General features: G+C 73.3%; 52 protein-coding genes (2 of these 52 running past the window's edge). 13 read left to right on the top strand and 39 right to left on the bottom strand.

From position 1 onward, the window contains the following. Positions 1–2,614, top strand: partial view of a hypothetical protein gene (locus ACH47X_RS02300; protein ID WP_397400993.1) — the 3' portion only. It extends 473 nt beyond the left edge of the window; 2,614 of the gene's 3,087 nt are visible here — the last part of the coding sequence; its start codon lies beyond the left edge, outside the window; its stop codon occupies positions 2,612–2,614. 61 nt (positions 2,615–2,675) lie between these two features. Here ACH47X_RS02300 and ACH47X_RS02295 read toward each other — a convergent pair whose 3' ends face one another. Continuing rightward, positions 2,676–3,398, bottom strand: a complete 723-nt coding sequence (locus tag ACH47X_RS02295) for a hypothetical protein (RefSeq protein ID WP_397400991.1) — start codon at positions 3,396–3,398, stop codon at positions 2,676–2,678. 127 nt (positions 3,399–3,525) lie between these two features. Between ACH47X_RS02295 and ACH47X_RS02290 the strand changes: the two genes are divergently transcribed. After that, positions 3,526–5,682: a DEAD/DEAH box helicase gene (locus tag ACH47X_RS02290; RefSeq protein ID WP_397400989.1), complete on the top strand. Its 2,157-nt coding sequence runs from the start codon at positions 3,526–3,528 to the stop codon at positions 5,680–5,682. 43 nt (positions 5,683–5,725) lie between these two features. Continuing rightward, positions 5,726–7,009 carry a DUF418 domain-containing protein gene (locus ACH47X_RS02285; protein ID WP_397400987.1) on the top strand — a complete coding sequence of 428 codons (1,284 nt, stop codon included), beginning with the start codon at positions 5,726–5,728 and terminating at the stop codon, positions 7,007–7,009. A gap of 46 nt (positions 7,010–7,055) precedes the next feature. Here ACH47X_RS02285 and ACH47X_RS02280 read toward each other — a convergent pair whose 3' ends face one another. Continuing rightward, positions 7,056–7,328 carry a hypothetical protein gene (locus tag ACH47X_RS02280; RefSeq protein ID WP_200835961.1) on the bottom strand — a complete coding sequence of 91 codons (273 nt, stop codon included), beginning with the start codon at positions 7,326–7,328 and terminating at the stop codon, positions 7,056–7,058. A 129-nt stretch (positions 7,329–7,457) separates the two neighbouring features. On the opposite strand from ACH47X_RS02280, the gene ACH47X_RS02275 reads away from it, so the two are divergent. After that, the gene (locus ACH47X_RS02275; RefSeq protein WP_397400985.1) at positions 7,458–8,750 is read left to right on the top strand and encodes a hypothetical protein; all 1,293 of its coding nucleotides are present in this window, start codon (positions 7,458–7,460) and stop codon (positions 8,748–8,750) included. A gap of 13 nt (positions 8,751–8,763) precedes the next feature. Here ACH47X_RS02275 and ACH47X_RS02270 read toward each other — a convergent pair whose 3' ends face one another. After that, complete coding sequence (locus ACH47X_RS02270) at positions 8,764–10,005, bottom strand: MFS transporter (RefSeq protein ID WP_397400983.1); 1,242 nt, start codon at positions 10,003–10,005, stop codon at positions 8,764–8,766. A 60-nt stretch (positions 10,006–10,065) separates the two neighbouring features. On the opposite strand from ACH47X_RS02270, the gene ACH47X_RS02265 reads away from it, so the two are divergent. Next, positions 10,066–10,461: a MerR family transcriptional regulator gene (locus tag ACH47X_RS02265; protein ID WP_397400981.1), complete on the top strand. Its 396-nt coding sequence runs from the start codon at positions 10,066–10,068 to the stop codon at positions 10,459–10,461. Positions 10,462–10,552: 91 nt separating this feature from the next. Here the strand turns inward: ACH47X_RS02265 and ACH47X_RS02260 are convergent, their stop codons facing one another. From ACH47X_RS02260 to rpsB, 7 genes are all read right to left on the bottom strand, one after another. Further along, positions 10,553–11,095 (bottom strand): DivIVA domain-containing protein, encoded by a 543-nt coding sequence (locus tag ACH47X_RS02260; RefSeq protein ID WP_036969347.1) that lies wholly within the window; start codon positions 11,093–11,095, stop codon positions 10,553–10,555. 5 nt (positions 11,096–11,100) lie between these two features. Next, entirely contained in the window at positions 11,101–12,195 is a 1,095-nt protein-coding gene (rlmN, locus tag ACH47X_RS02255; protein ID WP_020016846.1) for a 23S rRNA (adenine(2503)-C(2))-methyltransferase RlmN, read from the bottom strand. 65 nt (positions 12,196–12,260) lie between these two features. Then, on the bottom strand, positions 12,261–13,097 hold the full coding sequence (locus tag ACH47X_RS02250) for a phosphatidate cytidylyltransferase (RefSeq protein ID WP_397400979.1): 837 nt from the start codon (positions 13,095–13,097) through the stop codon (positions 12,261–12,263). A gap of 50 nt (positions 13,098–13,147) precedes the next feature. Beyond that, the gene (gene frr / locus ACH47X_RS02245) at positions 13,148–13,705 is read right to left on the bottom strand and encodes a ribosome recycling factor (protein ID WP_142033647.1); all 558 of its coding nucleotides are present in this window, start codon (positions 13,703–13,705) and stop codon (positions 13,148–13,150) included. A gap of 107 nt (positions 13,706–13,812) precedes the next feature. After that, complete coding sequence (gene pyrH, locus ACH47X_RS02240) at positions 13,813–14,568, bottom strand: UMP kinase (RefSeq protein ID WP_397400977.1); 756 nt, start codon at positions 14,566–14,568, stop codon at positions 13,813–13,815. Positions 14,569–14,851: 283 nt separating this feature from the next. Beyond that, positions 14,852–15,691, bottom strand: a complete 840-nt coding sequence (gene tsf, locus ACH47X_RS02235) for a translation elongation factor Ts (protein WP_020016850.1) — start codon at positions 15,689–15,691, stop codon at positions 14,852–14,854. A 106-nt stretch (positions 15,692–15,797) separates the two neighbouring features. After that, the gene (rpsB, locus tag ACH47X_RS02230; protein ID WP_142033646.1) at positions 15,798–16,745 is read right to left on the bottom strand and encodes a 30S ribosomal protein S2; all 948 of its coding nucleotides are present in this window, start codon (positions 16,743–16,745) and stop codon (positions 15,798–15,800) included. A gap of 517 nt (positions 16,746–17,262) precedes the next feature. On the opposite strand from rpsB, the gene ACH47X_RS02225 reads away from it, so the two are divergent. Then, positions 17,263–18,006 carry a M23 family metallopeptidase gene (locus tag ACH47X_RS02225; protein WP_397400974.1) on the top strand — a complete coding sequence of 248 codons (744 nt, stop codon included), beginning with the start codon at positions 17,263–17,265 and terminating at the stop codon, positions 18,004–18,006. Between the two features lie 26 nt (positions 18,007–18,032). On the opposite strand, the gene ACH47X_RS02220 is transcribed toward ACH47X_RS02225, so the two are convergent. Then, positions 18,033–18,986, bottom strand: a complete 954-nt coding sequence (locus ACH47X_RS02220) for a tyrosine recombinase XerC (protein WP_397400972.1) — start codon at positions 18,984–18,986, stop codon at positions 18,033–18,035. Between the two features lie 148 nt (positions 18,987–19,134). Between ACH47X_RS02220 and ACH47X_RS02215 the strand changes: the two genes are divergently transcribed. Beyond that, positions 19,135–20,094, top strand: a complete 960-nt coding sequence (locus ACH47X_RS02215) for a zinc-binding alcohol dehydrogenase family protein (protein WP_397400970.1) — start codon at positions 19,135–19,137, stop codon at positions 20,092–20,094. An 88-nt stretch (positions 20,095–20,182) separates the two neighbouring features. Here ACH47X_RS02215 and dprA read toward each other — a convergent pair whose 3' ends face one another. The 17 genes from dprA to ftsY form a co-directional block, all read right to left on the bottom strand. Next, entirely contained in the window at positions 20,183–21,478 is a 1,296-nt protein-coding gene (dprA, locus tag ACH47X_RS02210) for a DNA-processing protein DprA (protein ID WP_397400968.1), read from the bottom strand. Next, a complete protein-coding gene (locus ACH47X_RS02205) occupies positions 21,471–23,018 on the bottom strand; it encodes a YifB family Mg chelatase-like AAA ATPase (RefSeq protein ID WP_397400966.1) in 1,548 nt (515 codons plus the stop codon). The genes dprA and ACH47X_RS02205 overlap by 8 nt, the downstream gene beginning before the upstream one ends. Further along, positions 23,018–23,464, bottom strand: a complete 447-nt coding sequence (locus ACH47X_RS02200) for a YraN family protein (protein ID WP_397400964.1) — start codon at positions 23,462–23,464, stop codon at positions 23,018–23,020. The genes ACH47X_RS02205 and ACH47X_RS02200 overlap by 1 nt, the downstream gene beginning before the upstream one ends. A 167-nt stretch (positions 23,465–23,631) precedes the next feature. Continuing rightward, a complete protein-coding gene (locus tag ACH47X_RS02195; protein WP_020016858.1) occupies positions 23,632–23,931 on the bottom strand; it encodes a DUF2469 domain-containing protein in 300 nt (99 codons plus the stop codon). A gap of 7 nt (positions 23,932–23,938) precedes the next feature. Beyond that, complete coding sequence (locus ACH47X_RS02190; RefSeq protein WP_020016859.1) at positions 23,939–24,628, bottom strand: ribonuclease HII; 690 nt, start codon at positions 24,626–24,628, stop codon at positions 23,939–23,941. A gap of 3 nt (positions 24,629–24,631) precedes the next feature. After that, positions 24,632–25,300: a signal peptidase I gene (gene lepB, locus ACH47X_RS02185; RefSeq protein ID WP_036959834.1), complete on the bottom strand. Its 669-nt coding sequence runs from the start codon at positions 25,298–25,300 to the stop codon at positions 24,632–24,634. A 317-nt stretch (positions 25,301–25,617) separates the two neighbouring features. Beyond that, a complete protein-coding gene (rplS, locus tag ACH47X_RS02180) occupies positions 25,618–25,965 on the bottom strand; it encodes a 50S ribosomal protein L19 (RefSeq protein WP_020016861.1) in 348 nt (115 codons plus the stop codon). Positions 25,966–26,205: 240 nt separating this feature from the next. Further along, the gene (gene trmD, locus ACH47X_RS02175; protein WP_397400961.1) at positions 26,206–26,997 is read right to left on the bottom strand and encodes a tRNA (guanosine(37)-N1)-methyltransferase TrmD; all 792 of its coding nucleotides are present in this window, start codon (positions 26,995–26,997) and stop codon (positions 26,206–26,208) included. Position 26,998: 1 nt separating this feature from the next. After that, positions 26,999–27,562 carry a ribosome maturation factor RimM gene (rimM, locus tag ACH47X_RS02170; RefSeq protein ID WP_397400959.1) on the bottom strand — a complete coding sequence of 188 codons (564 nt, stop codon included), beginning with the start codon at positions 27,560–27,562 and terminating at the stop codon, positions 26,999–27,001. A gap of 82 nt (positions 27,563–27,644) precedes the next feature. Then, a complete protein-coding gene (locus ACH47X_RS02165; protein WP_020016864.1) occupies positions 27,645–27,884 on the bottom strand; it encodes an RNA-binding protein in 240 nt (79 codons plus the stop codon). Then, complete coding sequence (rpsP, locus tag ACH47X_RS02160) at positions 27,884–28,309, bottom strand: 30S ribosomal protein S16 (protein ID WP_020016865.1); 426 nt, start codon at positions 28,307–28,309, stop codon at positions 27,884–27,886. Before rpsP ends, ACH47X_RS02165 begins: the two co-directional genes overlap by 1 nt. Positions 28,310–28,486: 177 nt before the next feature. Next, complete coding sequence (locus ACH47X_RS02155; protein ID WP_377249491.1) at positions 28,487–29,608, bottom strand: amidohydrolase family protein; 1,122 nt, start codon at positions 29,606–29,608, stop codon at positions 28,487–28,489. A 127-nt stretch (positions 29,609–29,735) separates the two neighbouring features. Then, on the bottom strand, positions 29,736–31,376 hold the full coding sequence (gene ffh, locus ACH47X_RS02150) for a signal recognition particle protein (RefSeq protein WP_397400956.1): 1,641 nt from the start codon (positions 31,374–31,376) through the stop codon (positions 29,736–29,738). 34 nt (positions 31,377–31,410) lie between these two features. After that, positions 31,411–33,216 (bottom strand): [protein-PII] uridylyltransferase family protein, encoded by a 1,806-nt coding sequence (locus ACH47X_RS02145; RefSeq protein ID WP_397400954.1) that lies wholly within the window; start codon positions 33,214–33,216, stop codon positions 31,411–31,413. Positions 33,217–33,238: 22 nt separating this feature from the next. Continuing rightward, positions 33,239–33,577, bottom strand: a complete 339-nt coding sequence (locus tag ACH47X_RS02140; RefSeq protein ID WP_020016869.1) for a P-II family nitrogen regulator — start codon at positions 33,575–33,577, stop codon at positions 33,239–33,241. Between the two features lie 42 nt (positions 33,578–33,619). Next, the gene (locus tag ACH47X_RS02135) at positions 33,620–34,918 is read right to left on the bottom strand and encodes an ammonium transporter (protein ID WP_397400952.1); all 1,299 of its coding nucleotides are present in this window, start codon (positions 34,916–34,918) and stop codon (positions 33,620–33,622) included. A 289-nt stretch (positions 34,919–35,207) separates the two neighbouring features. Continuing rightward, entirely contained in the window at positions 35,208–36,407 is a 1,200-nt protein-coding gene (gene ftsY, locus ACH47X_RS02130) for a signal recognition particle-docking protein FtsY (RefSeq protein ID WP_397400950.1), read from the bottom strand. 192 nt (positions 36,408–36,599) lie between these two features. On the opposite strand from ftsY, the gene ACH47X_RS02125 reads away from it, so the two are divergent. Genes ACH47X_RS02125 through ACH47X_RS02110 form a run of 4 tightly spaced genes read left to right on the top strand, consistent with a single transcriptional unit; the run spans position 36,600 to position 40,541 of the window. After that, positions 36,600–37,649, top strand: coding sequence for an ABC transporter substrate-binding protein (locus tag ACH47X_RS02125; RefSeq protein ID WP_397400948.1), 1,050 nt, complete (start codon positions 36,600–36,602; stop codon positions 37,647–37,649). Continuing rightward, positions 37,646–38,665 carry a FecCD family ABC transporter permease gene (locus tag ACH47X_RS02120; RefSeq protein WP_397400947.1) on the top strand — a complete coding sequence of 340 codons (1,020 nt, stop codon included), beginning with the start codon at positions 37,646–37,648 and terminating at the stop codon, positions 38,663–38,665. The genes ACH47X_RS02125 and ACH47X_RS02120 overlap by 4 nt, the downstream gene beginning before the upstream one ends. Further along, entirely contained in the window at positions 38,662–39,732 is a 1,071-nt protein-coding gene (locus ACH47X_RS02115; protein WP_397400945.1) for a FecCD family ABC transporter permease, read from the top strand. The genes ACH47X_RS02120 and ACH47X_RS02115 overlap by 4 nt, the downstream gene beginning before the upstream one ends. Beyond that, positions 39,732–40,541, top strand: a complete 810-nt coding sequence (locus ACH47X_RS02110) for an ABC transporter ATP-binding protein (RefSeq protein ID WP_397400943.1) — start codon at positions 39,732–39,734, stop codon at positions 40,539–40,541. The genes ACH47X_RS02115 and ACH47X_RS02110 overlap by 1 nt, the downstream gene beginning before the upstream one ends. Positions 40,542–40,575: 34 nt before the next feature. Here ACH47X_RS02110 and ACH47X_RS02105 read toward each other — a convergent pair whose 3' ends face one another. The 10 genes from ACH47X_RS02105 to ACH47X_RS02060 all read right to left on the bottom strand — a co-directional run bounded on the left by ACH47X_RS02105 (position 40,576) and on the right by ACH47X_RS02060 (position 52,788). Continuing rightward, entirely contained in the window at positions 40,576–41,142 is a 567-nt protein-coding gene (locus ACH47X_RS02105; RefSeq protein ID WP_397400941.1) for a hypothetical protein, read from the bottom strand. Positions 41,143–41,295: 153 nt separating this feature from the next. Continuing rightward, a complete protein-coding gene (gene smc, locus ACH47X_RS02100) occupies positions 41,296–45,129 on the bottom strand; it encodes a chromosome segregation protein SMC (protein WP_397400939.1) in 3,834 nt (1,277 codons plus the stop codon). Positions 45,130–45,248: 119 nt separating this feature from the next. Then, positions 45,249–45,722 (bottom strand): nucleoside-diphosphate kinase, encoded by a 474-nt coding sequence (gene ndk, locus ACH47X_RS02095; protein ID WP_051432958.1) that lies wholly within the window; start codon positions 45,720–45,722, stop codon positions 45,249–45,251. A gap of 87 nt (positions 45,723–45,809) precedes the next feature. Further along, positions 45,810–46,250, bottom strand: a complete 441-nt coding sequence (locus ACH47X_RS02090; RefSeq protein WP_142033631.1) for a DUF4233 domain-containing protein — start codon at positions 46,248–46,250, stop codon at positions 45,810–45,812. Then, positions 46,247–47,923, bottom strand: a complete 1,677-nt coding sequence (locus ACH47X_RS02085; protein WP_397400936.1) for an MDR family MFS transporter — start codon at positions 47,921–47,923, stop codon at positions 46,247–46,249. Before ACH47X_RS02085 ends, ACH47X_RS02090 begins: the two co-directional genes overlap by 4 nt. A gap of 53 nt (positions 47,924–47,976) precedes the next feature. Continuing rightward, positions 47,977–48,711 carry a TetR/AcrR family transcriptional regulator gene (locus ACH47X_RS02080; RefSeq protein WP_397400934.1) on the bottom strand — a complete coding sequence of 245 codons (735 nt, stop codon included), beginning with the start codon at positions 48,709–48,711 and terminating at the stop codon, positions 47,977–47,979. A 59-nt stretch (positions 48,712–48,770) separates the two neighbouring features. Beyond that, complete coding sequence (locus ACH47X_RS02075) at positions 48,771–49,517, bottom strand: HPr family phosphocarrier protein (protein WP_397400932.1); 747 nt, start codon at positions 49,515–49,517, stop codon at positions 48,771–48,773. Next, complete coding sequence (gene dhaL / locus ACH47X_RS02070; protein ID WP_142033627.1) at positions 49,514–50,197, bottom strand: dihydroxyacetone kinase subunit DhaL; 684 nt, start codon at positions 50,195–50,197, stop codon at positions 49,514–49,516. The genes ACH47X_RS02075 and dhaL overlap by 4 nt, the downstream gene beginning before the upstream one ends. 19 nt (positions 50,198–50,216) lie before the next feature. Next, positions 50,217–51,212, bottom strand: coding sequence for a dihydroxyacetone kinase subunit DhaK (gene dhaK / locus ACH47X_RS02065; RefSeq protein ID WP_397400930.1), 996 nt, complete (start codon positions 51,210–51,212; stop codon positions 50,217–50,219). A gap of 178 nt (positions 51,213–51,390) precedes the next feature. Next, complete coding sequence (locus ACH47X_RS02060) at positions 51,391–52,788, bottom strand: bifunctional folylpolyglutamate synthase/dihydrofolate synthase (RefSeq protein ID WP_397401506.1); 1,398 nt, start codon at positions 52,786–52,788, stop codon at positions 51,391–51,393. A 109-nt stretch (positions 52,789–52,897) separates the two neighbouring features. Here ACH47X_RS02060 and ACH47X_RS02055 point away from each other — a divergent pair, with 109 nt between their 5' ends. Together ACH47X_RS02055 and ACH47X_RS02050 are read left to right on the top strand one after the other, a co-directional pair. Further along, on the top strand, positions 52,898–54,082 hold the full coding sequence (locus ACH47X_RS02055; RefSeq protein WP_397400928.1) for a hypothetical protein: 1,185 nt from the start codon (positions 52,898–52,900) through the stop codon (positions 54,080–54,082). A 209-nt stretch (positions 54,083–54,291) separates the two neighbouring features. Further along, positions 54,292–55,533 (top strand): hypothetical protein, encoded by a 1,242-nt coding sequence (locus tag ACH47X_RS02050; protein ID WP_397400926.1) that lies wholly within the window; start codon positions 54,292–54,294, stop codon positions 55,531–55,533. A gap of 79 nt (positions 55,534–55,612) precedes the next feature. Here the strand turns inward: ACH47X_RS02050 and ileS are convergent, their stop codons facing one another. Then, positions 55,613–57,124: the 3' portion of an isoleucine--tRNA ligase gene (ileS, locus tag ACH47X_RS02045; RefSeq protein WP_397400924.1), read on the bottom strand. 1,794 nt of this gene lie beyond the right edge of the window; 1,512 of the gene's 3,306 nt are visible here — the last part of the coding sequence; the start codon falls outside the window, past its right edge — the gene reads right to left on this strand; it ends in the stop codon at positions 55,613–55,615.

The raw sequence follows: 57,124 nt of genomic DNA, 5'->3' as shown, positions 1-57,124 counted from the left end.
GCGGATCGACCACGAACCCAAGTGGACCGACCTGACGAGGCTGCGCCAGCGCCGGTTCTGGCGGCACCATCCCGATCGGCCGGGGGTGCTCGCCGAGCTGGTGGCGCCGCTGCGCGGCTCGGACGTCAGCACCGAGGAGATCCTCAGCGCGCACATCGCCCGGCAGAGCTCGGCGGGCCTGCGCAACCGGCTGGTGAACATGGCGCTGGCGGTCATGCTCGTCCTGTCGATCGGCGCGTTCGCGTACGCGCAGCGGGAGGCGGACCGCGCGAACGAGGCCGTGAACGCCAACGAGGCGCACCTGCTGGGCGCGACGTCGCACGTGGTGCACCAGGACGACCCTGCCACGGCGCAGCTGCTGGCGGTCGAGGCGGTGCGGCGGCTGCGGGACGGGCAGACCCGGACCGCGCTGTTCAACGCGGTGACCGCCAACGAGCCCGCGGACCCGTACCTGCTGCGCACGGTGGACGTCCCGGAGGAGACCGGGCTGGCCGACGTCGCACCGACCGCGGCCGGCGTCGTCGGCCGGACCGAGACCGGGGACCTGGTGCGCTGGAACCCCGACGACGGCGCGCCCACCGTGCTGCGCGGCGACCGCACGCCCTTCGGCTCGGTCACGGGTTCGGGGCGCGCGGGACCCGTCGTGTCCGGCAGCGCCGACGGCGCCGTGGTCGCCGCCGTGGACGACCTGGGCGTGACCCTGGGCCGGTTCGGGCCGCTGCCCGCCGACAGCACGAGCCGACAGACGCACCTCGACCTGCCGGGCACGACGGCGGTCGCCGTCACGCCCGACGGCGACACCCTGGTCATCGCGTGGCACGACGCCACCAGCGACCGCAACCGGATCGGCACCATCAACCTGGCCGACCGGGACCTCGCCGTCCTGGAGTCCGACGACGGCGCCGCGCGTCCCGCCGAGCAGCGCCTCGCGTTCCGTACCAAGGCCGAGACCGACCTGAGCGTCACGTCGCTCGCCGTCGGCTCCAGCCGCACCCTCGCCGTGGCGGACGCCGCCGCCGGGACCCTGGAGATCCGCAGCCTCGACACGCTGGAGCCGACCGGCGGCGGCCCCGTGGACCTGCCCGACGGCGGCGTCCCCTCCCCCTCGCTGCGCGACTGGGCGACCCTGGCCTCCGACGGCGACACCACGACCGTGACCCTGCACCACTGGGCCGACGGCACCGCGCGTACGGCGGACTGCCCCGTGCCGCGTGCCTGGTCCGACCCTGAGGTGGTCGCGGTCGACGACGCCACGACCCGCGCCCTGGTCGCCACCGACGGCGGGCTGGTCGCGTGCGAGATCGGCGCCGACACCGACGTGCACCGCACCTGGCACCTGTCCGGCATCCGGGGGCCGGGGTCGCCCGTCCTGGTCGGGGCGGACCGGGTCGCGGCGGCGTCGGACGGCCGTATCGCGCTGTGGAGCACCGCCGGGACCGACGGGGACGTCCCCCTGCCGAGCGCGGCCGGGGTGGCGGCGACCGGGCGGGACCCCAGGCAGGACGAGGACCCGGGCGAGGACCCGGGTGCGGGCGGGCCGGCGCAGGCCGGCCCCTCGGCCGTGCTGGCCACCTACCGTGCCGAGCCCGGGCGGCCGGCCAGCACGGCGGCGTCCTGGTCGGACGGCACCGTGCTGATCCACGGCCTCGGCACGGTGGACCTCCCGGCCGACAGTCCCGACGCCGGCCGGCCCCTGCTGCCGGTCTGGCTCGACGAGGACCGGCTCCTGCTGGTCACCCCCGACGGCGAGGCCTACCGGACCCAGGGCGGCACGACCGCCGGGTACGAGGCCGGGTTCCGCGACCTCGTGGCACCGGGCCTGGACGGCGGAGACCCGGATTGCGCCACGATCGTGAGCGCGCAGCGCACCCGGGACGACCTGGTGCTGGTGGACACCTGCTCCGGGCTGCACGTGCTCGACGTCGGGCTGCAGGAGCGGGCCCTGTACGTGCCCGGTCCGCTCGGTACGACACCGCGGCTCGGCACGGCGTGGGCGGAGCCCGGCCGGGTGGCCGTCGCCGACGACGGCAGCCAGATCGCCGTCGCGCCCCGGGACTTCTCGCTGCGGGTCGCCGACCTGACCGCGGCCGCCGCGGGCGAGCGGGAGGTCTGGACGGTACGGGGCAGCAGCGTGGACCAGGTGCACCTGATCGGCGCGCGGACCGGCGCGGACATGACGCTGCCCGAGCGGCTCGTCACGCTCGGGCTCGACGCGAAGGTGCGGCTGCGGGCCGTCGCCGGTCCGGGCGACCCCGAGGACCTCGACCTGACCGGCACCTACGGCGACGTGCTGGCGGTACTGCCCGGGCCCGACCTCGTGGCCCGCAACCAGGGCGCCGCGCTGGCGTTCTTCGACATCGCGACGGGCCAGAAGGTCGGCTCGCTCGCGACCCGGCTCTATGCGCCCGGCGGCAAGGTCGCACCCGGCGACGTCTACGCCGGCGACGGCCAGCTGCTCGTGGTCCAGGACCACGGCGTCACCACGGGCTGGACCTTCTCGGACGACCAGATGATCGCCCGGGCCTGCGCCATGGCCGGGCGGGAGCCGACCGCGGCGGACATGCCGGACGGCGTCTCCCTGGCGACCACCCCCACCTGCCCGGAGAACCGCTGAGTGCCGGACGTCCGCCCCGGGTGGGCGAACGTCCGGCACTCAGCGGGTCCGGCGGGTCGGGTCAGGACTCGAGGCGCTTGGCCTCGGTCTCGGCCTCGTCGGCCTCCGCGTCGCGGCCCTCCTTGCGCAGCGCGCTGGTCAGCGAGCGCATCGAGGCGGCGGCGTCGGACTTGGCGAGGCCGGAGGACGTCCCGCGGAGCTTGCTCCACAGGCCCATCGCCTCCTCGGCGACCTCGAGCACCTGCGAGCGCTCCTTGCCGCCGATGGTCGACGTCGTGAACGTCTCCAGCGCGTGCTCCAGGGCGTTGCGCTGCTTGGCCGGGTCGTCGTCGTCCAGGCTCTTGAAGAGGCCGACGGCCTCGCCCACGAGGGCCGAGGTCGACTTCTCCTGGTCCTTGGCCGCCGCCTGGCTGCCGAACGACAGCAGCGCGACGGCCAGCTTGGACACGGTGCTGCCGGCCTCGCCGGGCAGCTTCTCCGCGCCCGACGCGACCAGCTGGTGCAGCCGGGCCGCGGTCCGCGTCTCGATGTTGTCCGCGCGCTCCGGGTCCTCGTCCTGCTCCGGCGTCGCGACCGGCGCCACGGCTCCGGCCGGTGCCTGCGTCGCGGCCGGGGCCACGACCCCCTCCGGCCCGGCGACCGGGGCCGGGCTCGCGGCCGGCTCCGGATTCGTGTCGCCCTGGACGACGTCCGGCGTCGCCTCCGGCGCCACCTGCGGCGTCGGCTCCCCTGCGGCGGTGGCCTGCGCCGCCTGTGCCTGCTCCGGCAGTGCGTCCGTGCTCACTTTTTCCTCCTGTTAATGGTGCGATGAAACTACCAGAATGGGCATTCGGTCCGGTATGTAAGAAACGTCGGTCCACGACGCGCGTCGGGGCCTCCGGGACGGCCCGCACGCAGTACCGTCGTCGGCCATGACGACCTGGTCCCGCGGTGACGCCCGCGAACTGCTCGAGGAGGCCGGAACCCGGCACGACCTGGGCTCCCGCACCCTCAGCCAGCGCCGTGGCGCGCCCGCCCGAGTCCGCGCCGCCTACCGCGCCGCCCGCGACGCACGCGTGCTGGACGAGCTGTCCGACGTGCCCCTGGACCGGGTCCGCGAGGTGGGCGCGGGCGGTCTGCGCCTCGGCCCGCTCGAGCAGGCGGGGTACCGCACCGTCGGCCAGATCAGGGCCGCCGCCCCGGAGGAGCTCACGGCGATCGCGGGCGTCGGCGCCCGCACGGTGGAGGCGCTGCAGAAGGCGGCCCAGCAGGTCTTCAGCGCCGTGGACGCCGGCCTCGCCTTCCGGCTGGACCACTCCCCCGCCGACCCGCTCGCCACGCGCCTGGTGCGCGCGCTGCACGACCACCTGCAGGTCAAGGCCTTCTTCGGCACCTGGCAGGACCGGCTCGACGTCGACGTGCGCGAGCTCGCCCGCCTGGCCGAGACGGGTGCCGTGCGGGCCACGTTCGTGCGGCGGTTCTTCGCCGGCCGGCGCCGCACCGACCGCGCCGACGCCGCGCTGACCGACCTGCGCACGCTGACCGACGACCTGGACGCCGTGGGCATCACCGACGCCCTGCGCGCCCTGGACGAGGTGCTCACGAACACGTCCGACGCCGACGCCTGGAGCGACTTCGAGGCACGGGCCGCCGCCTACTTCACGGCGCTGGGCGAGCTGGTCGACCTCGGCATCGACGTCGAGGCCGCCGAGGGCTACCTGCCCGAGGACGTCGTCGGCGAGGTCGCGACGCAGGACCTGGACACCTCGCTGCTCAACGTCTCGCTGCGCTCCTACCAGGCGTTCGGCGCCAGGTACGCGCTGTCCCAGCGGCGCACGATCCTCGGCGACGAGATGGGCCTGGGCAAGACCGTCCAGGCCATCGCGGTGATGGCCCACCTCGCCGCGAAGGGGAGCACACACTTTCTCGTGGTGTGCCCTGCGAGCGTCGCGGCCAACTGGGCCCGCGAGGTCGCGGCCCACTCGAGGCTGACCGTCCGTGTGCTGCACGGCGACGACCGCGAGGCGGGCATCAAGGAGTGGGCGGCCGACGGCGGCGTCGGCATCGCGACCTTCCCCCAGCTCGGACACCTGCGGGCGGGCGACATGCCGCGCCCCGCCCTGCTCGTGGTGGACGAGGCGCACTACGTGAAGAACCCGGAGGCGCAGCGCTCCGAGCGGACGGCGGAGTGGGCCCGCGTGGCCGAGCGCGTGCTGTTCATGTCGGGCACGCCCATGGAGAACACCGTGGACGAGTTCCGCAGCCTGGTGGGCTACCTCAAGCCCGAGGTCGCCGACGACATCGACCCCGCGGCGGGCCTGGCGGGCGCCTCCGCCTTCCGGCGCTCGGTCGCGACCGTGTACCTGCGCCGCAACCAGGAGGACGTGCTCACCGAGCTGCCCGAGCTGGTCCAGGTGGACGAGTGGGAGCGGTTCGGCAAGCACGACGGCGCCGCCTACCGCCACGCGGTGCTGAGCCGCTCGTTCGCCGACATGCGCCGTGCCGCGTTCGTCGAGGCCCCCGAGCCGACGGCGAAGCTGGTCCGGCTGCGCGAGATCGTCGACGAGGCCGTGGAGAACAACCGCAAGGTCGTGGTCTTCTCCTACTTCCGCGACGTGATCGAGCGCGTGCTCGCCGAGCTGGGCCCGCTCGCCGTCGGGCCGATCACCGGATCGGTGCCCGCAGCCCGCCGCCAGGAGCTGGTGGACGAGTTCACGCAGGCGAAGGAGCCCAAGGTGCTCGTCAGCCAGATCGAGGCCGGCGGGGTGGGGCTCAACATCCAGGCCGCCTCCGTGGTGATCCTGTGCGAGCCGCAGGTCAAGCCGACCGTCGAGGCGCAGGCCATCGCCCGCGCGCACCGGATGGGCCAGGTGCGCACCGTGCAGGTGCACCGCCTGCTCATCGAGGAGAGCGTGGACGAGCGGCTCCTGGAGATCCTCGGCACCAAGGCCGAGCTGTTCGCGGAGTACGCCGGACGCTCGACGGTGCCCACCACGCCCGGGGCCGGCACCTCGGACGTCAGCGACAAGGAGCTGGCGCGGCGGATCGTCGACGAGGAGCGCGCCCGGCTGGAGGAGCCCGCTGCCTAGCGCTTTCCTCGCGGTGGCGCCCATGGCCTGCTGAGATGGGGCCATGACGACCACCGCCCTCACCCGAGGACCCGTCCAGGCCGCCGAACGCTCCCCCGCCCCCGATCTGGCGCGAGGGTTCATGCTCCTGCTGATCGCGATCGCGAACACGCCCTACTACCTCTGGGCCAGCACCATGGGCTCCGGGGCGTCGCACCCGGTCGACGGGTCCGCGCTCGACAAGGTGGTCGACTTCCTGATCATCACCACCGTGGACCTGCGGACCTACCCCATGTTCGCGTTCCTGTTCGGGTACGGGATGATGCAGCTCTACAACCGCCAGGTGTCCTCGGGCACCTCGGAGAAGGCGGCACGCCGGCTGCTGCAGAAGCGCAACTGGCTGCTGCTGGCGTTCGGGTTCGTGCACGCGGCGCTGCTCTGGATGGGCGACGTGCTGGGCGCGTACGGTCTGGCCGGCCTGCTCATGGTGTGGCTGTTCTTCCAGGTCAAGGACCGCACGCTGATCGTGTGGACGTCGGTGTTCTGCGGCCTGCTGACGATCGGCACGGTGTTCGCGCTGGTCGGCGGTTGGTTCCTCGCCCAGATCCCCGCCGACGACCCCATGGCGCGGAGCATCGCGGCCGACCTCGCGCCGACGAGCGACTCGATGGCCGTGACGTCGTACCTCGCCTCGATCGGGGAGCGGCTGACGTACTGGACGCTCGGCACGTTCCTGCAGGGCCTGCTCTCCCTGGTGGTGCCGATGATGCTGCTGCTCGCGTTCTGGGCCGGACGCCGCCGGATCCTGGAGAACCCGGGCGACCACCTGCCCATGCTGCGCCGGGTAGCCGTCATCGGCATCACGATCGGCTGGCTGGGACCGCTGCCCTCCGCGCTCGACCACGTCGGCATCATCGACGTGCCCGACCACGCGGCCGTCGTCTTCTATCCGGTGCAGTTCCTCACCGGGTTCTTCGGCGGCCTGGGGTACGTGGCACTGTTCGGCCTGCTCGGTCACCGCCTCGCCCAGCGGCGCAGCGGGCCGCCGTCGGGCAACCTCTTCCTGACGGACGGGCCGTTCGCCGGCGCCGTCCAGGCAGTGGGCAAGCGGTCGCTGACCTGTTACCTGCTGCAGTCCGTGCTGTGCGCGCCGGTCCTGGCCGCGTGGGGCCTCGGTCTCGGCCAGTACCTCAGCTCGTGGAGCATGCTGCTCTACGCCGTGCTGGTGTGGGGGCTCACGGTGGCGTTCGCCGTCTGGCAGGAGCAGACGGGCCGCCGTGGCCCGGCCGAGGTCGCGCTGCGCCGCCTCGTCTACGGCAGGCCCGTGCAGGCGCCCGCCGCGGCGTGACACCGGCGGCGGGGCGGCTGCGGGCGGCCCTGTTCCCGGTCTTGGCTCAGGCCGGGAACGAGTCCACGGCGTCGTCCACGCCGTCGCCGTCGGCGTCCACGGAGATGGTCCGCGTGCCGCCGGCGGTCTCCACGACGACGTCGGGCACGCCGTCGCCGTCGGTGTCGTACAGCTCGACGTCGGGCACGCCGTCGCCGTCGTAGTCCTCGAACTGGGCGTCCACGACGCCGTCGCCGTCGGTGTCTGCGACCTCGACGTCCGTGATGCCGTCGCCGTCGAGGTCGTACTTGCCGGGCTTGTCGGCCAGGAACTCGGACACGTGCTTCTCCTTGCTGATCGCTGTCTCAGGTCGTGCTCGGTACTCCCCCGATCATGCACCACCCGGGCCCGCCCGAAATTTCACTCGCTTCGCCTCGCGGGTGAAATAGGTGGCGCTTACATTCGGGGCATGGTGACCCAGGCCCGCAGTTCCCGACGCCGCGCCGCCCTCCTGGCAGCGACCACGTGCGCCCTCCTGGTCGTCTCGGGCACGGCCGTCGCCGCCGTCGCGCCGAGCACCGGGTCCGGCCCGGACCTCGCCGCCCAGGCCTGGTCCGTCGATCTCGACGCCCTCGGCCCGGACGACGCCGGGTTGCGGCACGCGGACGACGGGCTCCGCCTCGCCGTCCCCGAGACCACTGCCGCAGGCGGGGGCGACGCCGCCGGTTCACCCAGGCCCCGGGAGGCGTCGGGCCAGCTCGTCGCCGATCCGGTGGAGCTCGGCTCCCCGGCGACCGGCGTCGCCGCCGAGGTCGACGCCGCCACGCCCGACGGCACGTCCGTGCTCGTGGACGTGCGCGGCCGCCTCGCCGAGGAGGGCCCCGACTCGTGGACCGAGTGGGTCCCGGCCGGCGAGCCGCTCCCGGTCGCGTCCGCGACCCTCCAGGCGCGCGTCACGCTGGTCGGCGACACCGACGCGTCCCCGACCGTCCGGGAGGTGACACTCACGCCCGAGGTGGAGCGGTCGCGGTCCCTGCAGGAGGTCGAGGTCCAGGCCAAGGCCGACGGGCGCTCCTACAAGGTCTTCGCGACCCGCGAGGGCCTGGTGGGCGGCACCACCGCGAACGGGCACGTCATCAAGAAGCGTGACCACTTCGTCGCCCTGCCGTCGCGGCGCGGGCTGTCGGCCAAGAACTCGGGCAGCTACTCGGTGCGGGTCTGCGCCGAGCGCACGGGCCGGTGCGCGTACGCCCCGGTCTGGGACGTCGGCCCCTGGAACACCAAGGACGACCACTGGAACGGGTCCCACAAGCGCGAGTCGTGGGACGACCTGCCGCGGGGCCTGCCCCAGGCCCAGGCCGCCTACCAGGACGGCTACAACAAGGGGAAGGACGGGTTCGGCCGCAAGGTCGCGAACCCCGCGGGGATCGACCTGGGCGACGGCACCTTCTGGGACGGCCTCGGGCTGAAGGACAACGCCTGGACCACCGTGACGTACCTGTGGACCGGCAACGGACCGAAGGGCGTGGTGCGCACCAGCGGCCGGCCCCTGACCGTGCGGTCCGGCCCCGGCACGAACCACTCCGCCGTCGGGCAGGCCGGGCGTTTCACCAACGTCGTGATCGAGTGCACCGCCAAGGGCAGCCGCGTGGACGGCTACTACGGCGTCAGCAACGTGTGGAACCGGATCGGGCCGGGCAACTGGATCTCGGACGCGTACGTCAACACGGGTTCGAGCGGCCCGGCCGCCAAGGCCTGCTGACCCGTCGGGTCGGTCAGGCGCGGCGGAGCGCACCGGCCAGACCGGTCGCCGCCACGCCGACCACGACGGCAGCCAGCAGGGGTAGCGCCGCCACGCCCGAGCCGGCCACGACCGCGGAGGCGAGCGCTGCCCCGACGGCGATCCCGCCGTTGAACAGCACCGGGATCAGCGCCCCGGCGAACGAGCGACGCTCCGGCCCGGCCAGCCGCAGGATCAGCGTCTGCGCGAACGGCGGCATGGCACCCGACACCACGCCCCAGGTCACGACGACGGCGACCCCCACCACGGGGCCGGCGTCCACGCCGAGACCGAGCACAGCCAGCGCCGTGGCGGCCACGCTCACCACGAGCGCCGGGCCGCTGCGCTCCCCGAGCCGCCCGGCCAGCGCGACGCCGACGGCGGAGGCGAGCCCGAACACCAGCAGCAGGGTGCTCATCCCGCCCGGCAGCGCGTGGGCGGGCGTCTCCGCGAGCCGGGTGATGTAGGTGTACGCGCCGTAGTGCCCGACCAGGACCAGGGCCACCAGGCCGGTCACGGTCAGCAGCCGGCCCATGCCCCTGGCCGTGGTGCGGGCGCCCCCTCCGACCGGGTCCGCGGGGGTGCCGGGCGCGCCGTCGGGCACCGCGGCGCGGGCGACGACCAGACGGACCGCGGCCGCGGCGAGCAGGCCGAGCACCGCGAGGGCCCAGAAGGCGGCGCGCCAGCCGGCGGCATCCGCCACGAGGCGGGCCAGCGGGGTGCCGACGACCATCCCGAGCGTCGCCCCACCGAGCACGACGGCGATGGCGCGGCCCAGCAGCCGGTCGGGCACGAGGTCGGCGACGTGCGCGTTGGTCGTGGCCCACAGCAGGCCGACGGCGGCCGCGCCGAGCACCCGCGCGCCGACCGCCACCTGAAAGGTCGGGGCCAGGGCGGTGAACGCCGAGGACAGCGCGAGGACGGCCAGCCCCCCGGCGATCACGGCGCGGCGGTCCAGGCGGCGGGTGAGCCGCACGAGCGGGAAGCTCAGCACCACCACGACGGCCGCCCACACGGAGACGAGCAGGCCGGTGCTCGACTCCGCGACGCCGAGGCCGGTGCTCATCTGCTGGAGCACCGCCGTGGGCAGCATCTCGGCGGTGACCATGAACAGCGTCCCGGCACCGAGCACGAGCAGGGAGGGCCACGGCAGGGTGCCGGGCTCGGGGCCGGCCGGGGCGGCCGGAGCGGTGTCGATGCTGGTCGGGGCGGTTGGGGCGGGGCCTGTCATGTCCATGCCCGCCACGCTAAAGTTTGACACTGGTGTCAATGTCAAGGCCCTGCCCGGAGGTACGTCATGAAGATCGGTGAGCTCGCCACGCGGACAGGTGTCACGACCCGGCTGATCAGGTACTACGAGCAGCAGGACCTGCTCGAGGCGGACCGGGCGGCCAACGGCTACCGGACGTACACGGAGGAGCACGTGGAGCGGGTCTCCCGCGTTGCCGGCCTGGTCCAGGCGGGCATCCCGACCCGGCTGGTCAAGATCCTGATCGACGCCGAGGACGCCGCGAACCGCGAGGATCCGACCTGCCCGCGGGAGGTCGCCGAGCAGCTCGCCTCCGAGCTGGTGGGCGTCCAGGCACGCATCGACTGCCTGACCCGCAGCCGGGACTCGATCCGGAAGTTCCTGACGGCGACCCAGCACAAGGTGCTGCTGCGCGAGGAGCAGGAGGCGACGGCCGCCGTCTGACGATCCGCGAACCTCGGCGGACGGCGGGACAGGAGAGGGCGGAGCGCCGATCAGCGCCCCGCCCTCTCCTGTCACCACCTGGCAAGCAGGGTCACTCCACCCCGAGCAGGACCTCCACCGCACGGCTGAGGAACGCGTCGACGGAGGCCTCGTCGTAGGCCTCCGGCCCGCGGGCCCGGCCGAAGGTCGCCGACCGGATGTCCCCGGCCGTCAACGGCTCCTGACGGTCGAAGTAGCCGATCAGGCGGTCGCACAGGTCGTCGACGTCGTCCTTGTCGTAGCCCTGCGAGCCGCGGTCGGCAGGCGCGAACTTCTCGCCGTCGGGCCGGCCCAGACGCCCGTACAGGGAACGGGCGCGCTCGGCGAGCGCGTTCATCCAGGCCTGCTGACCGTGCGCCGCGGCGTACTCCGCGCGCTGTCGCGCGATGAACGCCGCCTCCAGGCGGTCGAGCGCCGCGTCTACCTCGTGGGTGTTGTACCCGCCGCGGGTCAGGTCGAAGGTCGAGGCCTGGATGTCGGCACTCGTCAGCCGATCCGCGGTACGGCCCTCGTACGCCTGCCGGGCGTGCTCGAAGAACTCGTCGACCTCGTCCTTGTCGTACCCGGTGCGCATCGCGGGCACGCTGTTGAACATCCCACTCACTCGTCGTCCTCCTCAGCCGCCAGCTGCCCGCAGGCCCCGTCGATGTCGCTCCCGCGGGTGTCACGGATAGTGGTCGGGATCCCGTGACCGCGCAATCGTGCCACAAACTCGTCCTCGACATCCCGGTCGCTCGCGGTCCAGATGGAGCCGGGCGTCGGGTTGAGCGGGATGGGGTTGACGTGCACCCAGCCGCGCCCGCGGGAGTTGAGCTTCTCGCCCAGCAGGTCGGCCCGCCAGGCGTGGTCGTTCATGTCCTTGATGAGGGCGTACTCGATGGAGACGCGACGCCCGGTGACCTCGAAGTAGTTCCGCGCGGCGTCCAGCGTCTCGTCGACGCTCCAGCGGGTGTTGATCGGCACCAGCTCGGAGCGCAGGTCGTCGTCGGGCGCGTGCAGCGACAGGGCGAGCGTCACCGGGATGCCCTCCTTGGTGAGCTTCTGCATGGCCGGGACCAGGCCCACGGTGGAGACCGTGATGTTGCGTGCCGACATGCCGAGCCCCTCGGGCTGCGGCGCCACCAGCGTGCGCACCGTCTCGATCACGGCCTTGTAGTTGGCCAGCGGCTCGCCCATGCCCATGAAGACCAGGTTGTTCAGCCGGGTGACGCCGCCGGGGATCTCGCCGTCGGCCAGCGAGCGGAAGGCCGCGCGCACCTGCTCCAGGATCTCCGCCGTGGACAGGTTGCGGGTCAGGCCGAGCTGGCCCGTGGCGCAGAACGGGCACGCCATGCCGCAGCCGGCCTGGCTGGAGACGCACAGCGTGGTGCGGTTCGGGTAGCGCATGAGCACCGACTCGACCTTGGCGTCGTCGAACAGGTGCCACAGCGTCTTGACCGTGGTTCCGCCGTCGGCCTCCAGCTTGCGCGTGGGGCGGATGAGCTGCGGGAACATCGTCGCCGCCAGTGCCTCGCGGGACTTCGCCGGCAGGTCCGTCATCTGCGCCGCGTCGCTGGTGTAGTGCGTGAAGTAGTGCGTGGCGAGCTGCTTGGCCCGGAAGGCCGGCTCCCCCGCCTCGACCACCGACGCGACCCGCTCCTCGGGCGTCAGGTCGGCGAAGTGCTTCGGCGGCTTGCCGCGGCGCTTCGGCGCCATCTGCAGCGGGATGGCCGGGGTCTCGTCCGAAGGACGGACGGCCGGCTGGGCAAGGGGAGTTTTCATCAGGCAACCACCGAGAGCACGAGATAGACGAAGGGCGCTGTGATGACCAGCGAGTCGAGGCGGTCCAGCACGCCCCCGTGCCCCGGGAGCAATGAGCCCATGTCCTTCAATTCTAGGTCACGCTTGAGGAGGGACTCGGCGAGATCGCCGACCGTGGCAGTGATCGCGGTCATGACGCCGAGCGCGACCCCGAGGACCGGGCTCTCGCCCAGCCCGTAGACCGAACCGAGCACGCCCACGGCCGTGGCCAGCACGATCGAGCCGGCCAGGCCCTCCCACGACTTCTTGGGGCTCACGGTCGGCGCCAGCGGGTGCCGGCCCAGCATGACGCCGGCGATGTAGCCGCCGGTGTCGTTGGCGACCGCCAGGAGGATGAACAGCGCGACACGGATCTCGCCGTCGGGCTGCGCGAGCATGAGCACCACGAACCCGGCCAGGAACGGCAGGTAGGACGCGGCGAAGATCCCCGCCGCCGAGTCGCGCACGGCACTGAGGCCGGAGCCGTCCAGCGCCCGCCACACCACGGTCGCGGCGACGGTCAGCACGAAGGCCACGAACAGCGCCTCCGGACCGCCCCGGTACGCGGAGACCACCATGCCCGCGGTGCCCACGAAGAGCGGGACCATGGGCAGCCGCAGGTCACGGCGCGCGAACGCCTGCCGCAGCTCCCAGAGCCCCGCCCACAGCAGGACCACCACGAACAGGACGAACGGTTCGGGTCGCCAGTAGAGGGACGCGCCGACGACGCCGAGCAGGCCGACGCCCACGAGGATCGCCGCGGGCAGGTTGCGGCCCGCGCGCGAGGCCTTCGCGCCGGGTACGGGTTCTGGGCTCACTGCGGTGTGCGCGTTGTCTCGCTCTGTTCTGTCTCGAGGCGGTGCGGGCATCAGACCTCGAGCAGCTCGCTCTCCTTGCTGGAGAGCAGCTGGTCGATCATGTCGACGTGGCTCTTGGTCAGCTTGTCCAGCTCCTTCTCCGCGCGCACGACCTCGTCCTCGCCGGCCTCGCCGTCCTTGACGATGCGGTCCAGCGTCTCCTTGGCCTTGCGGCGGATGTTGCGCACCGAGACGCGCGAGTCCTCCGCCTTCTGCTTGGCGAGCTTGACGTAGTCGCGCCGGCGCTCCTCCGTCAGGGAGGGCAGCACGATGCGGATGGCGTTGCCGTCGGTCGCCGGGTTCACACCCAGGTCGGAGTCGCGCAGCGCCTTCTCGACGGCGGGCACGGAGCCCTTGTCGAAGGGGGCGACCAGCACGGTCCGCGCGTCCGGGATGTTGAAGGACGCCAGCTGCTGCAGCGGCGTGGGCGCGCCGTAGTAGTCGACGGTGATCTTGCTGAACATCCCGGCGTTCGCACGGCCCGTGCGGATGCCCGCGAAGTCCTCCTTGGCGACCTCGATCGCCTTCTCCATCTTTTCCTCGGCTTCGAGGAGGGTCTCGTCGATCACCACTGCTCCTGTCGTTGGTCTACGGGTGGTGCCGGGGCCACTCTACGGACACTTTGCCCGGCTACCGAAAGGATCGCGAGTTCCCGGGCGGGCCCGGGTCCCACGGTTCAGCGCGTCGTGATCAGCGTGCCGATCGGCTCGCCGGCCAGTGCGCGCGTGACGTTGCCCTCGCCCTCCATGCCGAAGACCCGCATCTGGACGTCGTTGTCGCGGCACATGGCCAGCGCCGTGTCGTCCATGACGCCGAGCCGGTTCACGAGGGCGTCGGTGTAGGTCAGGTGGTCGAGCTTCTTCGCGCCAGGGTTGCGTCGCGGGTCGGAGTCGTAGACCCCGTCGACCCCGTTCTTGCCCATGACGACCTGCTCGCAGCCGGTCTCCAGGGCACGCTGCACCGCGACGGTGTCGGTCGAGAAGTACGGCATGCCCGCACCCGCGCCGAAGATCACCACGCGGCCCTTCTCCAGGTGCCGGATCGCCCGCAGCGGGATGTACGGCTCGGCGACCTGGCCCATCGTGATGGCGGTCTGCACGCGCGTCGTGACGCCGGCCTGCTCCAGGAAGTCCTGCAGGGCGAGGCAGTTCATGACCGTGCCGAGCATGCCCATGTAGTCCGCGCGGGCCCGGTCCATGCCGGCCACGCTCAGCTCGGCGCCGCGGAAGAAGTTCCCGCCGCCGACGACGATCGCGACCTGGATGCCGTCCCGGACGGCCACGCCGATCTCCTTCGCCATGCGCCGGACCACGTCGGCGTCCAGCCCCACGCTGCCACCGCCGAACGCCTCGCCCGACAGCTTCAGGAGCACGCGCCGGGCCGGCTTGCCCTCCACGTCCACCGCGAAGTTCTGCGTCGCCTCGTCACTCACTGATCCGTCACCCTTCGATCGTCGATGCCGGGACACCGGCCCTTCCCGGAATACTGCGCCCGACTCGCGGGCGACGCACCTCTGCGCCAGGCAGGGGCCTCCGGACCGGCCTCGAGACCCCTGGTGCGACCTGGAGCCCGCCCGGCTCTACGGCACACCGAAAGTATCGAAGCCCCACCGCGCTCCGGACGGAGCGGGGTGTGCGGTCCGGCTCCGTCGGAACCGGCCGCGTACGCGTCGGCCCGGCCCGCGCCGAAGCGCGGACCGGGCCGAACGAGCTGCGTCAGGAACCGACGCGGAACCGCACGAACGCGGTGAGGGAGCCGTTCACGGAGGCGACGTGCTTGCCGACCGTGGTCTTCGGGTCCTTCGCCAGCGGCTGGTCGATCAGGACGACCTCCTTGAAGAAGCCGTTCAGGCGACCCTCGACGATCTTGGGCAGCGCCGCCTCCGGCTTGCCCTCGTTCTTCGAGGTCTCCAGAGCGATCTCGCGCTCCTTCTCGACGACGTCCGCCGGGACGTCCTCGCGCGTGAGGTACTTCGGGGCCATCGCGGCGACGTGCTGCGCGATGTCCTTGGCGACGGCCGCGCCCGCCTCGTCGGTGACCACGAGGACACCGATCGACGGCGGCAGGTCCTTGGCCGTCTTGTGCAGGTAGGTCGTGACCTTCGGGCCCTCGACGCGCGCGACGCGGCGCAGGACGAGCTTCTCGCCCAGCGTGGCGCCCTGAGCGGCAATGAGCTCGGCGACCGTGCCCTCACCGGCGGGAGCGGCGGACGCCGCGACCTCGTCGGCGGCACCGGCGGCAGCGGTGGCCTCCAGGACGGCCTCGGCCAGCGAGATGAACTTCTCGTTCTTGACGACGAAGTCGGTCTCGGCGTTCAGCTCGATCATGGTGGCGACCTGGCCGGCCGCGGTGTCCTCGACCTTGACGGCGACGAGACCCTCGGACGTGGCGTTGCCCTCGCGCTTGGCGGCGCGGGCCAGGCCCTTGGTCCGGATGATCTCGATGGCCTTGTCGGCGTCGCCGTCGGCCGCGTCCAGGGCCTTCTTGACGTCGAGCATGCCGGCGCCGGTCCGCTCACGCAGCGCCTTGATGTCAGCGGCGGTGTAGTTCGCCATTGTTCTGGTCCTCCGTGCAGTCGTGTTGTTCTTGGGAGGTCGTACGACCGTCAGGGACGGCGCGCCTGCCGGGTCCGCGTGATGCGCACCCGGCCGACGCAGCGCATCACTTCTCGGTCTCGGCCTCGGGAGCAGCAGCCGGAGCGGCCTCGGCGGCCTCGGCGGCCTCCACGACCTCGGCCGGGGAGGCCGGGGTGGCGGCGGCAGCAGCCTCGGCGGCGGCCTCGTCGACGGTGCCCTCGGCGGCGGCGGCCGGGGTCTCGACCGTGCCCTCGGTGGTGTCACCGGCGAGGAGCTCGCGCTCCCACTCGGCCAGCGGCTCGGCGGCGGCCTCGGCCTCGGTGCCGGTCTTGGCACCGCCCGAGTGACGCTGCATGAGGCCCTCGGCGGCGGCGTCCGCGATCACGCGGGTGAGCAGCGTGACGGAACGGATCGCGTCGTCGTTGCCCGGGATCGCGTAGTCGACCATGTCGGGGTCGCAGTTGGTGTCGAGGATCGCCACGACGGGGATGCCCAGCTTGCGGGCCTCGTCCACCGCGAGGTGCTCCTTGTTGGTGTCGACGATCCAGACGGCCGAGGGGACCTTGGCCATGTCACGGATACCGCCGAGGGTGCGCGCGAGCTTGTCCTTCTCGCGGCGCAGCACAAGGAGCTCCTTCTTCGTGAGGCCCGAGGCGGCCACGTCGTCGAAGTCGATCTCCTCGAGCTCCTTGAGGCGCTGGAGACGCTTGTGCACCGTGGTGAAGTTGGTGAGCATGCCACCGAGCCAGCGGTGGTTCACGTAGGGCATCCCGACGCGGGCGGCCTGCTCGGCAACCGGCTCCTGGGCCTGCTTCTTGGTGCCGACGAAGAGGATGGAGCCGCCGTGGGCGACCGTCTCCTTGACGAAGTCGTAGGCGCTGTCGATGAAGTGCAGCGACTGCTGCAGGTCGACGATGTAGATGCCGTTGCGCTCCGTGAAGATGAAGCGCTTCATCTTCGGGTTCCAACGGCGGGTCTGGTGTCCGAAGTGGACACCGCTCTCGAGGAGCTGGCGCATGGACACGACGGCCATGACACGTCCTTTCGGTGCGGTCCGGGATCGACCCGGGGCTCCGCACGCATTTCAGGCGGCACAGGACGCAAGTCCTGGGCCACGGTTCGGTTGGCGGCGCCTTCTCGTGAAGGTGCCCCTGGCGCCACGTCGTTCCCGACGCCGACCCTGGGGCCGGACCACTGCCGGACGCGACTCGATGTGGCGCGCGATGTCGACCGGAGATCCCCTGTCAGGCAGAGGGCCAGCGGAGCTGGACGACTGCCGGACTGGCAGCACATGCCGGTCGCGGGTTGAAGTCTACCCGAACGGCCCCTGCGGCGAGGACCTCGGCGACGGGCTCCCGCTGTGACGTCGCCCGCTCTCGTTCGGGTGGTCCTGCGGGGTCGTCCCGGGGAGCGCTCCCGACCGCCGACCGACCCCTCGTGACGGCGGCAGAAGGCAACGAGTGCGACCACAGGGCGCCTCCGGGCCGGTTCGTGCACAGGCGGGTCCCGGCGTCCTCCCGCCCGTCGGCCCGGCAGGTGATGCTCACGGCATGACGAACTCCCGTATCCCCCGCCGGACCAGTGGTCGGGCCCCGGCCCGACGCCTCCTGCCGCTCCTTGCTCTCGTCGCGGTCGCGATCCTTCTCGTCACCGTGGCGACGGCGCCGCCCGCCGGCGCGCTACGGACGGGGCCCGACGTCGCGGTCCCGGCCGACGCCACCGGCCCGTTCGCCCTGCGGGCCGCCGGTGTCGCGGGGGCGGATGACGCCGGGCCGGATGCTGCCGGGCCTCGCGCCGCCGGGGCGGCCGCTCGTCCACGCGCCGCCGGATCCGGCGGCCACTGGGCCGGATCCGCGGCAACCGGCTACGTGCCGCCCGTCGCGGGGATCAACCCGCCGGCCGGCGTGGAGCGCCTGTTCGACCCGCCCGAGGAGGAGTGGGGCGCGGGACACCGCGGTGTCGACCTGACGGCCGCGGTGGGTTCGCCGGTGGTGTCCCCGGGTCCGGGAGTCGTCACGTTCGCCGGGCAGGTCGCCCGCCGCGGGGTCGTGGTGGTCACCCATCCCGACGGCCTGCGCACGAGCCTGGAACCGGTGGCGGCGTCCCTGCCGGTCGGCACGGCGGTGGCCGCGGGCACGGCGGTCGGCGTGGTGGAGGACGGCGCAGACGGGACGACGCCGAACCACTGCGCGCCCCGGTCGTGCGTGCACTGGGGCGTGCGGCGGGGCGAGCGCTACATCGACCCGTTGTCCCTGCTGGACCGGCCGCCGATCGTGCTGCTGCCGGACGGTTGAGGAGCGGCCGGTTGAGGACTGGCCGGTCAGGCGCGCGGGAACGCCTGCGCGTACACGCTGCGCAGCCGCTCGGCGTCCACATGGGTGTAGCGCTGGGTGGTGGCGAGGTTGGCGTGGCCGAGGACCTCCTGCACCGCGCGGAGGTCGGAGCCGCCCTGCAGCAGGTGCGTCGCGGCGGAGTGCCGCAGCGCGTGCGGGGCGACGTCGTCGACGCCGGCCTGGGCCGCGAGCCGGTGCACGGCCTCGCGCACCTGCCGCTGGCCCCAGCGTCCGCCGCGCTCTCCCACCAGGAACGCGTCGCCGGTGGTGGCGGTCATGAACGCCGGGCGGCCGTCGGCCAGCCAGGCCTCCACGGCCCGGGCGGCAGGGATACCGAACGGGACCACCCGCTCCTTGCCACCCTTGCCGAGCACCCGCACCAGCCGGTCGCGCGGGTCCACGTGCCCGACGTCGACAGAGACCAGCTCGCCCACGCGGATCCCGGCGCCGTACAGCAGCTCGGCGGCCACCCACGAGCGCAGCGCCGCCGGGCGGTCCGGCTCGTCGGCGCCGTCCGCGGCGGCCCGGGCGCCGTCGAGCAGTCGGCCGGCCGCGTCGACGTCAAGCACCGTCGGGAGGGTGCGGGGCACCTTGGGGCTCGCGAGGCGGGCCGAGGGGTCCACGGGCACGAGCCCGGTGCGGTGCGCCCAGCGCAGGAATGCTCGCGCGGAGGCCCCGCGGCGGGCGAGCGTGGATCGCGCGAGCCCGCGCTCGGACTGGGACGCGAGCCACCCGCGCAGCAGCGTCAGGTCGATCTCGTCGAGGCTCGTGCTCCCGTGCCGCATCGCGTACCGCAGCAGGTCGGTCACGTCCGCCACGTAGGCACGCCGCGTGTGGGCGGAGTGCCCGCGCTGCGCGTGGAGGTAGCTGGCGAAGCGGGACACGGCGTCGGACAACTGCTCGGGCAGCCGAGGCAAGCCGGACAGGTCGGTAAGGTCCACGTTTGCCAGTGTGCCGCGCGCCCGCCACCGGGTGAAGCAGGCGCGCCGTGATTGCTCAGGCGGACAGGTGCGGTGAGCTGGGCCGGCGCCGGGCCTCTGCCAGACTCGGGTCGGACGAGTGCAGCCGGACGAGCGCAGGAGGACCGCGATGATGCGTGCCGTACAGATCACCGAGTTCGGTGGGCCCGAGATGCTCAGGCCCGTCGAGGTGTCGGAGCCGACGGCGGGACCGGGGCAGGTGCTGATCGACGTCTCCCGCATCGGCGTCAACTACGCCGACACCCACCAGATCGAGAACTCGTACCAGACGCCGACCGAGCTGCCGTTCGTCCCCGGGAGCGAGGTCGTCGGGCGCACCGCGGACGGCCGCCGGGTCGCCGCGCTGCTGACGGGCGGGGGCGGGTACGCGGAGCGCGCCGTCGCCGACGCGGCCCTGACCTTTCCCGTACCGGACGACGTCGACGACCTCACCGCGCTGTCGATGCTGGTGCAGGGCACGACCGCCTGGATCCTGCTGCGCAAGAACGCACACCTCGAGGCGGGCGAGTCGGTGGTCGTGCACGCGGCCGCCGGAGGGGTGGGCACGATCGCCGTACAGCTCGCCAAGGCCTGGGGCGCCGGGCGGGTCGTCGCCACCGCGAGCACCGACGACAAGCGCGCGCTGGCCCTCGGCCTCGGGGCCGACGTCGCCGTCGACTCCCGCGCCACCGACATGACGACGGCCCTGATCGAGGCCAACGAAGGGCGCGTGGACGTCGTGCTCGACATGGTCGGCGGGACCACGACCGACCAGAGCGTGGCCGCTCTCGCCCCGTTCGGTCGGCTGGTCTTCTACGGCATGGCCGGGCGTGAGCAGCCCAGGCCCGTCGAGCTGCGCAACCTGCTCGGCCACAGCAGCACCATCGCGGGCATGTGGCTGCCGCACCTGTTCAAGCTGCCCGGCAACCTCTACGGCAGAGCGCTGACCGAGCTGTTCGACCTGGCCGGACGTGGCGAGATCCGCGCCGTCGCCGGCGGGGACTACCCGCTGTCCGACGCCCGCGGCGCGCACGAGGCCCTGCGCTCCCGGAGCACCGTCGGCAAGCTCCTCCTCGACCCGGCCGCCTGACACGTTCGCGGCCGGGTCCTGTCGGCGGAGGCACGGCTCCGAACGCCCGGCCCCGGCCCCGGTGCAGGCCGGGGCCGGGCGCCCCACGTCACCGCCGGCGCCACCCGCCGTCCCGCTGCTCGGCCAGCCCCATCAGCTCCAGCAGGCCGAGCGCACCCGTCGTGTCGGCGAGCGCCAGCCCGGCGGTCCGCGCGATCGAGCGTTCGTGCGCCGGCTTGCGCACGGGCAGTGCGTCGAGCACCGCCTTGCCCGCCGCGTCGAGGTCGTCACCGGGGCGGGTCTCGCCCTGGCGGCGCGGGGCGGTCTCACCGAGGTCACCGACCAGCTCGGCGGCCTCCGCGGCGTCGGTCACGCAGACGGCCGCGCCTCGGCGGAGCAGCTCGTGACAGCCGCTGGACGCCATCGACGTGACCGGCCCCGGCACCGCGCCGAGCGGGCGCAGGAGCTTCGCCGCGTGGTTCGCCGTGGACAGCGCGCCGGAACGCAGTGCCGCCTCGACCACCACCGTGCCCGCCGTGAAGGCGGCGATGAGCCGGTTGCGCTGGAGGAACCGCTGCTTGCCCGGCACCGAGCCCGGCGGGACCTCGCTCACCACGGCGCCCTGGTCGATCGCGCGCCGGAGCAGGTCCGTGTTGGCCGCCGGGTAGAGCCGGTCGACCCCGCCCGCGAGGAACGCCACGGTCCGCGCCCCCGAGACGAGCGCCCCGCGGTGCGCCTCCGCGTCGATCCCGTTGGCGCCGCCCGAGACCACCGTGAACCCACGGTCGGCCAGCCCGCACGCCAGGTCTCGCGTGACCCGCACCCCGTAGGTGGTGCAGGCGCGCGAGCCGACCAGGGACACCGAACGGTCCGCGAGCGCCGCCAGGTCGGCGTCGCCCCGGACCCACAGCGCGAGGGGCGCGGCCGCGCCGAGGCGGTCGAGCGCCGTCGGCCACCCGGGGTGGTCCGGGGTGAGGAACGTGCCGGCGTAGCGGTCGAGCACCGCTAGCTCCCCCTCGGGGTCCAGGCGCTCCAGCCGGGGCGCCCAGCGCCCGACCGCGGCCACGACCAGGCCGGCGGCCCGGCCCGCGGCGGCCACCGGCCCCTCGGGGTCCGGCCCGCGCAGGTGGCCCGGCGCATCGGCCCGTCCGGGCGATCCGGCGAGTGCTCCCTGGATGGCGCCCGCCCCGCCGATCCTCCGTAGGGCGATACCGGCACGGTCGGGGTCGCGGGCGGCGTCGATCAGCCAGTCGAGGGCGTCGACCGGGCCGAGGTGTCCCACGAGCGCCCCCGCGACCGGGTCCCCCGGTTCCGCGATCCGGCTCCATGCCGCCCGGGCCAGCACCGGGTCGTCCCGGTCGAAGCGGAGGCCGGTGCGCGGCAGCTCGAAGAGCGGGTCAGTCATGCTCGCCTCCCGTGCGCAGCAGCAGGGCGTTGCCGACGTCGGCCACGGTGGGCGCCGCGCGCCCGGCGAGGTCCGCGATGGACCAGGCGATCCGCAGCACCCGGTCGACGCCGCGCAGGCTGAGCCTCCCGGCGGTCATGGCCTTCTCGATCGGGGCGAGCAGCCCGGGGTGCGGCCGGAGCAGGTCGCGCAGGAACCGCCCGGGCATCTCCGCGTTGGTGGACCAGGGCGTCTCCGCCAGGCGGGCGCGGGCGGCCTGGCGGGCGGCGAGCACGCGTGCGGCCACCGCCGATGTCGGCTCGGACGTGCCCTCCATGCGCTCGACCCGATCCACCGGCTGGACCTCGACCTGCACGTCCACCCGGTCCAGCAGGGGCCCGGAGAGCCGCGCGAAGTACCGGCGCCGGAGCGTCGGCGAGCAGGTGCACTCAAGGCCCTTGCCGATGGCCAGCCCGCACGGACAGGGGTTGGCCGCCATGACGAGCTGGAACCGGGCCGGGTAGCGCGCCGCGCCGCCCGACCGGTGGATCACCAGCTCGCCCTGCTCCAGCGGCTGGCGCAGGGTCTCCAGCACCCGGGCGCCGAACTCCGGGGCCTCGTCCAGGAACAGGATCCCGCGGTGCGCCCGCGACACCGCCCCCGGCCGCGGGATGCCGGAGCCGCCGCCCACCACGGCCGCCTGCGTGGCCGTGTGGTGCGGGTCCTCGTACGGCGGACGGCGGATCAGCCCGCCGCCGGGATCGAACGTGCCGGCCACGGAGTGCACGGCCGTGACCTCGACGGCCTCGCGGTCGGTCAGGTCCGGGAGGATGCCCGGCAGCCGGGAGGCCAGCATCGTCTTGCCCGCGCCGGGCGGTCCGACCAGCAGCAGGTGGTGCCCGCCCGCGGCCGCCACCTCCAGGGCCGCGCGCGGCCGTTCCTGCCCCACGACGTCGGCCAGGTCCCCCGGCAGCCGCGCGGAGAGCGACGTGCGGACCGGCCGCACCGCCACCACCTCGCGCACCAGCTCCGGCGGACCACCGTGCAGCGCCACCACCTCGGCCAGGCTCGCGGCACCCACGACCCGGGCACCGGGCACCAGCCGCGCCTCGTCCGCGTCCCCGGCGGCCACCACGACGTCCGGGAAGCCCGCCGCCACGGCGGCCGCCACGGTCGGCAGCACCCCGCGCACCGGCTGGATCCGCCCGTCGAGCCCCAGCTCGCCCAGGTGCACCACCCGGTCCAGGCCCGTCCGGCGCATCCCCGGGGACGACGGCCCGTCGGTACCCGCGAGGATCGCCACCGCGATCGCCAGGTCGTACGTGCTGCCCTGCTTACGCAGCGACGCGGGCGACAGGTTCACGGTGATCTTCTTGACCGGCCAGGGCAGCCCCGTGGAGGTCACCGCGGCCCGCACGCGGTCCCGCGACTCGTTCAGCGCGGCGTCGGGCAGGCCCACCAGTGTGAACCCCGGGACCGACGCCGCGAGGTGCGCCTGCACCTCCACCACGTGCCCCTGCATGCCGACGAGCGACACCGCCCGCGTGGTCGCGATCCCCATCAGGCCACCGCCTCGAGGTGCTCGACGACGGCGGGTCCCTGCCGCTGGAGCGTCACCGCCACCACGTCGATGCGGATCGCGCCGAACCAGGTCCGCACGTCGGGCAGCACCGCCACCGGACCGCCCGTCTCGGGACCGCCCGCCGGCTGCTCCGCCTCCAACCGCTCCGCCGCGAGGCGTTCCCGGAAGACGGTGAGCCACTGCCCCGTCAGCCGTTTGATCCGGGTCAGCTTGCGCGGCGTCACCGCCTCCGCGGGATGCCCGAACCTCGGGCCTGACCGGGTCTTGACCTCCACCACCACGAGCACGTCGCCGTCGAGCGCGACGATGTCGAGCTCACCCTCGCTGCCGCGCCAGTTGGTGTCGAGCACCCGCCAGCCGCGCGCCTCCACGTGCCGCACCGCGACCCGCTCGCCGTACCGGCCTACGCCGTCCTTCTTCGCCATCGCGTCCACCTCCGTGACCAGCCTTGGTCACGGAGGGGTCCGCCAACGGGGTCCGCGGGGTCACCTGTGCACGGATCGACGATCCACAGGGTCGAGGTCGCGCTCGAACCGTTGAGGTCTCGTCCCGGGGGTCTGCACCGACCCCCGAGCAATGTCGAGAGGGCGGGTCAGAGCGCGAGCTCGGCCTTGGCCAGCTCCTCGACGTTCACGTCCTTGAACGTCACCACGCGCACCGACTTCACGAACCGCGCCGAGCGGTACACGTCCCACACCCAGGCGTCCCCGAGCCGCAGCTCGAAGTACACCTCGCCCGCGGCGGACCGCACCTGCAGGTCGACCTGGTTCGCCAGGTAGAACCGGCGTTCGGTCTCCACCACATAGGCGAACAGGCCCACCACGTCGCGGTACTCGCGATAGAGCGCTAGCTCCATCTCCGTCTCGTAGTTCTCGAGGTCTTCAGCGCTCACAGCGACATCATCCCACCGACGCCGCCGTTCCGGGCAGGTTCCAGGACCTGCGGTGCTGTGGCGTGGGCCCGTGCAGGCCCAGGGCGTCCATGTGCGCCTTCGCGCTGTAGCCCTTGTTCTGGTCCCACGCGTACTCGGGGTGCCGCTGCGCGAGCTCGACCAGGATCGCGTCGCGCTCCACCTTGGCCAGCACGCTCGCGGCCGCCACGGAGGTGCAGGTCATGTCGGCCTTGATCAGCGTCCGCACCGCGGGCTCCGGCAGGTCGTCCTCCGGGGCATCGGCCGCGGCGAACAGGTCGAGCGCCGGGGTGGACAGCCAGTTGTGCTTGCCGTCCAGCACCACGACGTCGACGTCACCGCACACCTGCCGCACCTGGGCCAGCGCCCGCCGTCCGGCCAGGCGGAGCGCGGCGATGATCCCCACCTCGTCGATCTCGGCCGGTCCGGCGTGCCCCACGCCCCACGCGACCGCCCAGCGGCGGACGGCGGGCGCGATGGTCTCGCGCGCGCCCGGCGTGAGCAGCTTGGAGTCGGCCACGCCCTTGGGCCCGGTGCGCGTCGTGGCGTCGACCACGACGACGCCCACGCTGACCGGACCGGCCAGCGCCCCGCGCCCGACCTCGTCCATGCCCGCCACGAGGCGGGCGCCCGAGGCGAGGAGCGCCCTCTCCTGCCGCAGCGTGGGCACCTTGCGCACCGCCTACTTCCCCGCGGGCGGGGCGTCCGGGACGCCGTCGAAGACGTCGCTCGGGTTGCTGTGCCAGTCCAGGCGGTCCAGGGGCCACACGGTCGCGAACGCCGTACCGACGACGTTGTCGACGGGCACGAACCCGCCGCCCGGCTTGCCGCGGTTGTAGCGCGAGTCCTGGGAGTTCTGGCGGTTGTCACCCATCACCCAGAGCATGCCGTCCGGCACGGTGACGTCGAACGGGTCCTGGCTCGGCACCGAACCGGGCTTGATGTACGTCTCGTCGAGCGGCGTGCCGTTGACCGACACACGGCCCTCGGCGTCGCAGCAGACGACCTTGTCGCCGGGCAGGCCGATCAGGCGCTTGATGAGGTGGTCGCCGGTGTCCTGCGGGAGCAGGCCGACCGTCGTCAGGAACGACACCGCGGCGTCGCCCACCGGGCCGCGCTCCGGCGGCACGTACGGCGGCAGCCAGTCGCCCGGGTCCACGAAGACGACGATGTCCCCGTGCTCAAGGTCGAACGGGCCGGGCGTCAGCCGCGACGCCATGACCCGGTCACCCTCGGTCAGCGTGTCCTCCATGGACGCGCTCGGGATGTAGAACGGCTGGACCAGCAGCGTCTTGATCAGCCACGACAGGACCAGCGCGCTGACCACGATGATCGCGATCTCCTTGAGCATCGCGAGGACGCCCGACTGCTGCCGGCGCGGCTCACGACCGTGCGCGGCGCCACCCTGCCGATGCGCCCCGCTGCTTTCCCACGGATCATCTGAGCTCAAGGGCGTCCCATCGATAGGGGTGGGCGGTGCCACCCGGTCGAAACTCGTCACGTGCCTAACTCTGTCACCACTGGGGGTCCCCGGCGAAATGGTCACGCGGGCGAACATCCAACCTGCCGGACATTCCCACGAACCCCTCCGGGTACGACATCGGCCGCCACCCTCGGTGGACGAGGGCGGCGGCCGATGTCAGCGGAGCGCCGGAGCGCTCAGAACGCTCAGTTCTCGCGCTTCTCGCGGATCTTCGCCTTCTTGCCGCGCAGCTCGCGCAGGTAGTACAGCTTGGCGCGACGCACGTCACCGCGGGTGACGACCTCGACCGACTCGATGGTCGGCGCGTGCAGCGGGAACTTGCGCTCCACGCCCACACCGAAGCTGACCTTGCGGACGGCGAAGGTCTCGCCGATCCCGCCGCCGTGGCGGGAGATGACGACGCCCTGGAACGCCTGGACGCGGGAGCGGTTGCCCTCGACGACCTTGACGTTGACCTTGACGGTGTCACCGGCACGGAAGGCCGGGATGTCGGACCGCAGCGAGGCTGCGCCGATGTTGTCGAGCTTCTGCATCGTTCTCTCCGGGCCTGCCACAGGTCAGGCGCGAATCTCGTGGGCCCGCTCCGGCCGTGCGGCCGTCGGGGTCCCGAAAGGGTGTGGATGGCGGTGCGGCTTGACCCGGTCGGGGGCGGTTGCCCGCCCCGGTCGTCCCCTGTGGCAGAGACCTGACCGGCGACGCACCAACGGGTAATTCTGCCATACGAACGGGCAGGCCAACCATCGGAGCGGGTGTGACCCGCGCCGGCGCGGACCTCAGGCCCGCACGAGCCGCCCGTCGCCGTCCGGCCCCGGCACCCAGCCCAGCTCCGCGAGCAGCGCCAGGTCGTGCTTGTCCAGGCCCGCCACGTCCAGGGCCGCGATCATGTCCGGCCGCCGCGCCGCCGTCCGCTCCAGCGCACGGTCCCGGCGCCAGCGCTCGATCTTCGCGTGGTGCCCCGAGAGCAGCACCTCCGGGATCTCGAGCTCGGCCCACGACGGCGGCTTCGTGTACACGGGGTACTCCAGCAGGCCGGCGGCGCCGTGCGACTCCTCCACCAGCGAGTCCGGGTTGCCCACCATGCCGGGGATCAGCCGGGCCACGGCCTCGATCATCACGAGCGAGGCGACCTCGCCGCCGTTGAGCACGTAGTCGCCGATCGACAGCTCGTGCACGGCGACCCCGGCGGCGCGGTAGTGCTCGGCGACGCGCGCGTCGATGCCCTCGTAGCGCCCGCACGCGAACACGAGCTGCTCGGCCGACGCGAGTGACTCCGCGTGCCGCTGTGTGAACACCTCGCCCGACGGCGTCGGCACGATCAGGTGCGTGCCCGCCGCGTCGCCGTCCAGCACGTCGTCGACCGCCAGCCCCCACACGTCGGGCCGCATGACCATGCCCGCTCCCCCGCCGAACGGGGTGTCGTCGACGGTGCGGTGCCGGTCCGTGGTCCAGTCGCGCAGGTCGTGCACGCGCAGGTCCAGAAGGCCGCGCTGCCGCGCCTTGCCCACCAGCGACAGGTCGAGCACGGACAGGTAGTCCGGGAAGATCGAGATCACGTCGACGCGCACGTCAGTCGTCTTCCCGGTCGTCGTCGGCACGGTCGACGACGGCGGCGTCCGCGTCGCGGGCCAGCAGCCCGCCGGGCGGGGTCAGCACAACGCGGCCGCCCGGGACGTCGACCACGGGCACGATCGCCAGGACGAACGGCACCAGCGTGCGGGTCGTACCGCCGTCGGGCAGGTCCTCCTCGATCAGCAGCGCCTCGTGGGCGGGCTGGTACTCCAGGGTGACGACCTTGCCGACGACGGTGCCGTCCTCGAGCTCCACGCGCAGCCCCGCCAGCTCGTGCGGGTACCAGGCGTCCTCCTCGTCGGAGGCGTCCGCCTCGACCACGAGCTCGGTCCCGCGCAACTCCTCGGCCGCGGTGCGGTCGGCGACCTCGGCGAAGGTGACCAGCCAGCGGCCCTGGTGCTCACGCGCCCGGGTGACCGTCAGGGGTCCGGCACCGGCGGGCACGGTCTCGAGCCGCTCGCCGATCGCGAGCCGGGACTCGGGGTCGTCCGTGCGCAGGTCGAGGGCGACCTCGCCCTTGAGCCCGTGCGCCTTGCCGACGCGGGCCACGGTCAGCTGCATGTCACTCCTCGAAGATGTGGCAATGAGCGAGGCCCGGTCCGCGTACGGACCGGGCCTCGTCGTCGTGCTGGGTGCTGAAGGATCAGCGCCGGTCGACGTCCACGACGTCGACCCGCACCGGGCCCTCGGTGGCGAGCGCACCGATCACGGTGCGCAGTGCGCGCGCCGTGCGACCACCGCGGCCGATGACCCGGCCGAGATCGTCAGGGTGCACACGGACCTCGAGCAGGTCACCACGGCGCAGCGTCTTCGCGGACACGCGGACGTCGTCCGGGTTGTCCACGATGCCGCGCACCAGGTGCTCGAGGGCCTCCGAGAGCATCAGGCCTCGTCGCCCTCAGCGGCCTCGGCCGGAGCCTCGGCGGCAGCGGCGGCGGCCTTCTCGGCAGCCTTCGCCTTGGCCTTCTCGGCGTCGGCGCTCACGGCCTCGATCGCGGCGGCGGCGTCGGCCTTCTCGCCCTTGACCTTCAGGGTGCCCTCGGCACCCGGCAGGCCCTTGAACTTCTGCCAGTCACCGGTCACCTTGAGCAGAGCGGCGACCTGCTCGGTCGGCTGCGCGCCGACGCCGAGCCAGTACTGCGCGCGCTCCGACTTGATCTCGATGAGCGACGGCTCCTCGGTCGGGTGGTACTTGCCGATCTCCTCGATCGCACGGCCGTCGCGCTTGACGCGCGAGTCCATGACGACGACGCGGTAGTACGGGGCCCGGATCTTGCCGAGGCGCTTGAGACGAATCTTGACAGCCACGAAGTGGTCTCTCCTGGTTCTGATGGGATGGCCCCGAGCACCGCGACGTGGGGTGAAGCAGTGGGTGGGACCGGGACACGACCTGACCGGGTGAGAGGGGTCCGGGCATGCCGAGTACCTGCATATTGTGCCAGACGCCGAGAGGCCCCACCAACCGCGTGTGCGTCACACGGGCCGTCAGTGCGCGGTCGGGTAGACCACGCCCCGCAGCACCACCGCGGTGGGGTGCCGGAGCACCTCGATGTCCTCGCGCGGGTCGGCCGGGTAGACCACGAGGTCCGCGCTGGACCCCTCCACCACGGCCCCGAAGCCCAGGTAGTCGCGGGCGCGCCAGGACGCCATGGCGACGACCTCCGCCGCGGGGATGCCGGCCGCGACCAGCTCGGCGCACTCGTCGGCGATGCGGCCGTGCGAGATGGTGCCGCCCGCGTCCGTGCCGACCAGCAGCTGCACGCCGGCCTCGTACAGGTCCCGGACCTGCTGGTACCGGCGCGCGTACATGCCGCGCATCCGCTCCGCGTACACCGGGTACTTGCCGTCGGCCTGCGCCGCGATGCTCTCGAACTGCCCCACCTGCAGCAGGGTCGGCGTGACGGCGATGCCGCGCCGGGCGGCCTCGGCCATGTGCTCCGCCGTCATGCCGGTGCCGTGCTCGATGCAGTCCACCCCCACCGCCAGCAGGGTGTCGATCGTCTCGGTGGCGAAGGCGTGCACGGTCACGCGGGCCGCCTCGGCGTGGGCCACGGCCACGGCCTCACGGAGCACGTCCTCCGGCCACAGCTGCCGGAGGTCGCCGTCGGCCCCGAGGGTGCGGTCGATCCAGTCGCCCACGAGCTTGACCCAGCCGTCGCCGCGCCGGGCCTGCGTGCGCACCGCCTCGGGGAGCTGCTCCGGGGAGTCGAGCTCCAGCCCGTAGTCCCGCAGGTACCGCTTGGGCCGCGCCAGGTGCATCCCTGCCCGCAGCAGGTGCGGCAGGTCGGTACGCCCGTGCACCCACACGGTGTCCAGCGGCGAGCCGGCGTCGCGGATCAGCAGGACGCCCGAGTCGCGGTCGGCCACGGCCTGCTTCTCGGCCTCCTCCGGGGAGACGGCGCCGTCGGCCGCGAGCCCGATGTGGCAGTGCACGTCGACCAGGCCGGGCAGCGCCCAGCCCTCCAGCACCCGCATGTTGGTGCCCTGCGCCGACGGCCGGGTGAGGCTGACACGTCCGCCGCGGACCCACAGCTCCTCGGCCTCGCGGTCGTCACCGAGCAGGATGCGCCCACGGATCGCCGCGGTCGGACCTTCCAGCGCAGACATGCGGCTCCTTCGCTCTACCCGTCACCCCGTGGACCTGTCCCCTGCCGTGCCCCAGCCACCTGCCCGCCCCGGCGTCCTCGCCGGCCCCGCACCACCCCTGCGGGATCCGGCTCACCGGTCCCGGAACTCACCGACCCAGGAACTTCTCCAGGCCCGGGGGCAGCTCGATGCTGTTCAGGTCGGGTGCCTCGTCGCCCTGCTTGGGGCCGACGCCGAAGGCCGAGCCGGCCGGTGCCGCGGGCTTCGCGGCGGGGCCGCCGCCCAGGGCGCGCTGCATGGCGTCCTTCTCCTGCTGCGCGCGCTTGGCCGGGTTACCGGACTTGCCCTTCTTGCCCTTCTTGGGGGGCTGCGTCTTGCCGCGCGACTTCTTGCCCATGCCCATGCCGGGGCCGCCGGGCATCGCGGGCATGCCGCCCGGGCCCATGCCGCCACCCTTGGCCATCTGGCGCATCATCTTCTGGGCGTTGTCGAACCGCTCCAGGAGCTGGTTGATGGCCGTCGTCGTGGTGCCGGCACCCTTGGCGATGCGCGCGCGGCGCGAGCCGTTGATGATCTTGGGGTTGTCGCGCTCGGCCGGCGTCATCGAGTGGATGATCGCCTCGATGCGGCCCACCTCGCGCTCGTCGAACTGGTCGAGCTGGTCGCGCATCTGGGCCATGCCCGGCAGCATGCCGAGCATCTTCTTCATGGAGCCCATGTTCTTCAGCTGCTGCATCTGCACCAGGAAGTCCGCGAGCGTGAAGTCCTGGCCGCTGGCGAGCTTGCCCGCCATCTTCTCGGCCTGCTCGGCGTCGAAGGTCTTCTCGGCCTGCTCGATCAGCGTGAGCACGTCACCCATGTCGAGGATGCGGCTGGCCATGCGGTCCGGGTGGAAGACCTCGAAGTCCGTCAGCTTCTCGCCGGTGGACGCGAACATGATGGGCCGGCCGGTCACCTTGGCGACCGACAGCGCGGCGCCACCGCGGGCGTCGCCGTCGAGCTTCGAGAGCACCACGCCGGTGAAGTCGACGCCGTCGGCGAAGGCCTTGGCGGTGTTCACCGCGTCCTGGCCGATCATCGCGTCGATGACGAACAGGACCTCGTCGGGGTTCACGGCGGCGCGGATGTCCGCGGCCTGCTGCATGAGCACCTGGTCGATGCCGAGGCGGCCGGCGGTGTCCACGATCACGACGTCGTGCTGGCGCTCCTTGGCGTACGCGACACCGTCGCGCGCGACGCCGACCGGGTCGCCGATCAGCGGCGCGTCGGCGGCCGGGTCGTCAGCCTCGGAGGTGTTGCCCGGGTGCGGCGCGAACACCGGCACGCCGGCGCGCTCGGCGACCACGGACAGCTGGGTCACGGCGTTGGGGCGCTGCAGGTCGGCTGCGACCAGCAAGGGCGTGTGGCCCTGGCCCTTCAGGGCGTGCGCGAGCTTGCCCGCCAGGGTCGTCTTACCGGCACCCTGCAGACCCGCGAGCATGATGACCGTGGGCGGTGTCTTGGCCAGCGTCAGGGGGCGCGTGGCCCCGCCGAGGATGTCGACGAGCTCCTCGTTGACGATCTTGACGACCTGCTGGGCGGGGTTCAGCGCACCGGAGACCTCGGACGACAGCGCGCGCTCGCGCACCGCCGCGGTGAACTCGCGCACCACGGGCACCGCGACGTCGGCGTCGAGGAGGGCGCGGCGGATCTCCCGCACGGTCGCGTCGATGTCCGCCTCGGAGAGACGGCCCCGCGTGCGCAGGTTCTTGAACGTCGAGGTAAGCCGGTCGGACAGGGAGTTGAACACGGACACAGCCTAATAGAGTCGGACGGTCACGGGTTCATCGGCGCAGCGCGAGACGCGCCCGCTCGGTCAGCCCGTCCACGAGCTGCGCGCGCCAGCCCGTCCACGCCTTGGGCCCCAGCGACGTCGTGTCCGCCTCGGTCAGCGAGCGCAGCACGTCGAGCAGGTCCCGCCGGTGGTCCACTGCCTCCAGCAGCGTGCTGAGCGTGTCGGGGTCGTCGGGATCGGCCCGGGTGGCCAGGTCGGCCAGCGTGAGGTGGTGGCGCACCAGCCGCGTCACGTCGTCGACCACGTCGGGCGCGAAGCCCGCGCGGGTCAGGATGCCGGGGACCAGGCGGGCGCCCTCGACGGAGTGGTCGGCCGCGCCGCGCACCTTGCCGATGTCGTGCAGCAGGGCGGAGAGCAGCAGCAGGTCGCCGGAGCTCTGCCCGGCACCGTTGGGGGTGTCGGGCAGCCGGCGCCGCAGCCGGGACGCCACGGCGGCCGTCTCGACGAGGTGGCGGTCCACCGTGTGCCGGTGGATGGCGGCACGCTGGGGCCGGTTGCGCACGTCGGCCCACTCGGGGATCCAGGAGGTGACGACGCCGGCGAGGTCGAGCGCCTCCCAGACCGGCACCTGGGCCGGCCCGGCCGACAGCAGGGTCAGCAGGCTCTCGCGCGCGGCGGGCGGCCACGGCTCGGGCAGGGGCGGGGACTGCTCCAGGCTGCGGATGGTCACGGGCGAGAGCACGAGGCCGGTCCGGGCCGCCGTGGCGGCGGCCCGCAGGGGCAGCAGCGCGTCCGACGCCGGGCGGGTGCCGACGCCGAGCACGAGCTCGCCGTCGTGCTCCACGAGGCCGTCGCCGACGGAGCGCAGCCGGGGCGGCGTGCGCCGTCCGCGGACCATGATCGGCTTGCCCACGCCCACGGGGCGCGACAGGGCCTGCCGGGCGTGCCGGATGGTGGTGTCGAGCGCGTAGGAGATCACGCGGCCCGACTCGGCGAGGCCGGCCAGGAGCTCGTCGCCGTCGTCGTACCCGGTGCGCTCCGCGACGTCCTCGAGGTCGGCCAGCAGCAGGCGGCTGGTGCGGCGCCGGGTGACCACCTGGAGGGTGTCGCGCACGTCGAGGAGGTGCGTGTAGGCGGCGTCCACCGCGCCGTGCGGGCGGTCGGTGAGCCAGGTGGCGGCCAGCGCGGAGAGCAGGATCGCGTCCCGCATGCCGCCGCGGGCCTCCTTGAGGTCCGGCTCGATGAGGTAGGCCAGCTCTCCCGCGCGCTGCGCGCGGTCGCGGGTGGAGGTGATGAGCTCGGGCAGGCGGCGCCGCGCGGCGGCCCGCCAGTCGGTCAGCACGGCCGAGGCCGCGCGGTGCACGACGACGGCGTCGCCGGCCACCGCGCGCACGCTGAGCCAGCCGATCACCGCGGGGAGGTCGCTGGCCGCGACCTGACGGGACTGGCTCAGGGACCGCACGGCGTGGTCGAGGTCCACGCCCGAGTCCCAGAGCGGGTACCAGAGTCGTTCGGCCACCTGCCGCAGCTCGTCGGCGTTGTGGGTGCGCCCGTCGTGCACGAGCACGAGGTCGAGGTCGCTGAGCGGGCCGAGCTCCCCGCGACCGAGGCTGCCGACGGCCGCCAGTGCGATGCCGGACGGGTCGACGTCCTTCGTCGCCTCCGCGAACAGGTCACCGAGGCGTTCGGTGACCCGCTGCCCGACGGCGGACCGCCGGGCCAGGCCGGAGCGGCCGGGGCCCGTGAGGTCCGTGGCGATCTTGAGGAGCTCGTCGCGGAGGCCCCGCACCCCGGCTGGGGGGTGCGGGGCCTCCGCCTGCTCCCGGGTGCCCTCGGGCACCGGGTCAGTTGTCATGCTGTGTCGAGAGCCCCCGGGATCAGAGCGCGGCGTCGCCGTGCTCGCCGGTACGCACGCGGGCCACGTCCTCGACCGGGACGACCCACACCTTGCCGTCGCCGATCTTGCCGGTCTGGGCCGCGCCCACGATCGCCTCGGTCACCGCGGCGACGTCCTCGTCCGAGACGAGCACCTCGACGCGGACCTTCGGGACCAGGTCCACGGTGTACTCCGCACCACGGTAGACCTCGGTGTGGCCCTTCTGTCGGCCGTAGCCGCTGGCCTCGCTCACGGTCATACCGCGCACCCCGGCACCCTCCAACGCCGTCTTCACGTCGTCGAGGCGGTGGGGCTGGATGACACCCGTGACAAGCTTCATGCGCTGCCTCCTAAGCAGTCGGGTAGCTGGACCGTAGTACGGTCAGCGCACCTCGGTGATGGTGGAGCCGGAGTTCTCGTACGCGGTCTCGCCGTGGACCGCGAGGTCGATGCCGCTGACCTCGGCCTCCTCGGAGACGCGCCAGCCCAGGGTGGCCTTGAGCGCCAGGCCGATGATGTAGGTGAGCACGAAGCTGTAGACGACGGCGACCAGTGCGGCGACGATCTGCGTGAGCAGCTGCGTGACGCCGCCACCGTAGAAGAGGCCGTTCAGCGAACCCTCGAAGTAGAAGGAGTCGTAGCGGCCGTTCGTCGCGAAGAAGCCGATCAGGATGGTGCCGACGAGGCCACCGACCAGGTGCACGCCGACGACGTCGAGCGAGTCGTCGTAGCCGAACTTGTACTTGAGGCCCACCGCGAGGGAGCACAGGACACCGGCGACGAGGCCGATGACGATGGCGCCCCAGGAGTCCACCGTGCCGGCGGCCGGGGTGATGGCGACCAGACCGGCCACGACACCGGAGGCGGCACCCAGCGAGGTGGCGGCGCCGTCACGGAACTTCTCGGTGACCATCCAGGCGAGCATCGCGACGCTGGTGGCGACCAGCGTGTTAACCCAGGCGCGGCCGGCGGTGCCGTCGGCGGCGAGCTCGGAACCCGCGTTGAAGCCGAACCAGCCGAACCACAGGAGTGCCGCGCCCAGCATGACGAACGGCAGGTTGTGGGGACGCATGGCCTCGGTGCCGAAGCCCTTGCGCTTGCCGATCACGAGGGCCAGGGCCAGGGCCGCGGCACCCGCGTTGATGTGGACCACGGTGCCACCGGCGAAGTCGATGGGCAGCGAGAGGGCCGAGGCGAGCCAGCCGTCGGCGCCGAACATTCCGCCGCCCCAGACCCAGTGGGCCAGCGGGGCGTAGACGACGGTGACCCAGATGGCGCTGAAGACGATCCAGGTGCCGAACTTGACGCGGTCGGCGATCGCGCCGGAGATGAGGGCCACCGTGATGATGGCGAACGTGGCCTGGAAGCCGGCGAACACGAGGCCGGGGATGCCCATAGCCGTCGTGGGGCTGGCGGCGTTGTCGATCGTGAGGCCGACCAGTCCGGCCGGGTTGCCGATGAAGCCGGCGATGTCGGGGCCGAAGGCCAGGCCGTAGCCGTAGACGACCCAGATGAGCCCGGCGACACCCATCGAGGCGAAGCTCATCATCATCATGTTGAGGACACTCTTGCCCCGCACCATGCCGCCGTAGAAGAACGCCAGACCCGGCGTCATCAGCAGCACGAGCGAGGAGGCGGTGATCAGCCAGGCGGTGTTGCCCGTATCGAGCTCGAATTCCATCGCGGAAAATGCCTCTCTCCCCGGACCGGTCCTGGTGACTCGGCCCACCGCGACTACCGTCGCGGGCAGCCGTTACGCGGGGCCCGCATCGAGGTTACGGATGCGTGACGCAGCCGGGGAGCGTGTAAACGTCTTATTTCGAGTACCGGTTGGGCGAATTTTTCGACCCAACCGTGATCGGCCGGTTATTTGCCTGCCATGCGCTCGTAACGTGACGCTTACATGCACTTCTCACATGGTGGACGCCGACCATTGGCGTGCCATTAGAAGAGGCATTCCTGACCGGAAGTCAGCCCAGGATGCCGTCCACGAACTCCTCGACGTCGAACGGCGCCAGGTCGTCCGGACCCTCGCCGAGGCCGATGAGCTTGACCGGCACGCCGAGCTCCCGCTGGACCTGCACCACGATGCCGCCCTTGGCGGTCCCGTCGAGCTTGGTCAGCACGATGCCGGTCACGCCGGCGACCTCCGCGAAGACCCGGGCCTGCGACAGGCCGTTCTGGCCGGTGGTCGCGTCCAGCACGAGCAGCACCTCGCTGGGCGCGGCGACCTTGCTGGCCACGCGCACGATCTTGCCGAGCTCGTCCATCAGGCCGGCCTTGTTCTGCAGGCGGCCCGCGGTGTCCACGAGCACGACGTCGGTCTTCTCGTCGCGCCCGCGCGCGACGGCCTCGAACGCGACGGACGCCGGGTCCGCGCCCTCCCGGTCGGAGCGAACCGTCGGCACGCCCACCCGGTTGCCCCAGGTGGTGAGCTGGTCCGCCGCCGCCGCACGGAAGGTGTCGGCGGCCCCGAGCACGACGCTGCGGCCGTCCGCCACCAGCACCCGGGCGAGCTTGCCGACCGTCGTCGTCTTGCCCGTGCCGTTCACACCCACCACGAGGGTGACGGCGGGCAGGTGCGTACCGTCCTCGGCCGTGCGCGGGTCGGTGTGCAGGGTGCGGTCCAGCTCCGGCTGCAGCAGCGCCACGAGCTCGGCGCGCAGCAGGTCGCGCACGGCGGCGGGCTCGCGCACGCCCAGCACGCGGACCCTGGTGCGCAGGGCGTCGAGCAGCTCGGTGGTGGGGCCGGCGCCGACGTCGGCCAGGAGGAGCTCCTCCTCGATCTCGTCCCAGTCGTCCTCCGTGAGGGAGTCCCGCGACAGGACGGACAGCAGACGGGCGCCCAGCGGCGAGCCCGACCGGGCCAGGCGGTCGCGCAGGCGCACCAGGCGGCCGGCCGTGGGAGCGGGACGTTCCAGCACGGGCGCGGCGGTTGCCGCCGGCTCGGCGGTCGCGGGCCCGGCCGTGTCCGGTTCTGCGGTGGCGGGCTCGGCCGTCTCCCGTTCTGCGGTGGCGGACGGCGCCGTCGTCGTCCCGGCCGTCGACGAGGCGTCGCCCTGGTCCTCGGTGCGCCTCCGCCGGCGGGCCACGAGGACGCCGGCGAGGCCGCCACCACCCGCGAGGACGACGACGGCGGAGATGATCTCGATCCAGGGAAGCTCGTTCACGCCCCAGATTCTTCCATCCCGCCGGCCCCGCCGTGGGAGCCCGCTCGGTGTCGGCTGCGTCACCCGACGGAGTTAGGGTCCCCTAATCTCCGCGTGTAGTGTGACCTCGCCGAGAGCCCGAGCGCGACGACCGCGCCGCCTGCGACCCGCGGCCGTGCAGCATCCTTCGTCCGAGAACCCTGAGGAACAACAATGCCCCGCGCAGTCTCCGCCTCCGTCGCCGCCCTCCTGGTGGGTGCCGCCCTGCTCACCGGCTGCGGCGGCACCGCCGACGCCGGCACCGGCGACAACAAGTCCAACGTCGCCACCGGCCAGGAAGGGTTCGACGACGTCCGCGAGCTCGCGGGCCGGCTCGGCACCGACGCCGCGCCGGGCGAGTTCCCGCGCACCGTGCGCAACCTGGTGGCCAACGAGGAGGTCGGCGAGACCGAGATCCCCGCCAAGCCGGAGCGCGTGATCGTGCTCGACACCGGCGAGCTCGACAACATGGTCTCCCTCGGCATCGAGCCGGTCGGCATCGCCCACCCCGCGGACGCCGAGATGGCGCCCGACTACCTGGACGTCGGTGACGCCGTCGACCTCGGCGCCTACGACGCCCTGGACCTCGAGCAGATCAAGAACCTCGAGCCCGACCTGATCCTCGGTACGTCGCTGCGGATCGACGACGACGGCCTCAAGGCCAAGCTGCAGGACATCGCGCCGACCGTCCTGGCGCCGCGCCCCGGCGTGCTGTGGAAGGAGAACTTCCTGCTCAACGCCGCGGCCGTGGGCGAGGAGGAGCTCGCCCAGGAGCTGCTGGACGCCTACGAGGAGCGGGCAGGCGAGGTCGGCGCCGAGGTCGTGGAGGCGAACGGCGGCGAGGCCCCGACCGTCTCCATGCTGCGCTTCATGGCCGGGCAGATCCGCCTGTACGCCAACGACTCGTTCGTCGGCATCATCCTGGCCGACGCCGGGCTGCCCCGGCCCGAGACCGAGGACATCGCCGACCTCGCCGTCGAGATCTCCGCGGAGGAGATCACGCTGGCCGAGGGCGACTGGCTGCTCTGGGGCACCTACGGCCAGCCCGACGCCACCGAGCAGGCGGCCGTCGTCGACGGCCCGCTGTGGGACCAGGTGCCCGCGGTCGCGAACGAGGGCGTCGTCCGCGAGGTGGCGGACGACACGTGGTACCTGGGTCTGGGCGTGACGGGGGCCGAGCTCGTGCTCGACGACCTGGAGACCATCGCCGCCGACGAGCGGTGAGGACGTCCCGGACCACGGCGCGCAGCGGGACCGCGGTCACCGCGGTCCTGCTGACCGCGCTCGTGCTGCTCGTCGTCGCGGCGCTGGCCGGCATCACGGTCGGCGCCCGCGTCCTGTCACCGGCCGAGACCCTCGCGGGGCTGCTGGGCCACGACGGCGTGGCCGCGACCGTCATCTGGGAGCTGCGGCTGCCCCGGACCCTCCTCGGCCTGCTCGTGGGCGTCGCCCTCGGCGTGGCCGGGGTGCTCGCGCAGGCGGTCACGCGCAACCCGCTGGCCGACCCGGGGCTGCTCGGGATCTCCGCCGGCGGCGCCATCGCGGTGGTCGCGGGCAGCGTGTTCCTCGGTCTGGGCGCGGGCACGCCCCGCGTCCTGCTCGCCCTGACGGGCGCGGCGCTGGCGACGGCGGCCGTGTACCTGTTCGCGAGCCGGTCGCCCGAGGGACTCACACCCGTGAACATGACGCTGGCCGGGATGGCCATGACGGCCTTCCTGGGTGCCGCCGTCTCGGCGACGGTGCTGCTCAGTGCCTCGACCATGGACCAGTACCGGTTCTGGGTCGTCGGCGCGCTGAACCTGCCGGACCCCGCCGTCCTGCTGCCGGCCCTCGTGCCGGCCGTGGTCGGGGCGGTCCTCGCGGTGGTCGTCTCCGGGTCGCTCAACGCGCTCGCCCTCGGCGACGACACCGCCGCCGCGCTCGGCGTCCCCGTCGTCCGCACCCGCCTGCTGGCCGGGGTCGCCGTGGTGCTGCTCTCGGGTACGGCGGTGGCGCTGGCCGGCCCGATCGCGTTCGTCGGCCTGGTGATCCCGCACGTCGCGCGGGTCCTGGTCGGCACCGACGTGCGGCGCGTGCTCGCGCTCTCGGCGGTGCTGGGACCGCTGCTCCTGGTCACCGCCGACGTCGTCGGCCGGCTCGTCGCCCGCCCGGCCGAGGTCCAGGTGGGCGTGGTCACGGCGCTGCTCGGCACGCCCTTCTTCATCTGGCTGACGCGACGCTCGAAGGAGCGGGCCCGATGACCGCCACCGACGCCCACGCCGGCGCCCGGAGCGGCGCCGCGCGCCGGCTGCTGCCCCGCCCCCGTCCGCGAGGCCGGGTCGTCGGCGCCGTGCTCGGGGCCCTGGTGCTCGTGGTGCTCGTGTCCGCGCTCGCCCTGAGCCTGGGCGAACAGGCCACGGCGCCCGCCGCCCTGTGGCAGGCGCTGCGCGGCCTGGGGCCGGAGAACACGGTCTACGCCGTGCACGAGGTCCGGCTCCCCCGCGTGGTCCTCGCCCTGGCCGTCGGCACCGCGTTCGGCGTGGCCGGCGGGCTGAGCCAGAGCGTGCTGCGTAACCCGCTGGCCAGCCCCGACGTCCTGGGCATCAGCGCGGGCGCCTCGGTCGCGGTGGTGGCCGTCATCGCCGTCGGTTCCCTGGGCGGTCCGGTCGGTGTCGTGCCGATCCCGGTCGCCGCCCTCGCGGGCGGCCTCGCCGCGGCAGGACTGATCGCGCTGCTCGGCCGTGACGGTGCCCTGCGGGGCCGCCGCATCCTCCTGGTCGGCATCGCCCTGTCCGCGGCGCTCACGGCCCTGACCCAGTTCCTGCTGACGCGCATCGACGTCTACGACGCGCAGCGCTCGGCTGCCTGGCTCACCGGCAGCCTCAACGCGCGCAGCTGGGGCGAGGCGACGCCCGTCCTGGTCGGCCTGGCCGTGCTGCTGCCCGCCGCCCTCGTGCTGGCCCGCACCAACCGTGCGCTGCTGTTCGAGGACGAGGTGGTGGCCGGCTGGGGCGTGCGCCCGGGCCGTGCCCGCGGCGCCCTGCTGGTGATCGCGGTGTGCCTCGCGGCGCTCGCCACCTCGGCCGCGGGACCCGTCGCCTTCGTCGCCCTGGTGGCGGGGCAGGTGGCCCGCCGGGTCGCCGGCGTCCCCGACATCCCGCCCGTCCTGGCGGGGGCCGCCGGCGCGCTCCTCGTACTGGTCGCGGACACCGTGGCGCGCACGGCGCTGCCCGCCCAGCTCCCCGTCGGCGTCCTGACCGGCCTGGTCGGCGCGCCCTACCTGCTGTACCTGCTCCAGCGCCGCAGCTCGACGAGAGGGACCCCCTGATGTCCACCACCGCCACGTCCGTGGCCCGCCTGCGTGCGGACGCCGTCACGCTGGGCTACGGCGACCGGACCGTCGTGCGCGAGCTGTCGCTCGACGTCCCGGACCAGCAGGTCACCGTCATCGTGGGGCCCAACGCGTGCGGCAAGTCCACCCTGCTGCGCGGCCTCGCCCGCCTGATGCCGCCCACGAGCGGCACGGTGCTGCTGGACGGCAGGGCGATCGCGGAGCGCCCCACCCGGGAGGTGGCGCGCGTCCTGGGCATGCTGCCCCAGTCCCCCGTGCCGCCCGAGGGGATCACCGTGCGGGACCTCGTCTCCCGCGGCCGCCACCCGCACCAGAGCTGGTGGCACCAGTGGGGCGAGGGCGACACCGAGGCCGTCGAGGGCGCGCTGCGCGCCACGGGCACCGCGGAGCTCGCGGCGCGCGACGTCGACGAGCTGTCCGGCGGGCAGCGGCAGCGGGCGTGGATCGCGATGGCCGTGGCCCAGGAGACCGACCTGCTCCTGCTGGACGAGCCCACCACGTACCTCGACATGGCCCACCAGCTCGACGTCCTGGAGCTGGTCGCGATGCTCAACCGGGACCACGGCCGGACCGTCGTCATGGTGCTGCACGACCTCAACCTCGCCTGCCGGTACGCGCACCACATCGTGGCGATGCGCGACGGCGAGGTCGTCGCGGAGGGTGCGCCCGGCGAGGTGGTGACGCCGGGGCTGCTGCGCGAGGTGTTCTCCGTCGAGGCGTCGGTCCTGACGGACCCGCGTACGGGCACGCCCGTGATCGTGCCCCACCACACCGTGCAGGGCTGAGTGCCCGGGCCGGGCTCTGAGGCCCGGCAGTCGCCTAGCTCGCGGCCTGGGCCGGCCCCGCGTCCGCAGCCGGCGGCTCCTGCGCGGCCTTCTGCTGCGGCAGGTTCTGCGGCGTGACCTTCTCCACCGACCGCACCGGGCGGACGGCGCGGAGCTGGCCGGGCACGAAGTTGGCGGGCTTGAGCGGCACGGTGCCCAGCGGCACGTGCAGTGTCTTCTGGGCCTGCTCCCGCGCGCGGCCCAGGACGTCGGTCAGCTCCTCGGCGTCGACGTAGCCCGGCTTGGACTCGACCGTCGCGGCGAAGAACTCGGACATGCCCATGTCCACGGGCGAGGTGTCCGGCCGGACGACGCGCGGCTTGCCGACCCAGACGGACGGGGCCCCGACGGCGTGCGTGGCGACGGCGGACGCGCCGTGCCGCCGGCCGTCCCGACGCCGCTGGTCGTCACCGCGCAGGCGGGCCAGTCCGGATCGGAACCACTGGAGGAACGAGAACTCCTCGGTGGTGCTGCTCGAGGGCGCGTCCATCTGACTGGCGACGACGAAGACCCCAACGGCCAGCACCAGGCACACCACGAGCAGAATGACCGACCACCACATGAGCCCTATTGTGTCGTGTCCTGTCGCGTCCCGCCGCGCAGAAGCGTGCGACACGCCGCTAGCCGACGAGTCTTTCGCCAGGAGAAATAACGCAGACCTGGGCGTTCCCGGCGGCGACGTGCGAAAAATCACCCTCTATGAGGGCGGTGACCGCTATGAAGCGGTGACGGCCTCGCGGTCGCCCATGCGCTGGCTGATCAGCGTCGTGACGCCGTCACCCCGCATGGTGACGCCGTAGAGGGCGTCGGCCACCTCCATGGTGCGCTTCTGGTGGGTGATCACGATGAGCTGGCTGTCCTTCTGCAACTCCTTGAAGATCTCGATGAGGCGGCCGAGGTTCACGTCGTCCAGCGCCGCCTCGACCTCGTCCATGATGTAGAACGGGCTGGGCCGCGCCTTGAAGATCGACACGAGGAACGCGACCGCCGCCAGCGAGCGCTCCCCGCCGGAGAGCAGCGAGAGCCGCTTGACCTTCTTGCCCGCGGGCCGGGCCTCGACCTCGATACCGGTCGTGAGCAGGTTGCCGGGATCGGTGAGCGTGAGCTTGCCCTCGCCGCCCGGGAAGAGCCGCGGGAAGATCTCCAGGAACTTGGCCGCCGTGTCCTGGAACGCCTCGGCGAACACCTGCTGCACGCGCTCGTCGATGTCGTCGACGATCTGGAGCAGGTCCTCGCGCGACTTCTTCAGGTCGGCGAGCTGATCCACCAGGAACTGGTGCCGCTCCTCCAGCGCCGCGAACTCCTCCAGCGCCAGCGGGTTGACGGCACCGATGCGCGACAGCGCGCGCTCGGCCTTGGCCAGCCGGGCCTCCTGCTCCTCACGCACGTAAGGAACCATCCGGTCGGGCTTCGGCGGGCCGGGCACGTCGTCGACCGGGACCTCGGCCGCCTCGTCCTCGGCCGGGGCCTCCTGCGGCTCGGCGCCGGCCGCCGCGACGATCACCGCGGTGGCCGCGGGGTCGTCGGGCCGGAGCCCGGCCTCGTGCAGGGCGCGCGTCCGGGCGATCAGGGCGTCCTCGCGGGCAGCCGCGCCGCGAGGCAGCGTGGGGTCGCCCTCGTACCGGATCGGGTTGCCCTCCTCGTCGCGCTCGACCACCGCGCGCCGCTTGCGCCCGCGCACCGCCACGTCGCCCTCGTAGACGGGAACGAGCTGGTGCGGGCCGAACTCCTCCATCAGCACCTCGGGGTCGGTGCCCAGCTCCTCGCTCGCGCGCGTCTGGAGCTGCTCCAGGCGCAGCAGCTGCTGCGCGCGCGCCACCTCGTCGCGGTGCGCGACGTCGGTGAGCTCGCGCAGCTCGGCGGTCAGCGACTCCACGCTGCCGCGCACGGCCACGAGCTGCTCGGACCCGGCAGCCCGCGCCTCCTCGGCGGCAGCCTTGTCGGCGGCGGCCCGGTCCAGCGAGCGCGCGATGGCCTCCAGCGCCACCGCGACGGCCTGCTGCACCAGCACGGCGCGCGCCGCGTCCTGGCGGCGCAGCTCCTCGCGCTCGGCGGCGCGGGCGCGGGCCTCGCGCTCCTGCTCGGCGGCGGCCGCCAGCGCCTGCGCGCGACCCGAGACGGCCCGCGCGCGCTCCTCGGCGGTGCGCAGCGCCAGCCGGGCCTCGGTCTCGCGGGCACGGGCGGCCGAGGCGGCAGCGGCGGCCTCGTCCCGTTCCGCCTGCAGCTCGTCGACCGAGCCCTCGTCGTCGGCGGGCTCCTCCTCCGCGATCGTCATGCGCTCGACGAGCGCCTCGAGCTCCATCTCGTCCTCGGCGCGGCGGGACTGCGCCTGGTCCAGCGCGGCCCGGTGCCGGTCGGCCTCGGCGCGGGCGGCGCGGGCGGCGGCGCCCAGCGAGCCGAGCTGCTCGGCCGCGGCGGCGCGCGCGGCGTCGGCCTCGCCGAGGCGGGCGAGCGTGTCGTCGTAGCGTTCCTGGGCGGCCGCGCGCTCGGTCCGCGCGCGCTCCAGGTGGGCCGTGCCGTCCGTCTCGCGGGCGGCCGCCTCGTCGCGCGCGGCCTTGGCCTCGTCCAGCGCCGACTGCAGGTGCAGCACGCTGGGCGCGGCGGCCGAGCCGCCCCAGGCCCGGGTGGCACCCAGCAGGTCGCCGGCGCGGGTCACGGCCACGACGGGCTGGTCCCGTACGAGCGCACGGGCGCGGGCGAGGTCGTCCACGACCACCACGTCGTGCAGGATCGTCAGCAGGGCCGCCGACGCGGGTCCGGCCACCTGGACCACGTCCGTGGCCCAGCGGGCGCCGGCAGGCAGGTCGACCTGCGGACGGGGGACGGACGACGCCGTCCGCTCCGAGCCCACGACCAGGCTGGCCCGCCCGGCGTCCTCGTCGCGCAGCAGGCGCAGCGCGTCGACGGCCTCGTCGACGCCGGCCACGGCCACGGCGTCGGCCACGGGGCCGAGCGCGGCGGCGACGGCGTCCTCGAAGCCCGCCTCGATGCCGAGCAGCGCCGCCACCGAGCCCAGGACGCCCGCCTGGTCGGCGGCCAGGAGCGTGCCGGCGCCGTCCTTGCGGTCCAGGCTCAGCTCCAGCGCCTCGACCTTCGCGGCCGCGGCGCTGCGGTCGCGCTGCGCCGTCGTCACCTGCTCCTGCAGGTGCCGCACCTCGGCCTTGGCCAGCTCCAGCACCTCGGACGCCGCCTCGTGGGCCACGTCGAGCCCCTCCTCGCCGCCCTCGACGCCGCCGACCTCGATCTCCAGGGCGGACAGCTCACGGGAGGACTCCTCGACCCGCTGCTCGGCCTCCAGCAGGGCGTCGCGCAGGCGGTCTAGCTCGGACTGCGCGGCCTCGACGCGGCTGCGGCGGGCGGCGACCTGGCCCGCGAGGCGCGCCAGCCCCTCACGCCGGTCGGCCGCTGCGCGCAGCAGTGCGGCGTGCGAGCGCTCGGCGGCCTGTGCGGCAGCCTCGGCCTCGGCCCGCACGTCGACGGCGGACTCGACGGTCTCGCGCGCGATGGCGACCTCGGTGGCCAGCTCCTCCTCGCTCGCGCGCGAGCGAGCGGCCTGCGCCTCCAGGTCGTCGGGATCCTGGCCCTGGTGGGCGGGCTCGGCGGTGCCGAGCAGGCGGGCGCGCTCCCCCGCCAGGGACTGCAGGCTGCGCAGCCGCTCCCGGGTCTGGGACAGCGCGAAGACGGTGTCGCCGGCCTGGCTGACCTGCTGAGACTCCGCCGACGTCGCCGCCTCGAGGCGGGCCAGCAGGCCGCGCGCCTCGGTCAGCGCCTCCTCGGTCTCGGCCTGCCGCCGCTTGAGCGAGCGCTCGTCCGCACTCTCCTGCTCGAGCTGCGCGGTGAGCTGGGCCAGGTCGTCGGCGAGCAGGCGGGACTTCGCGTCACGCAGGTCGCGCTGCACGGTCTGCGCCTTGCGGGCCGCCTCGGCCTGCCGGCCCAGCGGGCCGAGCTGGCGGCGCAGCTCCGCGGTCAGGTCGCCGAGGCGGGCGAGGTTGCCCTGCATCGCGTCGAGCTTGCGGAGCGCCTTCTCCTTGCGCTTGCGGTGCTTGAGGACGCCGGCGGCCTCCTCGATGAAGCCGCGACGCTCCTCCGGCGTCGCGCGCAGCACGGCGTCGAGCTGGCCCTGCCCCACCACGACGTGCATCTCGCGGCCGATGCCGGAGTCGCTCAGGAGCTCCTGGATGTCCAGCAGGCGGCAGCTGCTGCCGTTGATCGCGTACTCGGAACCGCCGCTGCGGAACAGCGTGCGGGAGATCGTGACCTCGGTGTAGTCGATCGGCAGCGCGCCGTCGGTGTTGTCGATCGTCAGCGCCACCTCGGCACGGCCCAGGGGCGCGCGGCCGGACGTGCCGGCGAAGATGACGTCGTCCATCTTGCCGCCGCGCAGCGACTTGGCGCCCTGCTCGCCCATGACCCAGGAGAGCGCGTCGACCACGTTGGACTTGCCGGAGCCGTTCGGGCCCACCACACAGGTGATGCCGGGCTCGAGCTCGAGGGTGGTCGCCGACGCGAAGGACTTGAATCCCCGGAGCGTGAGCGTCTTGAGATGCACTCGGTGAGCCTAACGGTGAAGAGGGGCTGAACGTCGGAGATACGGCAGGGATACGCCGAAGCGGCACCCGGGTCCTTCGGTGGGGTGCCGCTTCGGCGGAACGTACGGGGCGGGGCGGGTCAGCCCAGCTCGGGGAACCAGAGGGCGATCTCGCGGGCCGCCGACTCGGCGGAGTCGGAACCGTGCACCAGGTTCTGCTGCACCTTGGTGCCCCAGTCGCGGCCCAGGTCACCACGGATGGTGCCGGGGGCGGCGTCGGTCGGGTTGGTGGCGCCGGCCAGCGAGCGGAAGCCCGGGATGACGCCCTGCCCCTCGGCCACGACGGCCAGGACCGGGCCCGACATCATGAACTCGACCAGGGGGGCGTAGAACGGCTTGCCCTCGTGCTCGGCGTAGTGGGCGGCCAGCAGCTCGGTCGTGGCGTGCTTGAGCTCCACGGCACGCAGGGTGTAGCCCTTGGTCTCGATGCGGCGCAGTACCTCGCCGGACAGGCCGCGGCGGACGCCGTCGGGCTTCACGAGGACGAGGGTGCGCTCGGCCACGGGCTGCGTCGAGGCCTCCGTGGGCAGGGTCTTCTCTGCGACGTCGGTCATGCCCCAACCCTATCGGGGCCGAGCCCCCGCCCCGAACGCGTCGGACGCTCAGGTCACCAGGGTGACCTGAGCGTCCGACACGGTGGATCAGGGGACGTTCGGTGCCGTCTCCGGGTGGGCGGCGTCGTACTCCGCCCGTTCGCGGTCCACGCGGCTGCCGAGGCGCAGCGCGTAGATCCACAGCACGACGAAGATGCCACCGACCAGGAACATCATCGGCACCAGGAAGCCCATGGCGAGCACGGGCAGCTGGGCGACGGTCCCCGCCGCCCGGCCGGCCGGTGTGCCCTGGGCCCGTGACAGGACCAGGAGCACCAGCACCAGCACGCCGCCCAGCACCCAGATGACGGCGCCGGAGTCGATGCGCAGCGGGCCGCGCCCGAACTCGGAGTCGCGCAGCGCCCACACCACCATGGTCGCGAACAGCACGAGGAACACCTCGAGCAGCAGCGTGGTGGACGTGAACTGCACCAGCGCGGACTTCTTGGCCTTGATGCGGTCGCCGGGGGCGGGTTGGTCCTTGCTCACCGCCTCAGGATATCCGTCTCCTGCGGACCGGAGGCGTCGCGGGACTCGGCGGCACCCACGGCGGCCACGGCGTCGGCGGGCTCGGCGTCGGCGGCCGCGCCCTCCATGACGGCCTCGCCGCGGGCGACCATGCCGGCCTGGTCGGACAGCTTGACCTCCTTGAGGAAGAGGGCCAGCACGAGGCCGATCGCGACCAGCGGCACCAGATACCAGAACGCCGGGGCGAGCGCGTCGGCGAACGCGTCGACGACACCGCTGCGCAGCGGCTCGGGGAGCTGTTCGACGAGCTGCGGCGTCAGGCCGGAGCCGCCGCCCCCGGGTGCCGCACCCTCGGGCAGGCCCTCGAACACGCCCTGCAGGTTGTCCGTCAGGCGCGACGTGAACACCGTGGTGAACGCGGCGGTACCCACCGCGGCACCGATCTCCCGGAAGAAGTTGTTCGACGACGTCGCGGTGCCCAGCTCGTGCGGGTCCACCGAGTTCTGCACCGCGAGCACGATGGTCTGCATGATCAGGCCCATGCCGGCGCCGAGCACGAAGATCATGGCGCCGAACAGCCACAGGGACATGCCGCCCTCGAGGCGGGTCAGCCAGATCATGCCGAGGATCGTGACGGCGAGGCCGACCACCGGGAACATCTTGTAGCGGCCGGTCTTGGAGATCGCGAACCCGGAGGCGATCGAGGTCAGCATCACGCCGGCCATCATGGGGAGCATCAGCAGCCCGGACTCCGTGACGCCCGCGCCGGCGGACATCTGCAGGAACGTCGGGAGCATCGCCATCGCGGAGAACATGCCCATGCCGAGCACCAGGCCGATGAGCGTGGTGATGGTGAAGGTGCGGTTCTTGAACAGCCGCAGCGGGATGAGCGGCTCCGCCACGCGGTTCTCGATGAAGATGAACAGGCCGACCAGCACCGCCGTACCGAGGAGCACGGCGAGGAGCGTCGGGTCGGACCAGTCGTAGCCGTCGTGGCCGAGCGACTCCCAGCTCGTCAGCAGCACGATGCCGGTGGTGCCGAGTGCCATGGTCAGGATGCCGCCCAGGTCGGTGGGCCGGTTCGAGCGGTGCGACGGCAGCTTCAGCGCGAAGTAGGCGATGAACCAGGCGGCGATGCCGATCGGCACGTTGATCCAGAAGGTCCAGCGCCAGCCGGGGCCGTCGGTGAGCCAGCCGCCGAGCAGCGGGCCGGCGACGGCGGAGATGCCGAACAGGGCGCCCATCGGGCCCATGTACTTGCCGCGGTCGGACGCCGGGATGATGTCGGCGATGATCGCCTGCGACAGGATCATCAGGCCGCCTCCGCCCAGGCCCTGCACGGCGCGCCAGGCCACGAGGGCCTCGAAGGACTGCGCCATGCCGCCGCCGAGCGAGGCGACGACGAACAGGCCGACCGCCACGAGGAACGGCCAGCGCCGGCCGTAGAGGTCACCGAACTTGCCGTACAGCGGCATCGCGATGGCGATCGCCAGGATGTAGGCCGTGATGACCCAGCCCTGGTGCTCGACGCCGTTGAGCTCGCCCACGATGGTGGGCATCGCGGTGCCGACGATGGTCTGGTCCAGGGAGGACAGGAACATGGAGGCCATCAGGGCCCCGAAGATCAGCCAGATCGTGCGCTGGTTGAGGACAACCAGCGGCTTGTCCGGCGCCGTGGTGACGGCGTGGCTCATTAAGGGTGCCTTTCTGGGGACAGGGCGAGCGGGAGGCGGGACGAGGAGGAGGTTCAGGAACCGAGGTCGGCCGAGACGACGTCGATGAGCTGCGCGACGGCGTCGGGCAGGTGGTCGGCCGGGTTGCCGGTGTAGCCGGCGTGCTCCCAGGCGACGAGCGCGGTGCGCAGCATGAGCAGGACGAGCATCGTGAGCAGCTCGGCGTCCGTGGAGAACGGGGCGACCGCGCGGCGGGCCTCGAAGAGCTCGGCGAGCTGGCTCTTGTGGCGGTCCATCCAGACCACGTGGCGCCGCAGCAGCGCGGGCTCCTGCTGCATCAGGTCCATGGCCCGCATCACGCGGTCGTGGGCCTCACCGGCCGGCGCCAGCAGGGCGGCGACCACCACCTGGAGGTCGGACAGCAGCCGGCCGGTCGGGCCGCCCTCGACGAACGTGCGGATGACGTCCTCCGGCAGGCCGGTGTCCTCCGCGCCGAGCACGGCGTCGTCCTTGGACTCGAAGTAGTTGAAGAAGGTGCGGGGCGAGACGTTCGCCTCCGCGCTGATCATCTCGACGGTCACGGCGTCGAGGCCGTGCTCGGCGACGAGGTTCTGCGCCGCGTCGATCAGCGCCGCGCGCCGTGCGCGCTTCTTGCGCTCGCGCAGGCCCTGCTCCGCGGGCGTGCCCTCCAGCGCGGCAACGAGGTCGCGCAGGTCCGGGCCGGGCACGGGGCCGGCGGACTCGGCAGGCTCGGCAGGCTCGGCAAGCTCAGCGGGCGCGACGTTCTCGCGCGACGAGGTGGGGGCCATGGCCCCAATTCTTGCACCCCGCGCAAAAATTCATCAACTGCAAAAAGATGAGACCGCGATCACACCTCGCCGAACCCGGACTCGATCATCTCCGCGACGGTACGCACGGCCTCCGCGGCGCCGTCGCCGGTGGCCTCCACCCGCAGCTCCCGGCCCTTCGTGGCGCCCAGGGCCATGAGCTGGAGCACGCTGGACGCGTCCACGCCGTCGATGGTCACGCTCGCCCCCAGCTCGGCCACCTTGCGCGAGACCAGCGCCGCCGGGCGGGCGTGCAGGCCCAGCGGGTTGCGGACGGTCACGGTGCGCGATCCCTCGGCCGGCGGGGGCGACGTCGCCTCGCCCGCCTCGGGCGGCTGCGCCGCACCGATCGCCGCGAACATCCCGACCGACGCGTTGGCCGACGCCAGCACCGCGTCGCGGTCGGCCCCGCCGTGCGCCGTCACGGCCGCGGCGACCGCGCCCTCGACGAACGGCGCGCGGGCGAGCACCGCGTGCTCGGCCAGGGTGTCGTCCAGCTCCAGCGCCGCCTCGACCGTCAGCACCGAGGACCCGAGGTCTCCGAGCACGACGACGCCACCGCCCGGGGCGGGCGCGCCGTCACTGGCACCGGATGCCTCGGCCAAGGCGGCCAGGACCTCCTGGAGGGTCTCCTGGATCGCGTCGAGCGAGGTGCCGAGGCCGCCGTCGGGGCCACCGCCCACGCCGCGGACCAGCACGTCGGGCGCCATCTGGCCGGCAAGCTCCGCCGCCCCGCGGGCCAGCTCAGCGGAGTGCGAGACCAGGACGAGCGCGACCCGCGCCGTCATGCCGCGCCGCGGGGGTCGGCCGACGCCGGTCCGGACAGGGCGGCGGCCAGCGCCGCGCCCAGGACCAGGGCGGTGGACCGCGCACCGGGGTCCTCGTGACCCGCGCTGCGCTCGCCGAGGTAGGACGCCCGCCCCTTGGTCGCCACCATCGGGATCGTCGCCGTCGCGGCCTTGTCGGCCGCCTCGGCCGCCGCGCGCAGGACGTCCACCTCGGAGCCGCCGTCGCGCGCCGCGGCCTCGGCGGCGTCGACCGCAGGCTGCCAGGCGTCGACCATCGTCTTCTCCCCCACCGTCGCCTTGCCGCGCGAGGACACGCCCTCCAGCGCGGCCTCCAGCACGGCGACGACGGCCGGCGGGTCGATCTGCGGCCGGCCCGAGACCTTCGCCGCGCGCAGGTACGCCGTGCCGTACAGCGGGCCGGACGCGCCACCCACCGTGGACATCAGGGTCGTCGCCACCAGCTTGAGCACGTCGCCGACGGTCCGCTCGTCCGCGCCGGCCGGCTGGGCCGCCGCGTCGTCGAGCCGCGCCACCACGGCCCGGAACCCGCGATCCATGTTCTCGCCGTGGTCGCCGTCGCCGATCTGCCGGTCGAGCTCGGTGAGCTCGTCCTTCGCGTCCGCGACGGCCACCGCCGTGCGGCGCACCCATCGCTCCGCCCAGTCCGCGTCCAGCGTCATGTCTCGGAACCTTCCTGTCTCACCACCGGAGTGCTGCAGTGTTCACCGGCGCGTCCCAGAGGGCCTCCAGCTCGTCGTCCAGCCGGAGGACGGTGACGGATGCCCCCTGCATCTCGAGGGACGTCACGTAGTTGCCCACCAGCGACCGGGAGACCGTGACGCCGCGCTCCTCGAGAAGGCGCCGCGCTCGACCATAGACCACGTAGAGCTCGGACAGAGGGGTGCCGCCCATACCGTTGACGAACAGCAACACTCGGTCGCCACCGTCCAGCGCGAGATCGTCCGCGACCGGCGTCAGGAGCATCTCCGTGACCTGGTCGGCGCCGACGGCGGCCACCCGGTGCCGGCCCGGCTCGCCGTGGATCCCGATGCCCACCTCGATCTCGTCCTCGCCCAGGTCGAAGCTGGGCCGGCCCACATGCGGCACGGTCGGCGCGGCCAGCGCGACGCCCATGGTGCGCACGTTCGCGATGACCCGCTCGGCCACGGCCCGCACGGTCGCGAGGTCGGCACCCCGCGCGGCGGCGGCGCCCGCGATCTTCTCGACGGCGACCGTCCCGGCGACCCCGCGGCGGCCGGCGGTGTACAGGGAGTCCTCGACGGCGACGTCGTCGTTCACCAGCACCGAGGCGACCTCGACGCCCTCGGCCTCGGCGAGCTCCACCGCGGTCTCGAAGTTGAGCACGTCGCCGGTGTAGTTCTTGACGATCGTGAGCACGCCGGCGCCACCGTCGGCGGCCTGGATCGCGGGCAGGATCTGGTCCGGCGTCGGCGAGGTGAACACGGCGCCCGGGACCGCGGCGTCGAGCATGCCGTCACCCACGAACCCCGCGTGCAAGGGCTCGTGCCCTGACCCGCCGCCGCTGACCAGACCGACCTTTCCGGTGACCGCACCCCCGGCGCGGCTGACGAAGACCGGTGAGGTACTGACCTGCACCAGGTCCGCGTGAGCGAGCGCGAAGCCGGCCAGGGAGTCGGCGACGGCGTCAGCGGGATCGTTCAGCAGCTTCTTCACGACGACCTCCTCGCGGGACTGTGCGGCCCGGCGCCGGCGCCGGGCCCGCGAACACGTCCCCTGGGGTTCATGTAACACCACGGCGGGCCGGAACGTACAGAAACCCCGGGATCGGGCGCACAGGTCACCCGGGTGACGTGTGCGCCCGACCCCGCAAGTCGGGGTGCCCGGCATGGGCTCAGACGCGGCCCACCAGGATGCGCGCGTCCGCCACCGTCACCACGGAGCCCGTGACCAGCACGCCCGTGCCAGCGGCAGCGCCGGCCGTCTCGTCGGCCTCGGCCAGGTCCGCCGCGACCTGGAGCGCCTCGTCGAGGCGGTCGGCCACGTGGACGCGCTCCTCACCGAAGACCTCGCGCGCCACCTCGGCGAGGTCCTCCGGGTCGGCGGACCGTTCCGAGGAGTTCCGGGTGACCACGATCTCGGCGATGCTCGGCTCCAGGACCGAGAGGAACCCCTCGGAGTCCTTGTCCGCCATGACGGCGACGACCGCCACGACCCGCTCCAGGTTGAACGACTCGCCGAGCGCGTCCACCAGGGCCTCGGCGCCGGCAGGGTTGTGCGCGACGTCGACCAGCACCGTGGGGCTGGAGCGCACCAGCTCGAGACGGCCGGGGACCTTGACGTCGGCGAATCCCGCCTCGACGATCTCGGCGCCGAGCGCGCGGCCGCCACTGATCAGGGCCTCCGTGGCCGCGAGCGCCAGCAGTGCGTTGTGCGCCTGGTGTGCCCCGTGCAGCGGCAGGAAGATCTCGGTGTAGACGCCGGCGGGCGTACGCAGGTCGAGGAGCTGGCCGCCGACGGCGATGCGGCGGTCCACGACCTCCAGGTCGACGCCCTCGCGGATCAGGTGCGCGTTGACGGACTGCGCGCGGGCGAGGATCGGCTCGAGGGCGGCGTCGGACTGCTCGGCGACGACGGCGACGGCGTCCTTCTTGATGATCCCCGACTTCTCGGTGGCGATCTCCTCGATCGTGGACCCGAGCCAGCGCTCGTGATCCATGGCGACGGGCGTGATGACGGCGACCTCGCCGTCCACGACGTTGGTGGAGTCCCAGGTGCCGCCCATACCGACCTCGACGATCGCGACGTCGACGGGGGCGTCGGCGAACGCGGCGAAGGCCATGACGGTGAGCACCTCGAAGAAGCTCAGGCGAGGTCCACCCTGCTCCTGCGACTCGCGGTCGGCGACGCCGATGTAGGGCGCGACGTCCTCGAAGACCTCGACGAAGCGCTCCGGGGTGAGCGGCTCGCCGTCGATCGCGATGCGCTCGGTGACGCTGGTCAGGTGCGGGGAGGTGAACCGTCCGGTGCGCAGGCCGTGCTCGCGCACCAGGCGCTCGACCATGCCGGCCGTGGAGGACTTGCCGTTGGTCCCCGTGATGTGGACGGTGCGGTAGGCGCGGTGCGGGTCTCCGAGGAGCTCGAGGACACGCTCGACGCGGGCCATGGTGGGGTCGATGTCGTGCTCGGGCGCGCGGGACAGGATCTCCTTGTAGACCGAGTTCAGCGCCTCCTGGATCGCGGGGTCCGTGTTCTCGGCGCCGCGGCTGGTGCCACGCCTGTTCTTGCGCATGTTCTTCTGGGAGTCGTCCACCCTCAGAGGATAGGTTCCGGTGAGCCACAGGGCCGAAACGGTGCCCTATCCTGCGGGGACGCAGGACCCAACCGTGCGAGGAGACGCTGTGCCCGAACCCGGTCCGTCCAGCACTCACCGTCGCCTCGAAGGCACTTTCGAGCCCTCCGGGCTCCCGTCCGCGGTACCCGCCGTGGTGCTCCCGGACCATCTTCTGCCCACCACTCCCGGGCCGGTTCCGGTCGAGGTGCTGCATGCGGGGCGCGGGACGCCGGCATGGGCCTGGGCGGAGCGCGTCTGGGGCGACGTGCCCGGCACTGCAGTCTCCGGCGACGGCGAACGGCCGCCGACATTCTGGCTCACCCGGCTCACGAGCGAGCGCCTCGGCCTGGGCACCGGGCCGGCCGCCGTGTCCCTCGTGCTCCCGGACCCTGAGTCGTTCACCCGGGTCCTGCCGCTGGTCCACGATCTGCCAGGGAACGGGGAGGTGCAGGTCAGCCGTGGCATCGTCGACAGCCCCACCCCCCGGATCATGGTGCGCAACGGGGTGGCCGCGTGGGTCACGCTCGTCCCCCGCGACCACGTGCGGCCGGGGACGACCCGCATCTCCAACCACCTGAGCGCGGTCACCGCCCCGTTCGGCGAGGCATCCGCCGACTCGGAGACGGTCTTCTTCCGTCCGCTCGTCGGCCAGGGCCGGGCCGGCCGTCGGCGGAGCCTGTTGGCCAGGGCACACGCGTGGGCGCGATCCGCGGCCGAGCGCTGCCTGCGCTGGTTCTTCCTCGCGCCCGAGCAGGAGATGCGGGTTGCCCTGGCCCATCCCGACGACGAGCACCAGCACCTGGTGACCATGCAGGACGTCGCACTGTCCCGGCTGGGAGTCCGCTCGGGCGACAACGTCATCGTCCGGTGGGGCGCGGCCGAGGTCGAGGTGACCGCCGTCGCCGACCACGACCCGGTCACCCCCGTGTCGGCGGGCCTGACGCACGACCCGACGACACCGCCCCGACCGGACGGTATGGCACCGCACCTGGCCGTACGGGTGCCGAACGCCCTGCGGCACCTGATCGACCTGCCGGCCGCCGCCGTCGTCACGGTCCGTCGCAGCACCCGGTCCATGCTGGCGCGAAACCTCAACAGCCTCGTGATCCCGGTCGCCTCGCTCGCGCTCGCGGGTGCCGCTCTCAACGACCCGAACTGGGTACTGCTCGGTTGCGGAGCGGCGGCGACCGCGGCCCTCGGCCTGAGTCGGCTCCGGATGGGCAGCAACCGGGCGGTACGCCTCAAGGACTGACCAGATCTGCTGCTGAACCGGGTTCACCAGGCCCCAGCCGACCGCCACCCCGCCCCGGACGGTCGCGCACCGCCTGCTGAATCTCGGTCAGTCCCCGACCTGCAGCTGCGCACCACACGCGTGTGTTGCGGCTTTTCACCCCGTCGAGAACGATGACTTCGCCGCATCGGACGAGATGCGCAGGGGTTCGTCGAGGGGGAACCAGCAGCATGGGACGAAAGAGCACGGTGCAGCGCACGATCGTCATGGGGGTCGCGGCCGTGGCACTCGCGATCACGGTCCAGGCCTCGGCGGCCGAGGCTCCGGCCGCCACAGGGCAACCGGCACCAGGCCGGCAAGCCCAGACGCAAGCCGTGCAGGCCGCCGTCGACCACACCGCGCACGCCGCCACCGCACTCGCCGGGGCGCCCGGCTACGCCGGTGTCGCCGTGGACTACGACGCCGCGCGCGTCACCGTCTCCTGGAAGGGCGCGGCGCCGGCGGCCGTCGAGGACCTGGCGGCAGCGGCCGACGGCGTGACCGTCGACGTCGAGCGGGCCGCCCTGAGCGGAGCGGACCTGCACGCCGCCAGCACCCGCCTGCTGGACGGCCAGCGTGCGGCCCACGGCCCGGCCGCCGTCGTGGCCGCCTACCCGGACGACGGCTACGCCGGGCTCGTCGTCGAGGTCGCCCGCGACTCGGCCGCCGCCGGATCGGCCGGTCTCGACCGGGAGCTCGCGGAAGCCGCGGGCGTCCCGGTCCGGGTCGAGCTCGTCGCCGACGGCGTCATGTCCACCTCCGCGAGCCGGCGCAACGACGCCTCCCCCTGGCACGCCGGCAGCGCCATCGCCTCGAAGGACGGCACCGACTACTGCACGACGGGCTTCTCGATCGTCGCGCCCGGGGGCCACGAGCGGATCGTCACCGCCGCCCACTGCAACGAGTCGGTGGGCGACGTGGTGCGCGACGGCGCGGGCCAGCGCATCGGCACGGTCTCCAGCCGCGAGACCAGGCTCGACGCCGAGCTCATCAAGCCCGACGGCACCGCGGCGAGCCGCGTGTACGGCGGCCCGTGGAACGCCTCCCACGGCGACCGGCGCTACCGGTTCCGGGTCGCCGGGGTGCAGGAGCCCGCCGTCGGGCAGAACATCTGCGCCTCCGGGGCCGTCACGGGCGAGCACTGCGGTGCCAAGGTGCGCGCCGTCGACGTCGCCTGGAGCTGCGGCACGGAGACCTGCCACGGCTTCCGGGCGAGCCGGGAGGACGGCGGCGTCGTGGTCGGAGGCGGCGACAGCGGCGGCCCCATGTACGCGATCATCGACGGCGAGGCGTACGCCCGCGGCATGATCGACGGCGGCTCCAACCGCCGCAGCTGCGGCAACACCTCGGTGTCCACGCAGTGCTTCTCGTACGTCTACGGCATCCCGATGGTGGACATCCTGAGCAACTGGAACGCCCGCATCAACCGCTGACGGCGCCGCCGGACGCGACACGAGGGGGCCGGAGCGCAGACGCTCCGGCCCCCTTCACGACCTCCGGTCAGACCCCGGGTCAGGCCTTGGTCACGGCCACCGCGCGCTCGGCACCGACGGTCACGTCGAGCGAGGTCGCGAGCGTCTCGCGGGAGACCAGCTCGCGGTGCGCCTCGACGGCGGCGACCCACTCGGCAGGGACCGTCAGGTCCAGTGCGATCCGGTCGGCCACCTGGAGGCCCGCGGCCTTGCGCGCGTCCTGCACGTCGCGCACCACGTCGCGGGCGTAGCCCTCGGCGCGCAGCGCGTCGTCGAGCTCGAGGTCGAGCACCACGAAGCCGCCGCCGGCCAGCACGCTGGCGGCCGTGGTGGGCTCGGCGCCGGCCTCAGCCGCGTCGCCCCCGACCACGGTCGTCAGCTCGTACTCGGTCTCGAGCAGCTCGACGTCGCCGTCGGCGGTCGCGACGACCACGGCACCCGCCTCGGTCTTGGACCAGTCCCCGGCCTTCGCCGCCTTGATCACGGCCTGCACGCCGCGGCCCAGGCGCGGACCGGCCGCGCGAGCGTTGACCGCGAGCCGCTCCGTCACGCCGAACGACGCCGCGACCTCGGGTGAGAAGGCGACCAGGCGCACCTCCTTGACGTTCAGCTCGGTCTCCAGCAGCCCCGTGAACGGCGCGACACCGTCGGGGTCCGCGACCGCCACGACGAGCGAGCGCAGCGGCTGCCGCACGCGCAGCTTGTTCGCCTTGCGCAGCGCCAGCGTCTGCGACACGACGGCCCGCGCCGACTCGACGGCGGCCACGAGGGCGTCGTCGGCCACCAGGACCTCGCTCTCACGGGAGCCGGGTGCCAGGGACGGCCAGTCCGTCAGGTGCACGGAGCGCTCGCCGGTCAGGCCGCGCCAGACCTCCTCGGTGAGCAGCGGCGCGAGCGGTGCCATGACCCGGCACAGCACCTCGAGCGCCGTGGACAGGGTGTCGAACGCGTCGGCGTCCTCGGCCCAGAACCGGTCGCGCTGCGTGCGCACGTACCAGTTGGTCAGCGCGTCGAGGTACTGGCGCACCGAGTCGCAGGCACCGGCGATGTCGTACACGTCGAGCTGCTCGGTCACGTCGGCGAGCAGGCCGCGCGTGCGCGCCAGCAGGTACCGGTCCATGACGGGCAGCCCGGCCACGCGCTCCGGCGTCAGCGGCTGGGCCGCGTACCCGGCGCCGTCGTTCCCGGCGTTCGCGTACAGGGTGAAGAAGTAGTACGTGCTCCACAGCGGCAGCAGCACCTGCCGGACGGCGTCACGGATGCCCTCCTCGGTGACCACCAGGTTGCCGCCGCGCAGGATCGGCGAGGCCATGAGGAACCAGCGCATCGCGTCGGAGCCGTCGCGGTCGAAGACCTCGTTGACGTCCGGGTAGTTCTTCAGCGACTTGCTCATCTTGCGGCCGTCGGAGCCCAGCACGATGCCGTGGGAGACCGCCGTCTTGAACGCGGGCCGGTCGAACAGCGCCGTGGACAGCACGTGCATCATGTAGAACCAGCCGCGGGTCTGGCCGATGTACTCCACGATGAAGTCGCCCGGGAAGTGGTGCTCGAA

This window comes from Promicromonospora kroppenstedtii (assembly GCF_044389675.1).
GTDB classification, from domain to species: Bacteria; Actinomycetota; Actinomycetes; order Actinomycetales; family Cellulomonadaceae; genus Promicromonospora; species Promicromonospora kroppenstedtii.
Note: the sequence above shows the minus strand (reverse complement) of the source record. Positions and strands in the feature narration are given on the sequence as shown.

Coding starts and splice junctions, on each gene's coding strand:
- ACH47X_RS02290 (WP_397400989.1), top strand. CDS start 3,526: ATGACGACCTGGTCCCGCGGTGACGCCCGCGAACTGCTCGAGGAGGCC.
- ACH47X_RS02285 (WP_397400987.1), top strand. CDS start 5,726: ATGACGACCACCGCCCTCACCCGAGGACCCGTCCAGGCCGCCGAACGC.
- ACH47X_RS02275 (WP_397400985.1), top strand. CDS start 7,458: ATGGTGACCCAGGCCCGCAGTTCCCGACGCCGCGCCGCCCTCCTGGCA.
- ACH47X_RS02270 (WP_397400983.1), bottom strand. CDS start 10,005: ATGGACATGACAGGCCCCGCCCCAACCGCCCCGACCAGCATCGACACC.
- ACH47X_RS02265 (WP_397400981.1), top strand. CDS start 10,066: ATGAAGATCGGTGAGCTCGCCACGCGGACAGGTGTCACGACCCGGCTG.
- ACH47X_RS02260 (WP_036969347.1), bottom strand. CDS start 11,095: ATGTTCAACAGCGTGCCCGCGATGCGCACCGGGTACGACAAGGACGAG.
- rlmN (WP_020016846.1), bottom strand. CDS start 12,195: ATGGCGCCGAAGCGCCGCGGCAAGCCGCCGAAGCACTTCGCCGACCTG.
- tsf (WP_020016850.1), bottom strand. CDS start 15,691: ATGGCGAACTACACCGCCGCTGACATCAAGGCGCTGCGTGAGCGGACC.
- rpsB (WP_142033646.1), bottom strand. CDS start 16,745: ATGGCCGTCGTGTCCATGCGCCAGCTCCTCGAGAGCGGTGTCCACTTC.
- ACH47X_RS02225 (WP_397400974.1), top strand. CDS start 17,263: ATGACGAACTCCCGTATCCCCCGCCGGACCAGTGGTCGGGCCCCGGCC.
- ACH47X_RS02215 (WP_397400970.1), top strand. CDS start 19,135: ATGATGCGTGCCGTACAGATCACCGAGTTCGGTGGGCCCGAGATGCTC.
- dprA (WP_397400968.1), bottom strand. CDS start 21,478: ATGACTGACCCGCTCTTCGAGCTGCCGCGCACCGGCCTCCGCTTCGAC.
- ACH47X_RS02205 (WP_397400966.1), bottom strand. CDS start 23,018: ATGGGGATCGCGACCACGCGGGCGGTGTCGCTCGTCGGCATGCAGGGG.
- ACH47X_RS02200 (WP_397400964.1), bottom strand. CDS start 23,464: ATGGCGAAGAAGGACGGCGTAGGCCGGTACGGCGAGCGGGTCGCGGTG.
- lepB (WP_036959834.1), bottom strand. CDS start 25,300: ATGCTCAAGGAGATCGCGATCATCGTGGTCAGCGCGCTGGTCCTGTCG.
- rplS (WP_020016861.1), bottom strand. CDS start 25,965: ATGCAGAAGCTCGACAACATCGGCGCAGCCTCGCTGCGGTCCGACATC.
- rimM (WP_397400959.1), bottom strand. CDS start 27,562: ATGCAGCTGACCGTGGCCCGCGTCGGCAAGGCGCACGGGCTCAAGGGC.
- ACH47X_RS02165 (WP_020016864.1), bottom strand. CDS start 27,884: ATGCTCTCGGAGGCCCTCGAGCACCTGGTGCGCGGCATCGTGGACAAC.
- ACH47X_RS02155 (WP_377249491.1), bottom strand. CDS start 29,608: ATGTCTGCGCTGGAAGGTCCGACCGCGGCGATCCGTGGGCGCATCCTG.
- ACH47X_RS02145 (WP_397400954.1), bottom strand. CDS start 33,216: ATGACAACTGACCCGGTGCCCGAGGGCACCCGGGAGCAGGCGGAGGCC.
- ACH47X_RS02140 (WP_020016869.1), bottom strand. CDS start 33,577: ATGAAGCTTGTCACGGGTGTCATCCAGCCCCACCGCCTCGACGACGTG.
- ACH47X_RS02135 (WP_397400952.1), bottom strand. CDS start 34,918: ATGGAATTCGAGCTCGATACGGGCAACACCGCCTGGCTGATCACCGCC.
- ACH47X_RS02125 (WP_397400948.1), top strand. CDS start 36,600: ATGCCCCGCGCAGTCTCCGCCTCCGTCGCCGCCCTCCTGGTGGGTGCC.
- ACH47X_RS02115 (WP_397400945.1), top strand. CDS start 38,662: ATGACCGCCACCGACGCCCACGCCGGCGCCCGGAGCGGCGCCGCGCGC.
- ACH47X_RS02110 (WP_397400943.1), top strand. CDS start 39,732: ATGTCCACCACCGCCACGTCCGTGGCCCGCCTGCGTGCGGACGCCGTC.
- ACH47X_RS02105 (WP_397400941.1), bottom strand. CDS start 41,142: ATGTGGTGGTCGGTCATTCTGCTCGTGGTGTGCCTGGTGCTGGCCGTT.
- ndk (WP_051432958.1), bottom strand. CDS start 45,722: ATGACCGACGTCGCAGAGAAGACCCTGCCCACGGAGGCCTCGACGCAG.
- ACH47X_RS02085 (WP_397400936.1), bottom strand. CDS start 47,923: ATGAGCCACGCCGTCACCACGGCGCCGGACAAGCCGCTGGTTGTCCTC.
- ACH47X_RS02080 (WP_397400934.1), bottom strand. CDS start 48,711: ATGGCCCCCACCTCGTCGCGCGAGAACGTCGCGCCCGCTGAGCTTGCC.
- ACH47X_RS02075 (WP_397400932.1), bottom strand. CDS start 49,517: ATGACGGCGCGGGTCGCGCTCGTCCTGGTCTCGCACTCCGCTGAGCTG.
- dhaL (WP_142033627.1), bottom strand. CDS start 50,197: ATGACGCTGGACGCGGACTGGGCGGAGCGATGGGTGCGCCGCACGGCG.
- ACH47X_RS02060 (WP_397401506.1), bottom strand. CDS start 52,788: ATGCGCAAGAACAGGCGTGGCACCAGCCGCGGCGCCGAGAACACGGAC.
- ACH47X_RS02050 (WP_397400926.1), top strand. CDS start 54,292: ATGGGACGAAAGAGCACGGTGCAGCGCACGATCGTCATGGGGGTCGCG.